The organism is Runella sp. R5_40 (genome assembly GCF_057652295.1).
The window spans coordinates 518,586-576,256 of record NZ_JBYFCH010000001.1 but is presented as its reverse complement, the minus strand read 5'-3'; the positions used below and the strand labels follow the sequence as shown (position 1 = coordinate 576,256).

General features: G+C 46.0%; 53 protein-coding genes (2 of these 53 cut by a window edge). 35 read left to right on the top strand and 18 right to left on the bottom strand.

Translation table 11 applies throughout. From position 1 onward, the window contains the following. Nucleotides 1-1,267, top strand: partial view of a glycoside hydrolase family protein gene (locus AC23N5_RS02520; protein ID WP_487754669.1) — the 3' portion only. 1,202 nt of this gene lie to the left of the window's left edge; only the last 1,267 of its 2,469 coding nucleotides appear in the window; its start codon lies off the left edge, out of view; the stop codon is at nucleotides 1,265-1,267. Here AC23N5_RS02520 and AC23N5_RS02515 read toward each other — a convergent pair whose 3' ends face one another. Together AC23N5_RS02515 and AC23N5_RS02510 are read right to left on the bottom strand one after the other, a co-directional pair. Beyond that, entirely contained in the window at nucleotides 1,268-1,414 is a 147-nt protein-coding gene (locus AC23N5_RS02515; protein WP_487754358.1) for a hypothetical protein, read from the bottom strand. It abuts the gene before it with no gap. Nucleotides 1,415-1,441: 27 nt separating this feature from the next. Further along, entirely contained in the window at nucleotides 1,442-1,885 is a 444-nt protein-coding gene (locus tag AC23N5_RS02510; RefSeq protein WP_487754357.1) for a DUF6934 family protein, read from the bottom strand. A gap of 38 nt (nucleotides 1,886-1,923) precedes the next feature. Here AC23N5_RS02510 and AC23N5_RS02505 point away from each other — a divergent pair, with 38 nt between their 5' ends. The 3 genes from AC23N5_RS02505 to AC23N5_RS02495 all read left to right on the top strand — a co-directional run bounded on the left by AC23N5_RS02505 (nucleotide 1,924) and on the right by AC23N5_RS02495 (nucleotide 8,230). Next, nucleotides 1,924-3,639 (top strand): sodium:solute symporter family protein, encoded by a 1,716-nt coding sequence (locus tag AC23N5_RS02505; protein WP_487754356.1) that lies wholly within the window; start codon nucleotides 1,924-1,926, stop codon nucleotides 3,637-3,639. 110 nt (nucleotides 3,640-3,749) lie between these two features. Beyond that, nucleotides 3,750-5,759, top strand: coding sequence for a glycoside hydrolase family 2 protein (locus AC23N5_RS02500; RefSeq protein ID WP_487754355.1), 2,010 nt, complete (start codon nucleotides 3,750-3,752; stop codon nucleotides 5,757-5,759). 140 nt (nucleotides 5,760-5,899) lie between these two features. Continuing rightward, nucleotides 5,900-8,230 (top strand): FAD-dependent oxidoreductase, encoded by a 2,331-nt coding sequence (locus AC23N5_RS02495; RefSeq protein ID WP_487754354.1) that lies wholly within the window; start codon nucleotides 5,900-5,902, stop codon nucleotides 8,228-8,230. 70 nt (nucleotides 8,231-8,300) lie between these two features. Here the strand turns inward: AC23N5_RS02495 and AC23N5_RS02490 are convergent, their stop codons facing one another. After that, complete coding sequence (locus tag AC23N5_RS02490) at nucleotides 8,301-8,723, bottom strand: carboxypeptidase-like regulatory domain-containing protein (protein ID WP_487754353.1); 423 nt, start codon at nucleotides 8,721-8,723, stop codon at nucleotides 8,301-8,303. 286 nt (nucleotides 8,724-9,009) lie between these two features. After that, on the bottom strand, nucleotides 9,010-9,384 hold the full coding sequence (locus tag AC23N5_RS02485; protein WP_487754352.1) for a hypothetical protein: 375 nt from the start codon (nucleotides 9,382-9,384) through the stop codon (nucleotides 9,010-9,012). 454 nt (nucleotides 9,385-9,838) lie between these two features. Between AC23N5_RS02485 and AC23N5_RS02480 the strand changes: the two genes are divergently transcribed. From AC23N5_RS02480 to AC23N5_RS02450, 7 genes are all read left to right on the top strand, one after another. Further along, nucleotides 9,839-10,408, top strand: coding sequence for an adenylate kinase (locus AC23N5_RS02480; RefSeq protein WP_028523839.1), 570 nt, complete (start codon nucleotides 9,839-9,841; stop codon nucleotides 10,406-10,408). A gap of 102 nt (nucleotides 10,409-10,510) precedes the next feature. After that, complete coding sequence (gene obgE, locus AC23N5_RS02475; RefSeq protein WP_028523840.1) at nucleotides 10,511-11,503, top strand: GTPase ObgE; 993 nt, start codon at nucleotides 10,511-10,513, stop codon at nucleotides 11,501-11,503. Between the two features lie 124 nt (nucleotides 11,504-11,627). Beyond that, nucleotides 11,628-15,458 carry a T9SS type A sorting domain-containing protein gene (locus tag AC23N5_RS02470; RefSeq protein WP_487754351.1) on the top strand — a complete coding sequence of 1,277 codons (3,831 nt, stop codon included), beginning with the start codon at nucleotides 11,628-11,630 and terminating at the stop codon, nucleotides 15,456-15,458. After that, nucleotides 15,455-16,213: a shikimate dehydrogenase family protein gene (locus AC23N5_RS02465; RefSeq protein WP_183978184.1), complete on the top strand. Its 759-nt coding sequence runs from the start codon at nucleotides 15,455-15,457 to the stop codon at nucleotides 16,211-16,213. Before AC23N5_RS02470 ends, AC23N5_RS02465 begins: the two co-directional genes overlap by 4 nt. Beyond that, nucleotides 16,200-16,754, top strand: a complete 555-nt coding sequence (locus tag AC23N5_RS02460) for a GNAT family N-acetyltransferase (protein ID WP_221225721.1) — start codon at nucleotides 16,200-16,202, stop codon at nucleotides 16,752-16,754. Before AC23N5_RS02465 ends, AC23N5_RS02460 begins: the two co-directional genes overlap by 14 nt. A gap of 39 nt (nucleotides 16,755-16,793) precedes the next feature. Then, nucleotides 16,794-17,582 carry a metallophosphoesterase family protein gene (locus AC23N5_RS02455; protein WP_183978186.1) on the top strand — a complete coding sequence of 263 codons (789 nt, stop codon included), beginning with the start codon at nucleotides 16,794-16,796 and terminating at the stop codon, nucleotides 17,580-17,582. A 114-nt stretch (nucleotides 17,583-17,696) separates the two neighbouring features. Then, nucleotides 17,697-18,923, top strand: coding sequence for a 4-hydroxy-3-methylbut-2-enyl diphosphate reductase (locus AC23N5_RS02450; RefSeq protein ID WP_183978188.1), 1,227 nt, complete (start codon nucleotides 17,697-17,699; stop codon nucleotides 18,921-18,923). Nucleotides 18,924-18,938: 15 nt separating this feature from the next. Here AC23N5_RS02450 and AC23N5_RS02445 read toward each other — a convergent pair whose 3' ends face one another. Then, nucleotides 18,939-20,504 carry a calcineurin-like phosphoesterase C-terminal domain-containing protein gene (locus tag AC23N5_RS02445; RefSeq protein WP_487754350.1) on the bottom strand — a complete coding sequence of 522 codons (1,566 nt, stop codon included), beginning with the start codon at nucleotides 20,502-20,504 and terminating at the stop codon, nucleotides 18,939-18,941. A gap of 147 nt (nucleotides 20,505-20,651) precedes the next feature. After that, nucleotides 20,652-21,632, bottom strand: coding sequence for a hypothetical protein (locus AC23N5_RS02440; protein WP_487754349.1), 981 nt, complete (start codon nucleotides 21,630-21,632; stop codon nucleotides 20,652-20,654). A gap of 623 nt (nucleotides 21,633-22,255) precedes the next feature. Here AC23N5_RS02440 and AC23N5_RS02435 point away from each other — a divergent pair. Beyond that, nucleotides 22,256-23,065: an SDR family oxidoreductase gene (locus AC23N5_RS02435; RefSeq protein WP_487754348.1), complete on the top strand. Its 810-nt coding sequence runs from the start codon at nucleotides 22,256-22,258 to the stop codon at nucleotides 23,063-23,065. A 4-nt stretch (nucleotides 23,066-23,069) separates the two neighbouring features. On the opposite strand, the gene AC23N5_RS02430 is transcribed toward AC23N5_RS02435, so the two are convergent. Next, a complete protein-coding gene (locus tag AC23N5_RS02430) occupies nucleotides 23,070-24,227 on the bottom strand; it encodes an alpha/beta hydrolase family protein (RefSeq protein WP_487754347.1) in 1,158 nt (385 codons plus the stop codon). 20 nt (nucleotides 24,228-24,247) lie between these two features. Beyond that, complete coding sequence (gene cobA, locus AC23N5_RS02425) at nucleotides 24,248-25,006, bottom strand: uroporphyrinogen-III C-methyltransferase (RefSeq protein ID WP_487754346.1); 759 nt, start codon at nucleotides 25,004-25,006, stop codon at nucleotides 24,248-24,250. 362 nt (nucleotides 25,007-25,368) lie between these two features. On the opposite strand from cobA, the gene nirB reads away from it, so the two are divergent. The 9 genes from nirB to rpsG all read left to right on the top strand — a co-directional run bounded on the left by nirB (nucleotide 25,369) and on the right by rpsG (nucleotide 34,038). Next, nucleotides 25,369-27,876, top strand: a complete 2,508-nt coding sequence (gene nirB / locus AC23N5_RS02420; protein WP_487754345.1) for a nitrite reductase large subunit NirB — start codon at nucleotides 25,369-25,371, stop codon at nucleotides 27,874-27,876. Nucleotides 27,877-27,909: 33 nt separating this feature from the next. Then, nucleotides 27,910-28,248, top strand: a complete 339-nt coding sequence (gene nirD, locus AC23N5_RS02415; protein WP_183978200.1) for a nitrite reductase small subunit NirD — start codon at nucleotides 27,910-27,912, stop codon at nucleotides 28,246-28,248. Between the two features lie 11 nt (nucleotides 28,249-28,259). Continuing rightward, nucleotides 28,260-29,696 (top strand): ATP-binding protein, encoded by a 1,437-nt coding sequence (locus AC23N5_RS02410; protein WP_487754344.1) that lies wholly within the window; start codon nucleotides 28,260-28,262, stop codon nucleotides 29,694-29,696. Nucleotides 29,697-29,700: 4 nt separating this feature from the next. Continuing rightward, nucleotides 29,701-30,354 (top strand): response regulator, encoded by a 654-nt coding sequence (locus AC23N5_RS02405; RefSeq protein WP_028523852.1) that lies wholly within the window; start codon nucleotides 29,701-29,703, stop codon nucleotides 30,352-30,354. A gap of 54 nt (nucleotides 30,355-30,408) precedes the next feature. Next, on the top strand, nucleotides 30,409-31,218 hold the full coding sequence (locus AC23N5_RS02400; protein ID WP_487754343.1) for a sulfite exporter TauE/SafE family protein: 810 nt from the start codon (nucleotides 30,409-30,411) through the stop codon (nucleotides 31,216-31,218). A 13-nt stretch (nucleotides 31,219-31,231) separates the two neighbouring features. Then, the gene (locus AC23N5_RS02395; protein WP_183978206.1) at nucleotides 31,232-31,609 is read left to right on the top strand and encodes a rhodanese-like domain-containing protein; all 378 of its coding nucleotides are present in this window, start codon (nucleotides 31,232-31,234) and stop codon (nucleotides 31,607-31,609) included. Nucleotides 31,610-31,670: 61 nt separating this feature from the next. After that, the gene (locus tag AC23N5_RS02390) at nucleotides 31,671-32,867 is read left to right on the top strand and encodes an ATP-binding protein (protein ID WP_183978208.1); all 1,197 of its coding nucleotides are present in this window, start codon (nucleotides 31,671-31,673) and stop codon (nucleotides 32,865-32,867) included. Nucleotides 32,868-33,012: 145 nt separating this feature from the next. Then, nucleotides 33,013-33,441 carry a 30S ribosomal protein S12 gene (rpsL, locus tag AC23N5_RS02385; RefSeq protein WP_028523856.1) on the top strand — a complete coding sequence of 143 codons (429 nt, stop codon included), beginning with the start codon at nucleotides 33,013-33,015 and terminating at the stop codon, nucleotides 33,439-33,441. 129 nt (nucleotides 33,442-33,570) lie between these two features. After that, nucleotides 33,571-34,038 (top strand): 30S ribosomal protein S7, encoded by a 468-nt coding sequence (rpsG, locus tag AC23N5_RS02380; RefSeq protein WP_122932575.1) that lies wholly within the window; start codon nucleotides 33,571-33,573, stop codon nucleotides 34,036-34,038. A gap of 83 nt (nucleotides 34,039-34,121) precedes the next feature. Here rpsG and ftsY read toward each other — a convergent pair whose 3' ends face one another. The 3 genes from ftsY to rpmG form a co-directional block, all read right to left on the bottom strand. Next, complete coding sequence (gene ftsY, locus AC23N5_RS02375; protein ID WP_487754342.1) at nucleotides 34,122-35,078, bottom strand: signal recognition particle-docking protein FtsY; 957 nt, start codon at nucleotides 35,076-35,078, stop codon at nucleotides 34,122-34,124. A 96-nt stretch (nucleotides 35,079-35,174) separates the two neighbouring features. Next, nucleotides 35,175-35,327, bottom strand: a complete 153-nt coding sequence (locus AC23N5_RS02370) for a DUF4295 domain-containing protein (RefSeq protein WP_084332196.1) — start codon at nucleotides 35,325-35,327, stop codon at nucleotides 35,175-35,177. A gap of 86 nt (nucleotides 35,328-35,413) precedes the next feature. Beyond that, nucleotides 35,414-35,596: a 50S ribosomal protein L33 gene (gene rpmG / locus AC23N5_RS02365; protein ID WP_028523859.1), complete on the bottom strand. Its 183-nt coding sequence runs from the start codon at nucleotides 35,594-35,596 to the stop codon at nucleotides 35,414-35,416. 123 nt (nucleotides 35,597-35,719) lie between these two features. On the opposite strand from rpmG, the gene AC23N5_RS02360 reads away from it, so the two are divergent. The 10 genes from AC23N5_RS02360 to AC23N5_RS02315 all read left to right on the top strand — a co-directional run bounded on the left by AC23N5_RS02360 (nucleotide 35,720) and on the right by AC23N5_RS02315 (nucleotide 46,331). After that, nucleotides 35,720-36,754 carry a sensor histidine kinase gene (locus tag AC23N5_RS02360; RefSeq protein ID WP_183978211.1) on the top strand — a complete coding sequence of 345 codons (1,035 nt, stop codon included), beginning with the start codon at nucleotides 35,720-35,722 and terminating at the stop codon, nucleotides 36,752-36,754. Nucleotides 36,755-36,867: 113 nt separating this feature from the next. Continuing rightward, complete coding sequence (locus AC23N5_RS02355) at nucleotides 36,868-37,941, top strand: NAD-dependent epimerase/dehydratase family protein (RefSeq protein WP_028523861.1); 1,074 nt, start codon at nucleotides 36,868-36,870, stop codon at nucleotides 37,939-37,941. 32 nt (nucleotides 37,942-37,973) lie between these two features. Then, a complete protein-coding gene (locus tag AC23N5_RS02350) occupies nucleotides 37,974-38,918 on the top strand; it encodes a glycosyltransferase (RefSeq protein ID WP_183978215.1) in 945 nt (314 codons plus the stop codon). A gap of 36 nt (nucleotides 38,919-38,954) precedes the next feature. Further along, a complete protein-coding gene (locus AC23N5_RS02345) occupies nucleotides 38,955-40,538 on the top strand; it encodes a hypothetical protein (protein ID WP_487754341.1) in 1,584 nt (527 codons plus the stop codon). A gap of 95 nt (nucleotides 40,539-40,633) precedes the next feature. Beyond that, entirely contained in the window at nucleotides 40,634-41,509 is an 876-nt protein-coding gene (locus tag AC23N5_RS02340) for a class I SAM-dependent methyltransferase (protein ID WP_183978219.1), read from the top strand. Nucleotides 41,510-41,812: 303 nt separating this feature from the next. After that, complete coding sequence (locus tag AC23N5_RS02335) at nucleotides 41,813-42,751, top strand: glycoside hydrolase family protein (RefSeq protein WP_183978221.1); 939 nt, start codon at nucleotides 41,813-41,815, stop codon at nucleotides 42,749-42,751. A 109-nt stretch (nucleotides 42,752-42,860) separates the two neighbouring features. Continuing rightward, the gene (locus tag AC23N5_RS02330; RefSeq protein WP_487754340.1) at nucleotides 42,861-43,697 is read left to right on the top strand and encodes a phytanoyl-CoA dioxygenase family protein; all 837 of its coding nucleotides are present in this window, start codon (nucleotides 42,861-42,863) and stop codon (nucleotides 43,695-43,697) included. Continuing rightward, complete coding sequence (locus AC23N5_RS02325) at nucleotides 43,694-44,668, top strand: glycosyltransferase family 2 protein (RefSeq protein ID WP_183978225.1); 975 nt, start codon at nucleotides 43,694-43,696, stop codon at nucleotides 44,666-44,668. Before AC23N5_RS02330 ends, AC23N5_RS02325 begins: the two co-directional genes overlap by 4 nt. Next, nucleotides 44,665-45,480, top strand: a complete 816-nt coding sequence (locus AC23N5_RS02320) for a glycosyltransferase family 2 protein (protein ID WP_487754339.1) — start codon at nucleotides 44,665-44,667, stop codon at nucleotides 45,478-45,480. Before AC23N5_RS02325 ends, AC23N5_RS02320 begins: the two co-directional genes overlap by 4 nt. A gap of 113 nt (nucleotides 45,481-45,593) precedes the next feature. Then, entirely contained in the window at nucleotides 45,594-46,331 is a 738-nt protein-coding gene (locus AC23N5_RS02315; RefSeq protein WP_122932564.1) for a glycosyltransferase family 2 protein, read from the top strand. Between the two features lie 141 nt (nucleotides 46,332-46,472). Here AC23N5_RS02315 and AC23N5_RS02310 read toward each other — a convergent pair whose 3' ends face one another. Then, nucleotides 46,473-48,275 carry a hypothetical protein gene (locus AC23N5_RS02310; RefSeq protein ID WP_487754338.1) on the bottom strand — a complete coding sequence of 601 codons (1,803 nt, stop codon included), beginning with the start codon at nucleotides 48,273-48,275 and terminating at the stop codon, nucleotides 46,473-46,475. Between the two features lie 187 nt (nucleotides 48,276-48,462). On the opposite strand from AC23N5_RS02310, the gene AC23N5_RS02305 reads away from it, so the two are divergent. Then, on the top strand, nucleotides 48,463-48,951 hold the full coding sequence (locus tag AC23N5_RS02305) for a hypothetical protein (RefSeq protein ID WP_487754337.1): 489 nt from the start codon (nucleotides 48,463-48,465) through the stop codon (nucleotides 48,949-48,951). A gap of 44 nt (nucleotides 48,952-48,995) precedes the next feature. Further along, a complete protein-coding gene (locus AC23N5_RS02300) occupies nucleotides 48,996-49,403 on the top strand; it encodes a hypothetical protein (protein WP_487754336.1) in 408 nt (135 codons plus the stop codon). A gap of 170 nt (nucleotides 49,404-49,573) precedes the next feature. Here AC23N5_RS02300 and AC23N5_RS02295 read toward each other — a convergent pair whose 3' ends face one another. The 4 genes from AC23N5_RS02295 to AC23N5_RS02280 form a co-directional block, all read right to left on the bottom strand. Beyond that, nucleotides 49,574-51,040 carry a TonB-dependent receptor gene (locus tag AC23N5_RS02295; RefSeq protein ID WP_487754335.1) on the bottom strand — a complete coding sequence of 489 codons (1,467 nt, stop codon included), beginning with the start codon at nucleotides 51,038-51,040 and terminating at the stop codon, nucleotides 49,574-49,576. Between the two features lie 138 nt (nucleotides 51,041-51,178). Beyond that, nucleotides 51,179-51,397, bottom strand: coding sequence for a hypothetical protein (locus AC23N5_RS02290; protein ID WP_183978233.1), 219 nt, complete (start codon nucleotides 51,395-51,397; stop codon nucleotides 51,179-51,181). A 49-nt stretch (nucleotides 51,398-51,446) separates the two neighbouring features. Further along, entirely contained in the window at nucleotides 51,447-51,848 is a 402-nt protein-coding gene (locus AC23N5_RS02285; RefSeq protein WP_487754334.1) for a hypothetical protein, read from the bottom strand. A gap of 86 nt (nucleotides 51,849-51,934) precedes the next feature. Continuing rightward, nucleotides 51,935-52,498 (bottom strand): RNA polymerase sigma factor, encoded by a 564-nt coding sequence (locus AC23N5_RS02280; protein ID WP_183978237.1) that lies wholly within the window; start codon nucleotides 52,496-52,498, stop codon nucleotides 51,935-51,937. 122 nt (nucleotides 52,499-52,620) lie between these two features. On the opposite strand from AC23N5_RS02280, the gene gatC reads away from it, so the two are divergent. After that, nucleotides 52,621-52,908, top strand: coding sequence for an Asp-tRNA(Asn)/Glu-tRNA(Gln) amidotransferase subunit GatC (gene gatC / locus AC23N5_RS02275; protein ID WP_183978239.1), 288 nt, complete (start codon nucleotides 52,621-52,623; stop codon nucleotides 52,906-52,908). Nucleotides 52,909-52,970: 62 nt separating this feature from the next. Here the strand turns inward: gatC and AC23N5_RS02270 are convergent, their stop codons facing one another. Then, the gene (locus AC23N5_RS02270) at nucleotides 52,971-54,767 is read right to left on the bottom strand and encodes a hypothetical protein (protein WP_487754333.1); all 1,797 of its coding nucleotides are present in this window, start codon (nucleotides 54,765-54,767) and stop codon (nucleotides 52,971-52,973) included. 218 nt (nucleotides 54,768-54,985) lie between these two features. Between AC23N5_RS02270 and AC23N5_RS02265 the strand changes: the two genes are divergently transcribed. Further along, a complete protein-coding gene (locus AC23N5_RS02265) occupies nucleotides 54,986-55,813 on the top strand; it encodes a DUF2911 domain-containing protein (protein WP_487754332.1) in 828 nt (275 codons plus the stop codon). A 58-nt stretch (nucleotides 55,814-55,871) separates the two neighbouring features. Here the strand turns inward: AC23N5_RS02265 and AC23N5_RS02260 are convergent, their stop codons facing one another. Then, nucleotides 55,872-57,671, bottom strand: the 3' portion of a protein-coding gene (locus AC23N5_RS02260; RefSeq protein WP_487754331.1) for a 3-keto-alpha-glucoside-1,2-lyase-like domain-containing protein. It continues 1,638 nt past the right edge of the window; only the last 1,800 of its 3,438 coding nucleotides appear in the window; the start codon falls outside the window, past its right edge; its stop codon occupies nucleotides 55,872-55,874.

The following is a 57,671-nucleotide window of genomic DNA, read 5'->3' as shown; positions in this document are numbered from 1 at the left end:
CGCCCTCAATTTTAAGTTTACCCAACAAATCACCGAACCAGGTTTTTTCAACGGAGCCTTAGCGGGACAGTACTATTTGGCTAAACGAAAAAAATTCACGGAGGAGTGGGGTGAGGTAGTTGAACCCATCGCGGTGACGTATTACACTATGCTCGATTTGGGCAATATTTTATTGTTCGAGCCCGATAATCAACCACTTAGAGAGCGTCTTCAAGCGGGGGCTGAATGGTTGTTAAAGACCCAAAAAGCCAACGGAAGTTGGAGTGTTGCCTACGACCGCAAAACCGAACAAGAGGCTTTTCTCGACATCCAAGACGTACGTCCTACGTTTTATGGGTTGTTGGTGGCGTATCGTATATTGAAAGACCCCAAGTACCTCGCGGCGGCGCAAAAAGGAGCAGATTGGTTGGTAAAAAATGCGGTCGAAAAGGGAAGTTTTCTGGGCGTATGCGGCGATGCCCGCTACGCTCCCGACTTTGCCACGGCGCAGTCGGCACAAGCATTGCTGGATTTGTACGACATTACACAAAATCCTACCTACAAAACCGCTGCTATCCAAGCCGCCAAAGTCTATACCACGTCGATTTATACCCACCCCATTCCGAATCGTACCTTAAAAACTGTCAACGGTACTCAGCGTGAGGATTGGGAGATTTCGCAAGTAGGTTTGAGCTTCGAACACGGCGGGATTTTTGGTTCTTCCAACGCCCACGGGCCTATCCAACTGGCAAGTCATGCGGGCTTGTTTATTAGGATGTACCAACTGACCAACGAACGTATTTTCGCAGATTTAGCCCGCTCGGCCGCTTGGGGGCGCGATGCGTTTGTCGAACCCAAAACCAGCGTAGCTTCCTATTATTGGCGGGTGATGAACCAAGGTTCGGGGCCATATCCGCACCACGCTTGGTGGCAAATCGGCTGGCTTACCGACTACCTCATGTCAGAGGCAGAATTACGTTCGGGTGGGCAAGTTACATTCCCGCGCGGTTTTGTGACGCCCAAAGTGGGGCCGCATCAGAGTTACGGTTTTGCACCTGGCGTAATCAATGGCCAAAAAGCATGGTTAAAAATTGACGAAAACCTGGTCAAAATTGATAATCCTACGGTCGATTACCTCTTGGCAGAGTCAGAGAAGAAAGATACGCTTTTTGTGATTTTGTTAAACAATTGCCTACAATCCGCTGATTTTCAAATTACTATCAACGGAAAGCCTTACAAAAAGCAATTGGCAGGTGCAGGCTTTGAAGTGATGACGGTCGCGAAATGATTAGTGTTTTTTTGGGATTGTAGGCAGGCCATGCTTGTTGACAATATCTTTAATAGATGCAATTTTTTCCGCAAATAAAGGTGTGCCATCAGCGCGTAGATATTGCTTTTTTTGCTTAGAAGCTGCTTTTATCGTTTCTGTTTTCATTGTTGTTTTTTTAGTGAAAATACCAGTCTATTTTAATTTAATCAAGAAAACCTCATAACTTTTGTTTGGTACAAAAAATTCCCACTCGTCTTTGTAGAACCCATACACATGAAAAATTTGAGAAATATCTTCGAAAGCATGGTTAATAGCCATTCGGTATAGTCGATTTCGTGCAGGGCTAGTACCTTGGAAAGCTACCAAGTGATTTGGTTTTCTTCGTGTATAGTCAACAGAAATTTGAAAAATAGTAGCTAAAACCTTGTTCAAATCATCATTATCACTGATAGATGTATCGCTCATCTCACTTGTTTCAGGATTGTAATCTACTAAGCCCAAATTAAAGATATTAAACTCAGGTACGGCAATGGAAAAAATTACGATTTTATGGATAATACCCTTAGAGCCAATACTTTCAAAGTGATACTCTTCGGTGTCTGCTTCGTAAGCAAAATTGTAATGAGGATAGTGCATAATGAAGTTAAATAAGTTACAAAACTAACCAAAACATCTTGAACTCACTGATTGATACCGCCGTCATCTTTATTTTCTCGGCTTTTGTGCTCGGAATTGGGATGCTGTTTGCCCGCACCGGGCGCAACCTCAAGTCCTTTTTTGCAGGAGGCGAAGCCGTGCCTTGGTTCATTGGTGGACTATCGCTATTCATGTCCTTTTTCTCCGCAGGTACGTTCGTGGCGTGGGGGTCAATTGCCTACAAACACGGCTGGGTAGCCGTTACGATTCAATGGACAATGTGCATTGGAGCCATTGTAACGGGCTTGTTTTTATCTCCACGTTGGCGCGCTACGGGCAATCTCACAGCGGCAGAGTTTATCCGCGAACGCCTCGGCGAACGCGTCCAGAAAACCTATATTGGTATTTTTACCTTGGTGTCAGTTTTTATCAAAGGGTCGGTGCTGTACCCCGTGGCCAAGCTGGTGAGTGTTTCGTTAGGCTTTCCCCTGATTGAGTCCACCATCGTGTTGGGAGTTTTTATGATTGCTTACACGGCCGTTGGCGGGCTGTGGGCAGTGATGGTCACGGACATCTTGCAGTTTGTTATTTTGACGGCAGCGGTGTTTATTTTGCTTCCATTGTCGCTCAGTAAAGTCGGTGGTTTTGAGAGTTTTACCCAACAAGTGCCCGATGATTTTTTCAACCTTCTCCACGGCGAATACACCTTCGGGTTTGTGATGGCTTTTGTGTTTTACCACATTGCGTACATTGGTGGCAACTGGACGTTTGTTCAACGTTATACCAGTGTCGATAGCCCTAAATCGGCCCGTAAAGTCGCATTTTTGTTTGCGGCGCTGTATTTCATTAGCCCCATGATTTGGATGTTGCCTCCGATGATTTATCGGGCTTTGAACCCTAGTTTGGAAGGATTAGACACCGAAAATGCCTACCTGATGATTTGCAAGGCTGTTTTGCCGCCAGGCTTGCTCGGGTTGATGCTTACGGGGATGTACTTTTCGACTTCTGCCAGCGCCAATACGACCCTTAACGTCGTTTCCGCCGTTTTTACCAATGATATTTATAAAGGTTTTATCAATCCTCAAGCCTCTGACGAACAACTCATTAAGGTAGCAAGACGCTCATCGTGGGGATTTGGGCTGGGGATGATTGTGATTGCCTTGTTGGTGCCTGCCGCGGGCGGGATTGTCGAGGTAGTACTGAGCATTTCGGCCATTTCGGGTGGGCCGCTGCTGGCTCCACCGCTTTGGGCGTTGTTTTCCAAACGTATCAACGGCAAAACTACTTTCTGGATTACGGTTATTGGCTTGACGGTCAACCTATTCTTTAAAGTGTTGTCTCCTTGGTTATTAGATTTTAAACTAAGCCGAGCCGTCGAAACCATCGTGGGCATTGGTCTGCCGTTGGTGTTGCTTTTAGCTTATGAATTGTACGCCCGAGCCAACCAAAAAATTGCCGAAGAATACGAACCCTATTTGGCTACCAAAGCCGCCCGAAAAGCCAAAGCCATGCTCGAAACCGAAGAGGAATCTGCGGAAATCAAACGCCAAAATCGCTTCGGAATGCAGGTCATTGCGGGAGCGTTGGTGTTTGTCGCAGTCGTATTGCTGGGATTAAGTGCTTTTGCAACATCGGGCGGAATGTTCACGGCGGGGATTGCAGTGGCAGTTTTGTTAGGAGCCATTATTCCGTGGCGTGCTGCTAGACGAATTACCGTCATGGGAGAAAAAATAGAGGAAGTCAGTCAGGGCTGAAGCCCGCCCATTGGGTCACTTAGCCCCTTCTCTAACCCCACGGCTTTAGCCTGGGGTAATGCAAATAAATAAAAATAGGCTTTAGCCCTGATAATCAATACATATCACACATGAAATTAACAAGTTTATTTTTCTTACTTTCATTTTCAGCTTTTGCCCAATTTAGCATTCGTCACTCCGACGCCATTCCGTTGCATGGACAATGGTCGTTTGCCATGGATACGCGAGAAGTCGGAGCGACTAAAGGCTGGTATAAAGACAACTACGCCGTAGGAGCGTGGGATAAAGTGAGCGTGCCTCACTGTTTTTCGGTGGACCCGCGCTATCAGTTTTACACAGGAACCGTCTGGTACCGCAAGTCGTTTCCGTGGCAAGTGCAGTCGGGTAAACGTATTTTGTTGCACTTTGATGCAGCTTATTATGCTACAACCGTTTGGCTCAATAACCAAAAAATTGGAACGCACGAAGGTGGCTATACGCCGTTTCATTTTGACATTACTGACTACCTAAAATCGGGCGATAACGTACTGGCTGTTTCTGTCAATAACGATACGTGGCAAACGGGCTCTATTCCTGGCGCGAAAGACAATGGAAATGCCAACGACCCTTTTCCAGGGTGGATTAACTACGGAGGATTAGTTCGCCCCGTTTATCTAACCATTGAGCCCGAACTATACCTCGAAAACCTTAAAATTGACGCTCAGCCCGATTTAGCGACGGGAACGGCGACCCTCCGCTTGCAAGCCCGCGTCCGCAACGCTTCTGCTCAAACCCAAAATCCCAAACTAACTACTTCCGTTATGTTGGGAAATCAAGCCTTAAAATTGGTTTGGAAAAATGCTTCAACCTCCGTTGGTGCTGGCAAAACGGGGCTGCTGGAAGCCGAAACTTCACTCAAAGCCGCCGATGTAAAATTGTGGAGTATCGACTCGCCTCAGCTTTATCAGCTTCAAGCCGTGGTAGGTAGCGATACCCTTTCAAGCTCGTTTGGAATTCGTAAAGTAGAAGTTAAAAATGCCCAATTGCTCCTCAACGGCCAACCTATTCGCTTGGCGGGCGGTAATCGGGTGGTTGATTATCCAAGTTTGGGCTCGTTAGAACCTGATTGGTTGGTCGAAAAAGATTTTCGCTTGATGAAAGAAGCGGGAATGGAGTTTCATCGCCTGACCCACTATACCCCCAGCGAAACGTTTTACGACCTAGCCGACCGCTACGGAATGCTCATTATCACCGAAGCGGGTAACTGGCAACTTACCCCTACTCAGATGGACAATGACACCATTCGTCAGAAGTTCAAACAGCAGTTTCGAGAAATGGCCGAGCGCGACTGGAACCACCCGAGCGTGATTGCGTACAGTGTTGGAAATGAGTATTTGTCCGAAACACCTTCGGGACAACGCTGGACCAAAGACATGATGGTCTATGGCAAAAGCCTTGACCCCAGTCGTTTGTTTACTTTCGCGTCCATGCGCCTCAATATTTTACCCGCCAAACCTGAAGACGAAGCTACTCAATACTGCGATTTTGTATCGACCAATACTTACGGCAACCACGCCAAGATATTTGACCACATCCACGCACTGTACCCCGACAAGCCTATTCTCATCAGCGAGTGGGGAATCCGCGCCGATACGCCCACGGGCGAAGCAGGGCAAGTCAGTCATTTGGAAAACGTGATGGCCGAAGTTCGTAAACGTCCGTACATTGTGGGCGCTTCGTGGTGGTCTTTTAATGATTACCAAAGCCGACACGTAGGCACCAATCCCAACGGCTACCGTCCGTGGGGGTTGGTGGGGCCAGATCGCAACAAGCGTCCCCTTTACCACGCCCATCGCCGTGAAATGTCGCCCGTTACGCTCGAAAAAGTACGTTTTCAAGCGGGCGGTCAAGGTGTTCATCAGTTGGTCGTACGGGTCAACAACCGCAGTGATTTCCCTGCCTATGCATTGAAAAACTACGCGTTAAAAGCGGGCGAAGCCACTTTTAACGTCCCCGACTTAGCCCCAGGGCAAAGTGCCGAAATAACGCTTCCTATACGTGGTTTTGAACCAAAACTCACGCTGGAAATCGTCAAACCGACGGGCTATTCGGTCATCAGTAAAACCTTTGAATTAAAATAGATACTAGACATTCCAAGTTTCCAAAACTTGGAATGTCTGACAAGGATTCGGTCATCAGTGAAACCTTTGAATTAAAATAGATTTCAGACCTGTTTTCAAAACCTTACAGGTCTCATAACAAATAACTTTTGCAAACAAGCATGATAAAAGCAGAAGCCATAGAAAAAAGAACTCCAAAAAGCGTTCATTATCATACCAATTTGGTCGTTGTAGGCGGTGGATTGTCGGGGCTGTGTGGTGCCATTACCGCCGCGCGCGCTGGAATCAAGGTCGTGTTGGTCACCGATCGCCCCGTGTTGGGCGGCAACGCGTCCAGTGAAGTTCGGCTGTGGGTGTTAGGAGCCACCTCCCACATGGGCAACAACAACCGCTGGGCACGCGAAGGAGGCGTTCTCGACGAATTGTTGGTAGAAAACATGTACCGCAATCCCGACAGCAATCCGCTTATTTTTGACACCATTTTGCTCGAAAAAGCCATCAGTGAACCCAATATCACGCTTTTGCTCAACACGAGCGTTTACGAAGTAGAAAAATCGGAGCCAGATACGATTTCGAAAATTCACGGTTTTTGTTCCCAAAACTCCACCCATTACGAACTCTCCTCACCGCTCTTCTGCGATGCTTCAGGCGACGGAATCGTAGGTTTTCTGGCAGGCGCGGCCTTTCGGATGGGGGCCGAATCGCGGGAAGAGTTTGGGGAGAAATTTGCGCCTTCCCAAGAATACGGCGAGCTGCTGGGACATAGCCTTTATTTTTATTCCAAAAACGCAGGCAAGCCCGTCAAATTTGTCGCGCCGAGTTTTGCCCACGATGTTACCCAGAAAGTCCCCAAATTCCGTTCTTTCAACGCCAACGAGTTTGGTTGTAAGCTTTGGTGGGTTGAATACGGCGGTCGGCTCGATACGGTCCACGATACCGAAACCATCAAATGGGAGCTCTGGAAAGTGATTTATGGCGTTTGGGACTACATTAAAAACTCAGGGAAGTTTCCCGAAGCCGAAAATCTTACCCTTGAGTGGGTGGGGCAAATCCCTGGGAAACGCGAAAGTCGTCGCTTTGAGGGCGATTATATGCTGATTCAGCAAGACATAGTAGAGCAACGGACGCATTACGATGATGTGGCTTTGGGCGGCTGGTCGATCGACTTACACCCTGCCGATGGTGTTTTTTCCGAAATTGGGCAATCAAGCTGCAATCAGTGGCACAGCAAGGGCATTTACGGCATTCCGTACCGCTGTTTTTATTCACGCAACATCAACAACCTGTTCCTCGCAGGCCGCATCATTTCGGCCAGTCACGTGGCTTTTGCGTCGTCGCGCGTGATGGCTACGAGTGCGCACATTGGGCAAGCCGTGGGAATGGCTGCAAAATTGTGCATCGAAAAAGGACTTTTGCCTCGCCAACTTTCGGAGAAGCAACATATTGCGTCTCTACAGCAAGCATTGCTAAAAACGGGACAACACATCCCCCAACTTCGCCTAAAAGACGACCAAGATTTAGTACAAACGGCCATCCTTTCGGCCAGCAGCGAGTTGGTGTTAGATGAATTATTGCCGTCGGGTGAACCCCAACCGATGGTCTTTTCGGTGGCCCAAATGATTCCTTTCTCCAATGCGCCTTTAGGAAAAGTGATTCTCCATCCTTACGCCGACGAACCGACCGAGCTTCAAATCGAACTGCGGGTTTCGAGTAAGGCCGATAATCATACGCCTGATGTAACGCTTTGTCAACAAACCATTTCATTGCAAAAAGGCCGCAACTGTGTGCATTTGGCGTTTGATGAGGCTGACTATCGTCCCCAACTCAATCAACTTCGGGCCGCCCAATCCGAAAGTACACTGGGCTATGCATTTATGACCATATTGAAAAATGAGAAAGTACGCTTACAATACTCAGACCAACGAATAACGGGCTTACTGACTGTCTTCAATCAAATCAACGAAGCGGTTTCTAACTACGGAAAACAGGAGCCTACGCAAGACATCGGCGTGGATACGTTCGAGTTTTGGTGTCCACAGCGCCGTCCTGCGGGTAAAAATTTAGCCTTAAAGTTCGAACCACCTCTGAGCCTATTTCAAGCCAATCACCTAAGCAATGGTTTGCAACGGCCTACTTGTCAGCCCAATGCTTGGGTCGCTAGTCCAACAGACGCGCACCCAACAGTGCAGCTCTCGTGGGACAGTCCCCAGCAGATTCGTGAGCTTGTCCTGCACTTTGATACCGATTTTGACCACCCGATGGAAACGGTCTTGATGTCGCACCCCGAAAATGAAATGCCGTTTTGTGTAAAAAATGTGCGGGTTCTGAACCAGCAGCAAGAAGTCATTGCCGAAATCAAAGATAACCACCAAAGCCAACGCATCATTACGTTTCGCGAGCCGATTGAAACAACAACGCTCTCGATTGAAGTAGAACATCCGTCAAACGTAGTTCCTGCGGCTTTGTTTGAAATTCGGTGTTATGGAGGCTGATGTGGAGTGGAGTAGCGAAAAAAGCATTTAGGGTTTATAAAAAAGGTGATTCTTTTAGGGAGTCGCCTTTTTATCTAGGTATCATCCTAAAATCATACTGTGCCTTTGATCCCATCTCTACCTTACAACAATTTTGAGTTTGTTGTCCATTCAAATAAGTATGATAGCCTCTGTATTTCAATGCTACGTTTGGGTCGCTGTTATAGTTGTTTATCAATTCAAATGAATGAAATTCTTTAGGAAGAACAATAACTATATTGTATTTCCCAGTGGAGTCCGTATATACAGTTTTTAAATCGCCACTAACAGAACTCCATACCCCCTTTTGGCCATAAACCATAATTTCCACATTAGGTACGGGTAATTGAGTGACATTGTCAATGACCGTACCAGATATAGTTGCTTGTCGATTTATAGTAGGGTCAAATGAACAGCTTTGTGTCAGTAGAATAATACCAGCGGCGTATAGCCATGGCTTGGTTAATGGTTTCATCTTCATACGTTGTTTTTTAGTGCGATTTTATTAAATCAGGGGTGGTTTTATATACGTATATAAAAAGTTAACTATTTGGTTGTTAGTTATTTGTGTGTGTGCTTTGCTTGTTAAATTTTGCCTGCAAGACGATTTCGCAATTTTTGATGGTCTTTTTGGTAAGGCTTTTAAATGCCCTGTTATCCTCTCACATAGGTATTTGAGTTGGCACTGCGAAATACCGCTTATTTGAGCGATTTATAGATACAGGGTAAAATATTACTGTATTTTTCATGATGCAGGTTGGTTAATCAATTTTTACAATTTTGTCAATGACAATGAAAGGAGCAGGGCCAGTGGTAAAAGTAGGACAGGCATCACAGTTGAATATTCGTCCCCAAATTCGGTATTTAAAAGGTTGAGGCTTTCCCCTCACATAGGTATTTTCATAAGGTAAGATTTTCTCTTCTTGAAAGGGACAAATAAGCGGTGCATCTCCTCCTTCAATGATAAAACCAGCACTTTGGTATAAATCAGCTCGTGCATCTTTGATAGTTTTGACGTAGCGGTAATGCCCATTATCTGGTCCACAAGCACTTGGGTCTTTTTTCTTACAACTCACGCTCATCAGCATTGCTACCGTAGCGTATAGAAATAGCTTGCTTAATGGTTTTATGTTCATACGTTGTTTTTTAGTGTAAAATTTTTTGTTGCAAAGTCAGGAGTTTTTCATAGGTTGCAGTGTGTAAAAGGGTAGATGGATATTCAAAGATACGTACTTTTTTTAAGGTTAATGTTATTTTTTAGTTATTTAGTAAATGGTAGATTAGTATTTGTATTGTTTAATTAGGTGTTAGATAAAGAAACATAACTACGTTTTACTATGTATTGCCACTGTTGAAGTTTGGGGTGCATAGCCGTGGGAGAGCAGGGTACGCGATGAGGGCGAAACAGGGTGGGCGAGGCGAGTGTAAAAGCACCCCCGCACCAGCCTACTTGGACAAACCTACTCCATTTTAGCAAATTCCTTTGTTAATTTGTGAGGAAAAACCGTTGAGGAGTGTTACGAAATTGTAAATTTGCATTTTATACACTTTAAACCGTAAGACTCCCTCTTCTAAACATCCTTGTATCAGATGCTTAACATTGTACTTTTTGGCCCTCCCGGTGCGGGCAAAGGCACCCAAGCGGCAAAGCTCATCGAGAAATACCAGCTATTTCACATTTCTACGGGAGATTTGTTCCGGATGCACATCAAAGAGCAAACCGAGCTCGGTAAGCGGGTGAAAGATTTGCTCGATAACGGGATTTTGGTTCCAGATTCCATCACCATCGATATGTTGGAAGAGGAAGTGCAGAAAAATCCTGACGCAAAAGGAATTATTTTTGACGGATTCCCCCGTACTGTTCCTCAAGCCGAAGCCCTCGATGCGTTTTTGGAGTCAAAAAACACCAATATCAAAGCGGTATTGCAGCTGGATGTTAATGAAGAAGAATTGAAACGCCGTATTGCCGAACGCAAAAAAATAAGCGGACGGGCCGACGACGACGAGGATAAACTGGTAAAGCGTATAGATGAATATTTCAACAAAACGGTTCACGTACTGCCTTATTATGAAGCCCAAGGCAAGCTGACGGTGGTGAACGGGATTGGCGAAATCGATCATATTTTTGGTCAACTTTGTGAGGCAATCGAGACCGTATAATAAATTTTAACGGGAGTTTCATACAGACTCTCCCTTTTCTTTCTCAACTTTGTAACTCGTGTGATGCCATTTAGGTCCATCACGCGAGTTTTTTATTTTACTATGGCAACTTCCAATTTTATAGATTACGTTAAAATAAACTGTCGCTCGGGAGCGGGTGGAGCAGGTTCTGCACACTTCCGACGTGAAAAATTTGTGGACAAAGGTGGCCCTGACGGTGGCGACGGCGGACGAGGTGGGCACATCATTATGAAAGCAAACTCGCAGCACTGGACACTCCTCCACTTGAAGTACCGCAAGCACATCAAAGCGGATGCTGGCGTAGGTGGCAGCGGGGCGCGTTGCAACGGAAAGCAAGGAAATGACGTCATCATAGAAGTACCGCTCGGAACCATCGCGCGCCATCCTGAAACTGGGGAGGTGATGGGCGAAGTAACCGAGCATGATCAGGAGGTGATTTTGTTAAAAGGAGGACGCGGTGGGTTAGGAAACTGGCACTTTAGATCAGCAACCAACCAAACACCCCTCTACGCCCAACCTGGCGAACCTGGACAAGAAGAATGGATTGTTTTGGAGCTAAAACTCCTTGCCGATGTGGGATTGGTTGGGTTTCCAAACGCTGGAAAATCAACGTTGCTCTCGACGGTATCAGCGGCAAGACCCGAAATTGCCGATTATCCGTTCACAACGCTTGTCCCGAACCTCGGAGTGGTGGCTTACCGCGATTTTAAATCGTTTGTAATGGCCGATATTCCTGGGATTATTGAAGGGGCTTCGCAAGGAAAAGGACTAGGATTGCGCTTTTTGCGACACATCGAACGCAACTCTATTTTGTTGTTTTTGGTGCCCGCCACTAGCGAAAACGCAGGGGATGAATACCGTACCTTGCTTCGTGAATTAGAATTGTATGACCCAACTCTATTAGATAAGGAACGACTTTTGGCCATCTCGAAAATGGATTTAATTGACGACGAAGCCAAAGCCGATCTCATCAAAACACTTCCTACCGACATACCGTACGTATTTATTTCGGCGGTGATGCAAGAAGGAATAAACGAGCTGAAAGATTTGATTTGGAAGGTTTTAAATCCTTAAAATAAACATCCAATAAAATCAAAATAAGGTGGGTTAGTACCAAGCGTAAATAGCTATTTATTTGCGCTGTTACTAACCTTTTTTTTGCGGTAGTAAACATATATTCCACCATAAAGCTGAACAAATGAAATTTAGTAAAGCATACTTATTCTATTTTGTCAACTTTTTACTATGGCTCTTTCTACCACTTACTATAGTTGCCCAAATTAGCATTACGTTCCCTAGCAGTCGAATCGTTTTTCAGCGCGATAATGCAGGCAACGGAACGATTCCTATTACGGGGCAGTATGCTCAAAGCATCGACCGAGTGGAGGCACGTGTGGTGCCAATGGTCGGTGGGCAAGGAGAGCAAACCGACTGGCGAACTATCCAAGAAAATCCGCAAGGTGGGTTTTACTCAGGAAGTATTTCGGTCAGGGGAGGCTGGTATGAATTGCAAATCAGAGGAATGGCCAATGGAAATGTGGTTACTACTACCGAGCTCCAACGGGTGGGTGTCGGAGAAGTATTTGTCGTGGCAGGGCAATCAAACGCCCAAGGTTTTTTCAACTACGGCGCACCCAGCCCTGGCGATGATCGCGTCAACTGCGTGAATTACTATAACGGTACGCACCAAAATAACTCCTTGCCTGCGCCGTCGTTTGTCAAGATGAGCGACAACAGCAATATAAGTCCGCGCGGGTTGTCTTCTTGGTGCTGGGGAAGGTTGGGAGATATTTTGACCAATCGGCTGAATGTTCCAGTGCTATTTTATAATGCAGGTTGGGAAGGAACTGCTTCCAAAAACTGGTCTGAAACCGTTGATGGAGGCACTACAAGTAGCATTTATATCAATGACACCTATCCACCTGGGCAACCCTATGCCAATTTGCGTTTAGCCCTCAATTATTATGCGAGCCTTACGGGGGTGCGGGCAGTGCTTTGGCACCAAGGCGAAGCCGATAATATTCTCAATACCAACGCCAACCTGTATGCGTCTAATTTGCAGACGGTCATCAACAAATCGCGGCAGCATTTTGGCAAAAATGTAGGTTGGGTAGTGGCAAGGGTTTCTCATTATAAAGGGAAAAATAGCCAAGAGGTGATTAACGGTCAAAATCAAACCGTTTTTAATACATCGGCTGCTTATTTTGGCCCTAATACCGATGAGGTTCAGATTCCGCGTCCTGATGGAGCTCACTTGCAAAATGGAGGATTATCAGATGCCGCCAACGTATGGGCTAATTCGCTCGATAATAATTTTTTTAATAATTGTTCGCCCCAAACAGGTACTTATCCTTCTTTTTCGGTTCGTTGTGCGGGAGGAAATCAACTCAATATCAACGTTCAAGGGCCGTTTGTTTCGGTGCAATGGAACAACGGTGCCACGGGGTCTTCTGTCAACTTTGGTCCAGGTACGTATCAGGCTACCGTCCGAGATGCCCAAGGAAATACCTATTTTACGCCTTCCATTACCGTTCCTAACAACCTACAAAGTGCGCCCGTTAGTATTGCGGTTGACGGGAAAGTCCCTCTTTGTCAAGGAAGTAGCATTGGCCTAACGTCGAGCAGTAGCATTGATAACAATTGGAGTACAGGAGCCACCAGCCAGCGTATTGATGTATCTTCGGGAGGAACATATACGGTGACTACTAGAAACCTGTATGGTTGTAGCAGTGCAGCCTCGTTTACCGTAAGTACCGTCAATTCGCCTCCGCCAGCCAAGCCTACCATCAATGCGTCAGGAGCGCTTACATTCTGCCAGGGTGGTTCGGTGAGCTTAACGGCCAGTGGTGCCAACGAATACCGCTGGTCAAACGGCGAGCGTGGCCAAACGATTGCCGCCCGTACGTCGGGAATTTATGAAGTACGGGTACTCGATAGCCAAGGCTGTACGTCGGAGCCTGCGAGTGTGGTGGTGGTGGTAAATACACCACCTGCCGCCCCAAGTATTAGTGCTTCGGGTAACACCTCGTTTTGTGAAGGGGGAGAAGTGACATTATCTTCCAATTATTCGGCAGGAAATGTGTGGAGCAACGGCGAACAAGGCACTAGCATTAAAGTAACAACGTCGGGCACATACAATGTTCGTTTTAGGGATAACAATGGCTGCGATGCCATTTCTAATTCCATCAAAGTAACGGCCAATCCGCTTCCCGCCAAACCCGTGATTACGGCGGAACGCCCACTTACGTTTTGTGAAGGCGATAGTACGGTTCTTACCTCTACCAATTCGGCCCAGTACAATTGGAGTAATGGAGCTCGTAATCGTCGCATCAGTATTTTACAAGCAGGGACTTTTACTGTGGCTATCACAGATGCCAATGGCTGTTCTTCACCTGTTTCTGACCCTGTTACTATAAAAACCAATCCGCTGCCAGCTGCCCCAACCATCAGCGCTGATCGGACGCCTACTATTTGTGAAAATGAAGTGATTACGCTGACTTCTTCTGCTCAAGCGGGCTACATCTGGAGCAATGGCCAGAATACAAGGACTGTGACGGTCAACCTCACGGGGCGTTATTCGGCCCGCACGGTGGACGCGAATCAGTGCCAATCACCGTCTTCTAATGTCATTGCCGTAACCGTCAACCGCCTTCCTGACAAACCCACCATTACGGCACTTGGTGCCACAACTTTTTGTGTAGGTGGGCAAGTACAGTTGACAACCAATTATAGCTCGGGTCTTTCGTGGAGTAATTTTCAAACAACCCAAACGGTCACGGCTACTACTGGGGGCGACTACCGAGTGCGGTATCGGGATGGCAACAACTGTGAGGCCATTTCTGATCCATTTAAAGTAACGGTTCATCCTTTACCCACGGCTCCTTCGGTGATTAGTGAAAGACCCACGACTTTTTGTTTATTTGATAATACGGTGCTCACCATTACCTCGGCGGGGAGTTCGTTTAAATGGAGTACGGGCGATGAAGGCCGAAGCATAAAAACGTACTCGGCGGGTAGTGTTACCGCCACCGTTTATGACCCAACCACGGGTTGTACTTCTCCCTCTTCAAATCCCATTAAGATTACGGTTAATCCGCTCCCTGAAAAACCGACCATCAATGTAACGGGCTCAACGACGATTTGTGCGGATAAATCTGTAACCCTCACCGCCTCACAAGCGGCGGGCTATCAGTGGTCTAACTCCGCAACGACGCAAAGTATCAATGCCAACGTGGCGGGAAATTACACGGTGGCCGTCAAAAATGAATTTGGCTGTTTTTCTTCGGCCTCTGATCCTATCACGGTTCGGGTGATTCAACTGCCTAATCCGCCATCCGTTATTGCTGAAGGGCGCACTACGTTCTGCGAAGGCGAACAAGTAGGTTTGAGGGTAGAAAGCCCCTATCAGGTGATTTGGAATACGGGAGAAACAACAAGTAGAATTATCGCCAAACAATCAGGTAATTACGCGGCTAGTATTCGTGATGAATCGGGCTGTCAGTCGCCATATACGGGTGCGGTTCGGGTGGAGGCTAAAACCCTTCCCGCTACGCCCGTCATTCAAAAATCGGGAATTTATGCCTTACAAGTGAGTAACCCGACCGAAGGCGCGACTTATGCTTGGACAAACAACGGCCAAGCCCTCAGCGAAACCGCCGCGACCATCCGAACGACACAAGCAGGAAGTTATACGGTGATTTCGTCGATTAAGCACAGTACTACGTTGACATGTACGTCCAAAGCATCGGCGGCGTATGAGTTTGTGCTGGAAAGTGGCAACGCCCGCATAGGTGTTTTTCCCAACCCAAGTACCGATGGAAATGTCACCATCGAAGCATTAGAAAATTTGAGCGATGTCACCATCATAGTCTATGACCAAACGGGGCGTACGTTGATGACCAAAACGTTTGCTAGTTTGGTAGGTCAACAAAAACTAGATTTGAGCGACCTGCCCTACGGAACGTATCATATCAAAGTCCGAACCCCAACATTTAACGAAAGTCAAAAAATTGTTTTAAGCCAACCATGAGATTATTTGCCCTAATTGGATTCCCGTTGACTCACTCTTTCTCAAAAAAATATTTTACCGAAAAATTTGAAAAAGAAGGCATCAGCGGATGCCGCTATGAGTTGTTAGAATTGCCGAATTACCAAGACTTTCCCCAACTCATTGCCGCACATCCCGATTTGGTTGGCCTCAACGTGACCATTCCGCACAAGCAAAACGTTATTCCTTTTTTGGATGAATTGGACGCGGCTTCGGCGGCGCGGATTGGGGCGGTCAATACCATTAAAATTCTTCCCAATGGGAAATTAAAAGGGTATAACACCGACTATTACGGTTTTCGGTCGTCGTTGGAGCAATGGCTCGACTCGTTGCAAAGAACGCCTGTCAATCTCAAAGCATTGGTATTAGGCAACGGAGGTGCTGCTAGGGCGGTTTTTGCAGCTTTGAACGACTTGCAAATTGCGTATCAGGTGGTTTCTCGTCAAAAAACTGAAACGACCATCAGCTACGATGACCTCACTGAGGAAGTTATCCACAGTCATTCGTTGATTATCAACACTTCGCCCGTTGGAACTTACCCCAAGGTAGAGGATTGCCCCGCGATTCCGTATCATTTATTGGGGGAGCAGCACCTTTTGTACGACTTGGTGTATAATCCTGCGGAAACGTTATTTTTACAAAAAGGAAAAGAACAAAACGCCCAAACGCACAATGGCCTTCCGATGCTCCATCTACAGGCTGAAAAAGCGTGGGAAATCTGGAATGCAGCACAATAACTACATTTTCACCAGCGAGCGTCTCGGTTTTCGACAATGGCAGGACAGCGATGTGCCTCGGTTCGTGGCTATGAACCAGGACGCACGTGTGATGAAGTTTTTCCCAAACCTTCTTCCCGAAAACGAAACCCGCGAGATGGTCGAACGAATGAAAGCGCTCATCGACCAGCGTGGTTATAGTTGGTTTGCGGTGGACGAGCTTTCGAGCGGTCAGTTTATTGGATTCATCGGCCTAAATCACCCTCGTTTTGAGAGTTTTTTTACGCCTTGTTTGGAAATAGGCTGGCGGCTTCACCCCGATTTTTGGCACAAAGGCTACGCCACGGAAGGTGGTAATGCCTGCCTTGATTTTGCGTTTAATACCCTCAAAGTAGAAAAAGTATATGCCTTTACGGCTGATACCAACCAGCCTTCTGAGCAGGTAATGGTTCGACTCGGAATGACGAAGGTAGGTGAGTTTTTACATCCTCTTTTGCCTAATCATCCGTTGAGTAATCATGTATTGTATGTAACTTCGAAGCGGGTTGTGAGCAACTCTTGATACTTAATCGGGTTATGAGCAACCCTTAACACTTTTTTTATGATACGTCGCGAATTTCTCCAGCTTTCCGTAGGTCTTGTAGCGCTTGGTTGTCAACCACCTTCGACCAAGTCTTCCCGTCGATTGCGTTTTGCTGTGGCCTCCGATGGCCATTATGGGCAAGCAAAAACCGATTATAAAGCCTACCACGAAAACATCATCAAGTACTTTAAGCAAGAACGGGCTGAAAAAGGGCTTGATTTTGTGGTTTTTAACGGAGACTTATTTCACGATAACATTCAGTTTTTGCCCGAAGTTAAGCAGTACTTTGACCAATTGGGCTTTCCGTATTACGTTACTCGTGGCAACCACGACCACGTTACACCTGCTCAATGGCGCGAAACTTGGGGATATGACCTTAATCACAGCGTAGAAATTGGTAAAAATGCGATTATTTTGGCCGATACGTCCAACGAAAAAGGAGAATACCTTTGCCCCGATATTCCGTGGATTGACGCTCAATTGGCCAAATTTACCAAAAAAGAACACGTATTTTTGTTCATGCACATTCCTGCCAAGCTTTGGTCTGAGCACGGCACAACGTGCCCCGAATTGGAAAAAACGCTGGCTAAATATCCTAATCTTCGAGCCATGTTTCATGGGCACGACCATGCCATCGACATGGGTAAAACGCTTTCAAAACCTGCCTTTTTCGACGGGCATTTTGGTGGAAACTGGGGCGTTGACTACAAAGGTTACCGCATTGTAGAGGCCCGTAGCAGCAGCAGTTGCTACACGTTTCAGTGGAATCCCGAGAAACAATTAAAAATCAACGAGCAAGTATTTTAGATTTTGTCGAAACAAAGTGGGAAGGTAGCGTGTTATAAAAACGTTCGTCGTACCTTTGCAGCGACGGTCTAAGCAACCCATTTTTTTATCCACGTCTAATTCTGCTCCAACAGCATGAAGACTTTCCAAATACCCGAATTTTATCGTAGTCGGATTATCACTCCTATCAAAGAGCTACGTCGCAAAAACGACAAGTTGAAGCGCGATTTGTCGCCGACCGTGCTGGATTTCGGGTCGGTGAAGTTTCTTATTGCGCGGCATTTTGGGTTTTGCTACGGCGTCGAAAACGCTATCGAAATCGCCTACCGGGCCATCGAAGAAAATCCTGATAAGCGTATCTTTTTGTTGAGCGAAATGATTCATAATCCTGACGTTAATCGGGATTTATTGGAACGTGGCGTGCGTTTTTTGATGGAAACCACTGGCCGTCAAATCATTCCTTGGGAAGAATTAAAGTCGGACGACATTGTTGTTGTTCCTGCTTTTGGAACGACCATCGAAATCCAAAATCGCTTGCAACTTCTTGGCATCGACGCCTACAAATACGATACTACTTGCCCGTTTGTGGAAAAAGTGTGGAATCGCGCAGCCCAAATCGGACAGAAAAATTATACGATTGTCGTACACGGAAAACCGTTACACGAAGAAACGCGGGCTACGTTTTCGCATAGTAAAGAGGATGCTCCCACGGTTATTGTTAAAAACCAAAAACAAGCCGAACGCCTGGCCCGTTACATTACGGGAGAGGCCAATAAAGAAGAATTTTTTGAGGAGTTTAGTGGGCAATATTCCGTAGGTTTTGACCCAGAACAAGATTTACAACGCATTGGAGTTGTCAACCAAACAACGATGCTCGCTTCGGACACGCAGGGAATTGCGGATTATCTCAAGCAGGTAATGATAAAACATTTCGACCTTGCCCCGCACGAAGTAGAAAGTCGTTTTGCCAACACGCGAGATACCCTTTGCTACGCCACCAACGACAATCAAGATGCGACTTACGCTTTGTTGAAAGAACAAGCTGATTTTGTGTTGATTGCAGGCGGCTATAATAGCTCCAATACTTCCCACATTGTAGAACTTTGCGAGACCAAATTTCCAACGTATTTTATTGAGTCGGCCAACAAAATTTTGGATCGCAACCTCATCAAACACTACGACTTACACCGAAAGAAAGAAAAAGTCACCGAAAACTTCATTCCAGATAAAGATTCGGTGACTGTCATGCTCACTTGCGGGGCGTCTTGCCCTGATGCCATCATTGAAGGCGTCTTGACGCGGGTGTTGTCCTTTTTTCCCGATGCCCGTTCGTTGGACGAAGTAATGGGAGAGGTGTTGTAAGGTCGAACAAAAACATTACGGTTTTTCTACCCGAAACGTTTTTGTTTGGGTAAACGTCCGCCCAAACATGTCTTTGGCACGAACTTCAATCGTGTGCGTACCTTCTACTTTGGTATTTGGAAATGCCACCGACCACAAGTGCGTTGACTTGACGGGATTGCTTGGCCGACGTCCTGGCATCAACTTCTCCGAGGCATCCCAGCGGTAAAGAGCCGCCACATAGCGAGGGTCGGCTTCCCGTGTGTAGGTCATGGGTTTCCAATCGCCGTTATCGAGGCGGTATTCAACCACATCTTTTTCACTTCCCATAAAAAAGTTGGCATATACTTTGGCCGCCGTTCCACGGTCAGACGGGATGACGTTTGGTGCATAAATATCAATTTGATAATCGCTAGGTTTGCCCACCACTTTGTAGTCGATGGTATATTGATTGCCGTTGAAATTTAGGAAAACGTAGCCCTTTGGTGTGCCATCGCGCATGGTAGAAGCAGGGACGCCCTGGTCATTTTTTTCGCCCGAATACCAGTCGCCCGAGGTTGTTCCAACGTTAAATTCATAGAAAGGTTTAGCGCCTTGCCATCCCTCTTTTGCACCGAAAAGGTTTTGTTGTTGGAAGTGCGTGTGGGCCGAAAGAGCAAGTGTGTTGGGATAGTCTTTGAGGATAGAAAAAAGACGTTGGCGGTCTTCCAAACGAAACGATTCTCCCTCTAATTCCAAAGGAATATGGAATGCTAAAACCACCAAATTTTCTTTAGGAACAAACTTGAGGTCATTTTCTACAAAATCGAGCTGGTCTTTGCGGAAGCCACCCCAATAGCCCTTGCCGTCGCGCGGGTCAGGATAGAGGATGTCGTCAAGCACGATAAAATGGACTTTGCCGTAATTGAACGAATAATTGACGGGGCCTAAATGCGATTGAAACGCCTCGTTGGCATGTTCGTCTTGGGTCACGTCGTAGTTCATGTCGTGGTTGCCTGTAAGATTATACCACGGAAGTCCCACTTTTCGAATCGTTTCTTTATACGCTTGGTGTAAATCAAGGTTATCGCCCACCAAATCGCCCAAACTCAACCCAAAAGCGACCTCTTTGATGCCTGCTACCTCTTGGACAACCCCTTTTTCAAAGTGTTTTATTTCGTCTAAAGTATAGGGTTGTGGGTCACCAAAAATGAGGGCTTTGAAGTTATCGGCTTCGGGAGAGGCCGTCAAGGCAAAATCCAATGAAGCAGGAAGTGCACCCGTTGGTGCTGCTCCTTTGTACTTCAATTCGGGTGCACCTTTGGGTTTGTGTAAATAGTAAGACTTTGGGAGGTTGTTTTCGTCCAAGGCTACTTTATAACCTGTGGGTTTGATGACAAAGAAGATATTATCGTCGCCAACGGGCAACTGATACTCACCCTTTGCGTTGGTAAGCACCACGTCTGTACCGTTGGAAACGGCAACGTTGGCAATGCCTTTTTCTTTTTTGTCTTTCTTAAAATTGCCATTTAGGTCTTCGTAAACAATTCCCTTGGCAACATTTTGGGCAGCAGCCGTGCCGAGCAGGAACGTGGATAAGAGCAGGAGTGTAAATTTGTTCATAAGGGAGAGGTTTGATTGAAACGGGGATAATTAACTGCAAAAGAACAATTGGTATGTTAACTCATGATGAAGACAGGATTATTATACACATCAACCCATAAAAAAAGGCAGCTTTTGAGGGCTGCCTTGGGGTTTCGCGCGGAAGGTTTACCAGTTGATACCTGACTCTCCAAATCCTAACTTCCTAGTAAACTGCGACGAAAGCTTTGACTTACTTGAGATATAACGCACACTGGCTCCAATGAAGGGGGCAATGTTGGGGTTCTGAGTTCCGAGGTTTTCGCGAGCGGCATTGAAGGTGCGGATTTGGCGGAAGGTTCCCAAGCCTGCTTCTAACGACACGTTGAAAACGGTAAACAAGTGCGCATTGGCAGCAACCGAAAATTTCACCTGCTGGTAATTGCTCCGTCGGAGCATTTTTTCTACACTGGTTACTTGTTGAAAACCACCACTATAACCGTCGAATGCTCCAATCATGTCGAAGTTTAGCCATTCATTGAAACGGTAGTTGACATCAGTACGAAACGGTAACAACGCTGACACGCGCCATTGTTTGTTGATGCGTTTATTAATACCAAAAACGGGTACGAAGCGAATTTTTTGGTTATAAATCAGCACTGTTCCGTAAGCGATTTGGGTATGGATTCCTAAAATTCGCATCCGCGCCCCTCCGCCCCAAAAGAAAGGCTGAGGTGTAAAAAACGTCTCGTTTGACTCCGTTAGTCCCAGACCACCGCCATAAATCCACAGGCGGTCGCGGAGGCTGGCTTGAAGCATCAAGACACCCGCAGAAAACGTTTTGTAGCCATTGTCGGGCGTGATGGTACTGTTGATACTTGGGTTGATTTGTGACGCATTGGCCAACATCAAAAAGTGACGGGCGCGTAAGTCCAGTTTTTTACGAAGACTAAATGCCACATCCACTTCGCTGCGGAGTGGAATGATGGCATTGAACGACGTTCTAGTAAGCCCAAAACGTTGACTGTTTCCCATGTTGGCATCGGCCATCATATCGGCGCGAAGTGTAGCATTAGGGTAAAAAAGACGACTCAAAGCAAAGTGCTGGGCGCGAGCGTGAGGGAAAATGAAAATCAAGAAAAAAGGAACGCACAAACGCAGTCTGGTCATAAAAATGTCATTTGGTGGAATTAACGTGTAAAAATGCACGATATTGCAAAAAAACTCAATTTAGGCAAATGTCAGGAGGGTTGCTAACGTGTGGAGGGTTGCTCACAACCCGACCGATTTGGAATGTCGAGTGCAGAGGGTAGAATGTCGAATGTGAGGAGGGGCGTTAATGTGAGGAGGGTTGCTAACGTGTGGAGGGTTGCTCACAACCCGACCGATTTGGAATGTCGAGTGCAGAGGACAGAATGTCGAATGTGAGGAGGGGTGTTAATGTGAGGAGGGTTGCTAACGTGAGGAGGGTTGCTCACAACCCGACCGATTTGGAATGTCGAGTGCAGAGGGTAGAATGTCGAATGTGAGGAGGGGTGTTAATGTGAGGAGGGTTGCTAACGTGTGGAGGGTTGCTCACAACCCGACCGATTTGGAATGTCGAGTGCAGAGGGTAGAATGTCGAATGTGAGAAGGGGGCGTTAATGTGAGGAGGGTTGCTAACGTGTGGAGGGTTGCTCACAACCCGACCGAATATGGGGCTCGCAACCCGACGACTAAAAACAGGAAATAGATGCTTCCTATCGTCAGCATGACAGGGAATTCTAAAGAAAAAAACAGGAAACCGAATATAAATGAACCTAACCAATAAAGTTGTTTGGATAACGGGGGCTTCGTCGGGAATTGGCGAGGCTTTGGCACATGAATTTGCCAAAGAAGGCGCCAAGCTAGTGCTTTCAGCGCGGCGTCTCGAAGAACTGGAACGCGTCAAACGAGAATTGTCTTTGCCAGAAAACGCCGTGATGACACTGCCGATTGACATGCTTCGCCCCGAAGAATTTGCGGCTAAAACTCAGAGCGTATTGGCGCATTTTGGTCGTATCGACGTGCTAGTACCCAACGCAGGAGTAAGTCAGCGCGAAAAGTTTTTGGACATTGCCCCTGCTGATTTTAAGCGATTGATGGATACTAATTTTACGAACCTTGTCCTGCTCACGCGCGAAGTCCTGCCGCATTTGTTGGCACAAAAATCGGGAGGAATACTGGTAACAAGCAGCGTAAGTGGCAAAATTGGTACGTCATTTCGCACGTTTTACAGTGCTTCCAAACACGCCATTCAAGGTTTTTTTGATTCGTTGCGCGGGGAAGTATGGCAAGAAGGAGTGCAGGTGACGATTGTGTGTCCTGGCTATATCAAAACCAATATTTCGTACAATGCCATTGGAAAAGACGGAAAACCCTTTGGCAAGATGGACGAAAACCAAGCCAAAGGGATTCCAGCCGATGTGTGTGCGCGTAAAATGGTCGCAGCCTTCAAAGCAGGAAAGCGAGAGGTCGTTATTGCAGGTTTTATGGAAACCCTTGGTACGTACCTCAAGCGTTTTGCGCCAGCGTTGTTGTGGCAGTTTACCAAAAATTACAGTATCAAATCCGTTGACCAATAGTTGATTACCAATTGAGCAAGGCTGTCACGGCGTCATCGCCGATGGCCGCATTGCTAGGGCGTGGGTGGTCGGCGTTGAATACTTCCAACAGCTTACGGTCGAGCAGTTGCGCATTACTTTCGTCGATACTGCCATCGGCCTTGGTCACTTTCGAAATATCTAAACGTAGGTGTTTAGCCAAAAAACGATAGGCTGCGGCTCTTTTTGAAGGGCCGTAGTCGTGTTTTTCGGTGGGTAGATGGACGTTTTCTACCAAATTAGCTTTTCCGTATAAGCGATAAATCTTCTGCAAATGCGGGTATTCCACCTCAGGATTGTGCTTGGTCCAGTCGGCACCATCCGAAACAATTAGCAAGGGTCGAGGTGCAGCAAGGGCGGCAATTTCTACGTTATTGGTCTGAAAATCTCCTTTTTTATGCACAGGCATGCCACTTTCGCAGGTACATCCGCCAAAAAAATGCGCCGAAACCATCACGACAGGAACGGCCACTTTTACGCGCGGGTCGAGGGCGGTAAGCATGAAGGTTTGAGTACCTCCGCCTGATTCACCTGTCACACCTGCCCGATTTTTATCGATACCAGGTTGGTCTAGCAAAAAATCCAATGCCCGAATGCTATTCAAGGCTTGCAGTTTAAACGCTTTGGGAAGTTTGTGTTGGCATTGTTGGGCGTCGCTGTACCCCAGCATGTCAAACGCAAAAACAACGGCACCCATGCGGGCCAGGTTGGCACAGCGAAACTGCATTGCCTCCAAAAAACGAGCATCGGCGTTTTGGGTATGTCCGTGTGGACAAAGTACTGCTGCAAATGGCCCTTTTTGCTGGAGGGGGCGGTACAAATTTCCCGTTACATAATAGCCCTCTACGCTCTCAAAAGCCACATTTTCAACGCTGTATCCGTTTAGCTCTCGTCGGCTGTGGACAATGGGTTTAGATGTTGGGCGGGGTGGAAGGTTTTTGAGTTCACCTCCTTCCAAAATGCGATTACGGATTTGGGCAGCGCGGTTTTCCCATTCTTTTTTGGAAGAAGGAACGTGTTTTTCTAAAAATTCTTTGCCCTGTGCTTCGGTAAAATAGCCACCCTGACACAATTCTGGGGTTGTTTGACCAAAGGCTAACTGACAACTCATGCCAACAATGAGAAAAGATAAAAGACGGTTCATGGTGATGGGAAGGATTGGTTTTATCCAAAAGCCATCGTTGCTTCCAACCTACCGTTGGGATAGGCAGGATGTAACCGTACAACTTCTCCGATAACGATGATGGCAGGGTTGGCCAATTGCTCTTTTTCAACCACTTCTACAATCGTATCAACGGTGCCTAGGCCAAGCTTTTGTTGGGGTGTGCTGCCGTTCTGGATAATAGCGACGGGCGTATGACCACGTCCTGCCTCCGAAAGCAGGGAGGTAATTTGGCTGAGGTGCTGCATTCCCATCAAAATCACGAGGGTAGCCGTGCTATGAGCGGCTTTGGCGACGTCGTTGGAGAGGCTGTGGTTTTTGGTGGTGCCCGTGAGTACCCAAAAACTTTCGCTCACTCCTCGGCAGGTAAGCGGAATACCCGCCAGGGCAGGTACCGAAATGCTGCTCGAAATGCCAGGAATTACGGCGGTTTGAATGCCAAATTCTTGGGCAAAGGCAATTTCTTCGTACCCCCTGCCAAAGACAAAAGAGTCACCACCTTTGAGGCGAACGACATGCCCATACGTGAGGGCATAGTCAACAATGAGTTGGTTGAGGTCGCTTTGGGCAAATTCGCAGCGCCCACGCCGTTTGCCTACATAAACCAGCTGCGCGTGAGCAGGGGCGTAGGTGAGGAGTTCGGTGGATACCAAAGCGTCGTAAAGAACAACGTCTGCTTGTTGTAATGCTTTGATGCCTTTGAGTGTGATGAGTTCGGGGTCGCCAGGGCCAGCCCCTACCAGTGTCAATGTTGGTTTCATAATCAGTCCCTAATTTAACTTATTTACTCACCAAAGAGCCGCCACCCTTTTGGTGTATTTTGTACTTTATAAATACTTTTTTGAAATATTATTTTACCAATGTGCATATTGATAGAATAATAGATTAAAATTAAGTATTTTTTCAAAATTAAGTATTATTTTTAAGTATTCGTAGGAAATAATATTCTATTTTTGCAAAAGCTAGTTTTAAAAACAGCCATCATTGGTGTAAAAATTGTAAAAATCAGAATATTTGGTTTTTGTTCTAAGTAGCACAGGATTCAACTTTTATAAGAATTACTCATTAAAAATTGAAGTACATATAGAGGATTAAATTAGGGATTGTAAAAACAATTTTCTCCATGACACAACCGCTAAAGGTAGTGGTAGTAGGCAACGGAATGGTAGGCTATAAGTTCTGCGAAAAGTTGCTGACAAAAGTAGGTGGCGGCCTATTTTCTATCACGGTAATTGGTGAAGAACCTCGTCCAGCGTACGATCGGGTTCATCTCTCCGCGTATTTTTCGGGCACGTCAGTCGAAGAACTGACAATGGCGCCCGCAAGCTGGTATGCCGAGCACGGCATCCAACTACTTACTGGGGAGTGTGTGGTCAAAATCGACCCCGCAGCTCACTATGTTCAGACCCACACAGGGTTACAAATTCCTTACGACAAGCTGGTGTTGGCGACGGGCTCAGGGGCCTTTGTACCTCCTGTGCCAGGCGTAGAAAAAGAAGGGGTGTTTGTGTATCGAACCATCGAAGACCTCGACGCCATCATTGGTTATTCCAAAGGGGCAACGCGTGCTGCGGTGATTGGAGGAGGGCTTTTGGGGCTAGAAGCCGCCAAAGCAACCCTCGATTTGGGCTTAGAGACCCACGTAGTGGAGTTTGCACCGCGACTTATGCCACGGCAATTGGACGCGGCAGGGGCTGGGATGCTCAAACGAAAAATGGAAGCGTTGGGGATTCAAATTCACCTCAATAAAAACACGTCACAGTTTGACGGAGGAGCGGCAGTTGTTGGGCTTTCGTTTGCGGACGGAACCTCGCTGGAGGTGGATATGGTCGTGATTTCGGCAGGAATACGCCCCCGCGACGAGCTGGCAAAACAAGCCGCTATCGCCGTTGGGCCAAGGGGTGGTATTGTGGTGAATGACCAACTTCAGACGTCGCATCCTGATATTTATGCCATCGGTGAATGTGCGCTTCATCAAGGAATGATTTATGGACTCGTTGCCCCTGGCTACGAAATGGCCGAAGTGGTGGCAAACAACCTAGTACAAGGCCCAACTGTCAAGGAATTTAAGGCGTTTGATATGTCCACAAAACTGAAACTCATCGGTGTCGATGTGGCAAGTTTTGGCGAGCCTTTCTGTGAACAAACTCCCCACGATACGATTGTGGTGGAAGACAAACTCAAAGGTATTTATAAGCGCCTGAATGTGACGACCGATGGGAAATACCTGTTAGGGGGGATTTTGGTGGGAGAAGCCGAAAACTACAACATGCTTCTTCAAACGGTCAAAAATCGTTTGGTATTGCCACCTAACCCCGAAGATTTGGTGCTGCCTGCGCGTAAAGGTGATGGTGCCTCGGCGGGAGCAGGCGTTGCTGCCCTGCCAGACGAGGCCAGTATTTGTTCGTGCGAAAACATTACCAAAGGAGCTATTTGTCAGGCCATTGAAGAACACAACTTGCCCGATGTAGCGGCCATCAAGAAGTGCACAAAAGCAGGAACGGGCTGCGGAGGTTGTGTGCCGATGCTGTCTGATTTGTTGACAGAAACCCTCAAAAAGCAAGGTAAAGTTGTAAAAAAAGTGCTTTGCGAGCACTTCGATTATTCGCGCCAAGAAATGTATCACCTGATTCAAACGTCGGGGACACGCACCTACGACGAAGTGGTAGCGAAGTTTGGAAAAGGCTGTGGCTGTGAGGTGTGTAAACCAGCCGTCGCTTCGATGCTGGCCAGTATTTATAACGATGTCATTGCCAAACAGGCGGTAATTCAAGACACGAACGACCGTTTTATGGCCAATATTCAACGAGGAGGGACGTACTCGGTCGTGCCCCGCGTCCCAGGCGGAGAAATTACCCCCGAACAACTCATTGCGCTCGGAACAGTCGCTAAAAAGTATGATTTGTATTGTAAAATTACTGGTGGACAGCGGGTTGACTTGTTCGGAGCGCGGGTTGAACAGCTGCCTTTTATTTGGGAAGAGCTGCTCGAAGTAGGCTTTGAAAGTGGTCATGCCTACGGAAAATCGTTGCGTACGGTCAAAAGTTGTGTGGGAAGTACGTGGTGCCGATTTGGGGTACAAGATGCGGTCGGATTTGCGATTCGGGTAGAAAACCGATACAAAGGCATTCGTTCGCCACATAAACTTAAAAGCGCCGTTTCGGGCTGTACGCGTGAGTGTGCCGAAGCCCAAAGCAAAGATTTTGGCATCATCGCAACCGATAAAGGGTGGAATTTGTACGTATGCGGAAACGGCGGAATCAAGCCTCAGCACGCGCTGCTGCTAGCCAGCGACCTCGACGATGAAACTTGTTTGAAGTACATCGACCGCTTTTTGATGTTTTACATCAAAACCGCTGAACCACTCCAACGCACCGCTACTTGGTTCAATAAATTGGAAGGGGGAATGGAGTACCTCCGCGACGTGATTATCAATGATAGTTTAGGGATTGCGGCTGAATTGGAACGCGAGCTGCAATACTTGGTCGATACGTACCACGATGAGTGGCGAGTGGCCGTTGAAACGCCTGAAATCAGGGCTCGTTTTTCTCATTTTGTCAATGTGGAAGAGCCTGATCCAACGTTGGAGTTTGTGGAGATGCGTGGACAAAAACGCCCCGCTGATTGGTAATCTATCCAAGTTTCACCCTAAAACTGAATTAAAATGAATAATCAACCTACTACTTGGTTCAAAGCAGCACCCATTTCTGCTTTTCCCGAAAATGGGGGTGCTTGTGTTAAATACAACGACAAACAAATTGCGGTGTTTCATTTCAAACAACTCGATAAATGGTACGCGACCGACAACGAATGCCCCCACAAGCATCAAATGGCCTTGAGCCGTGGGATGATTGGCGACCAGCAGGGGCATCCGAAAGTAGCGTGTCCTTTTCATAAAAAAACGTTTTCCCTTGAGACAGGACTGAACTTACAAGGCGAAGATTATTGCATCAATGTGTATCCCGTTAAGATAGAAGACGGATTTGTGTTTATCGGAATTTAACATTCCAACTTATGCCATTACGCGTACCTAAACGTTTTACTCGGCTGTATATCATGGCCTTATCGTTGGTTGCATTTCTGACGATACTCGGACAATTATTGGTTCAAAATTCCTTGGAGGGGTCGCTGCACGACTCCTGGCTGGTGAATTATGCGGGCCGTCAACGCTTTCAAAGTCAGTTGATTGCCAAAAGTGCCCTTTTACTTACCCAGCGACCAGATTTGGCCGATAAAGCAACGCACGTGACAGAGTTAAAAAAGGTGTTACGCGATTGGGAAGATCACCACGACCAATTAAAAACGGGAAACCTTCGGGATATTAAAGCGACTTCGGTAAACAGCGATACCGTACGGGCGATGTTTGAGGACATTGATGCGCATTTTCAGGCAATTGCGCGCAGTACCCATGCGGTCATCGGCTGGCTCGAACAGCCCGTCCGCGAAGGAACTGTGGATGTTCACCTAAAAAATATCTTTGCGCATGAACTTGTGTTTTTGCGCAAAATGGATCGAATCGTATTTCAATACGACCAAGAAGCCAAAGCCAAAGTGACAACGCTCCGACGCATTGAACTTTGGCTGATGGCTTTTACGCTTTGTGTTTTGTTAGTGGAGGGATTATTTATTTTTCGCCCCGCCGTCGTAAAACTTTCCGAAACGCTTCATCAGCTCATAGAAGCACGCGAAAAAACGCATCAGGCCAACCAAGAACTTCAAAAAGCCTATCAAGAGCTGCGTGCTACGCAGGCCAAGTTGCTAGAAGTCACGCAACATCGGCACCGCCAAGAACTGAAAGAACAAAAAATTCACACTTCAGCGCTGCTGCAAGGGCAAGAAGAAGAGCGTCGCCGCCTTTCCAAAGAGCTTCACGACGGGGTAGGGCAGATGCTAACTGGGCTGAAATTGATGGCCGAAAGCTTTTCAAATGGAACGGGATGGTCAGAAAAGGACCGCCAACAAGCCATCAATCTTCGACAATTGGTAGGGCAAACAATCCAAGAAGTACGAGGGATTTCTAACAACCTGATGCCTACCGTTCTGAATGATTTTGGGGTGAAGTTGGCCCTGAAACAGCTTGTGGATTCTACCGTCAGAAATACAGGCGCGCCGTTGGTTTTTGAGTCAAATCTTAACGACGAACGTTTTGAACCACGGATTGAAATAGGGCTTTACCGAATTGCCCAAGAGGCCATTCACAATGCCGTCAAACACGCGCAAGCCACCACTATTGCCGTTCGTATTTTTCGTCAAGAAAAAGACATTGTACTCAAAATTACCGACAACGGCAAAGGGTTCCGAATCAATAAAAAAACGCAATCAACGCTCGTGCCTACGCATGGCTTGACCAACCTCCAAGAACGTACGCGTTTGCTGGATGGGAAAATCAAAATTCATTCAACAGTAGGCCAAGGCACCGAAATCATTGTAAATATTCCTCAACATAACTAACAACATGAAGAAAATCCAAGTAGTACTCGTCGATGACCACACAATAGTCCGAAATGGGCTGCGGTCGATTTTAGAAAGTACCGACGAAATCGAAGTCATTGGCGAGGCCGCCAATGGGGAAGAAGCCCTCGAAAAAATTGCCTACTTAAAGCCTCAGGTGATGCTCATTGACATTTCGATGCCAGGCATGTCGGGTATTGAGTTGGTAGGTAAAGTGGTGAAGCAAAGCACTGCCATCCGACCTGTCATTTTATCAATGCACAACGATGACGCGTACATCCTCAAGTCTGTGGAGGCAGGGGCGTACGGTTATTTGTTGAAAGATGCCACGCGTGATGAAATTTTAGCGGCCCTACATTCGGTTAAAAATGGCGAAAAATATTTCAACCCTTCAGTAGCGGCAGTGATTGTGAATGGGTATTTGTCGCAGGTTCAAAAAGTAGAAAAAGCGTCAGAATCACGAAAAACATTACTTTCCAAAAAAGAAAAAGAAGTGCTAAAATTGCTGGTGGAAGGCATGAGTAGTCGTCAAATTGCTGATACTCTTGATCTTAGTGTTCGTACTGTTGACAACCACCGTGCCAACATGATGCGCCGCCTTCAAGTACATAATGCGGCCGAATTGGTAAAATTAGCCTTAGAAGAAAAGTTACTGTAAATTTGTAAAGCACAGTTAGTCGCCAAACCATCCTCCTAGCTGTGCTTTACTTTTATGGAAATCATTGGGTACGCAGGAGCGCTTGTGATGGGGCTTTGCTTGGGACTTATTGGTAGCGGTGGAGCTATTCTTACCGTACCCATTTTAGTATATTTGTTTGGCGTTGAGCCACTTCTAGCCACCACTTATTCTCTTTTTATTGTGGGGCTCACGAGCCTAGTTGGAGCCACGGTCCGAGCGGGTGCGGGGCATATTCATTGGCCACTGACGTTAACTTTTGGAATTCCTTCGGTGGTGAGTGTGTTTTTGACGCGTACCTATTTGCTGCCCCTTATTCCCAATCCAATACTTCAAGCTGGTACTTTTATTCTTTCTCGTTCGAGCTTTTTACTGGCATTGTTTGCGGTATTGATGGTTTTTTCATCATTTTCGATGATAAAAAATCCGCCAAACCAATTCCCAAGGAATAGCAATCCATCAGTAGGTGGGTATTGGCACGTCATAAATATGTTGCTCAAGGGTTTTTTAGTGGGCGGAATCACGGGATTGCTGGGAGCGGGAGGCGGTTTTTTGATTATTCCAGCGCTGGTGCTGATTGCTCGCCTTCCGATGCAACAGGCCGTAGGGACATCGTTAGTCATCATTGCGACAAACTCCCTGACGGGTTTTTGGCGCGATTACGAATTCCATTCGCGCATCAACTGGCCATTTCTTGTGCATTTTTCTACCCTTGCAGTCATCGGTATTTTACTGGGGAGTTCGCTGGCTCGCAAAATCAGTGGTGATAAATTAAAGCCAATTTTTGGTTATTTTGTGCTCGTGATGGGCTTTTACATTTTATTCAAAGAACTGTTTTTATCTTAACTTTTTTCACAACATGAAAACGCTGCTTGCAACTTTTACTTTTGTTATTGTGCTATTGGCTGGCACCTCTTTGCGTGCCCAAGAAAACTTAGCCCCTAAAGACTTTATTCAAAAACTCAAGACCACACCCAATGCCCAATTGTTGGACGTCCGTACCCCCAACGAATGGAATGCGGGAAAAATAGCGTCATCGAAATGTATTAATTACAACGACCCAGCATTCAAAGAGCAAGTCCAAAAGCTTGATAAAAACAAACCCGTCTTTGTCTATTGTGCCGTAGGAGGGCGTAGTACGAAGGCATCACAAATTTTAAAAGAGTCAGGCTTTAAATTAATCTACAATTTGCAGGGTGGTGGCTACGCCGACCTAGCCAAGGAAGGAATAAAATAGGGATTTGTAACGTAGAAGTGGCGTCAATAACCTATATTTGTTTTGAAACAAAAACGTTTTTATGGAAAAATTGTTCTCATTTCAAAACAATATACTGCAAAATACGCCTCTATCGTTTAAACGGTATTTATATCAGCAGATCCCTTTTCATAGCCGTTTAGTAGGTGTGAAGGGAATTCGGGGAGTAGGAAAAACAACGTTATTGTTGCAATATTTTAAAACACAGTCGTTGTCAACGTCCTTGTACGTCACAGCTGACCATCCGTGGTTTTACCAACATTCATTGCTCGAAACCGCTGAAGAATGGCACAAACAGGGCGGGCGTTTACTAGTTATTGATGAAGTGCATAAATACGCTCATTGGTCGGCGGAGTTAAAGAATATTTATGATGGCTTTCCTGAAATGCGGGTACTTTTTACGGCTTCATCTGCCCTTGATATTTACCGAGGAGAGGCCGATTTAAGTCGTAGGGCTTTGAGTGTTACCTTACATGGAATGTCGTTTCGAGAGTATTTATCATTATACCAACTGGCTGATTTACCTTCTTTTCCATTAAGTGACCTGCTCGAAAACCATCAAATAATAGCAATGGAGTTGATGCAAACACTAAAGACTCCATTGCTACACTTCAAAAAATATCTTCAAACTGGCTATTTACCACTTGGAGTTCAAACTTCTTCTGAGCAAGAATATGGGATGAGAACTTTCCAGCTCATTGATGCTGTATTGGGCTTTGATTTAGCTTTTTTGCATGATTATTCAGCGAGTCATCAATCTAAAATTAGACGATTGTTGGGAGTTCTAGCTGATACAGTTCCTTACATTCCCAATATTCAAGAATTAGCTACGGTACTACAAGTTAGCCGAAATACCGTACTAATGTGGCTTCAACACCTAGAACAAGCGGCGATCATTCGTAATATTCACAAAGAAGGCCATGGAACTTCGGTACTTCAAAAGCCTGATAAAATTGTTTTGGAGAATACGAATTTCAATTACGCGTTAGGTAAAACGCCCAATGAAGGTACCCTACGTGAAACATTTGTGGCAAATCAACTCTGTAATAAAGGACACCATTTGGTATTAGCTGAACAAGGTGATTTTATGGTAGATGATAAATATACGTTAGAGGTAGGAGGAAAAAACAAAAAAAAGAAGCAAATAGCGGCATTATCCAACGCCTGGATTGTAAAAGATAACATTGAAATAGGTTATACAAATGTCATCCCCTTGTGGTTATTTGGTTTTTTATATTGAACCACAGTTTTGAGAATAATTTTCTCCAAATAGCATACTTACTAAAAAAACTTAGCGTATATTCTTGGTGATCAGAAGATAAACTTCTATTTTTGCACTCCCATTTTTGGGGTGGTATAACCATTTTTGAAAAAAACAGTATAAAATGCCAACTATTTCACAGTTAGTACGCAAAGGACGCGAACAAATGACGTGGAAATCTAAGTCACCAGCCTTAGATTCTTGCCCACAACGTCGCGGTGTATGTACGCGTGTATACACCACGACCCCGAAGAAGCCAAACTCGGCTTTGCGCAAAGTTGCGCGTGTACGTTTGTCAAACATGAAGGAAGTCAACGCTTATATCCCAGGCGAAGGTCACAACCTCCAAGAGCACTCAATCGTATTGGTGCGTGGTGGTCGTGTAAAAGACCTTCCAGGGGTACGTTACCACATCGTTCGTGGTGCGCTTGATACCGCAGGTGTAAACGGTCGTAAACAAAGCCGCTCACTTTATGGTGCTAAACGTCCGAAACCAGGACAAGTAGCTCCAGTAGGAAAGGGTGGAAAACCAGCACCAGGTAAGAAGAAGTAATTAAAACGCGTTAGCGTTCGTCCTTTTGTTTGCATAGTACATTATAGCATAAAAGGGTAGTAATCCCGAAGCTAGTTCGGGATGAATCAGTTGAAAAACGAAACCTACATTGATTAACAACTCAGTACAATGAGAAAAGCAAAACCTAAAAAAAGATACCTATTGCCTGACCCTAAGTACAGGGACGTAATGGTAACCAAGTTTGTGAACAACTTGATGTTGGAAGGTAAAAAAAGTACAGCGTACGAAATTTTCTACGGTGCATTGGAAATTGCTGAAAAACGTCTTAACGAAAGTGGCCTTGAAGTATGGCGCCGTGCGTTGAACAACGTAATGCCTGCTGTAGAGGTGAAAAGCCGCCGCGTAGGTGGTGCTAACTTCCAAGTTCCAACTGAAGTTCGTCCAGACCGTAAAGTTGCTTTGGGTATGAAGTGGATGATTAAGTACGCTCGTTTGCGCGGTGAAAAAACCATGCGTGACCGTTTGGCGGCTGAAATCGTTGCGGCATCAAAAGGTGAAGGTGCTTCTGTGAAGAAGAAAGACGATACGCACCGTATGGCTGAAGCCAACAAAGCGTTCTCGCACTTCCGTTTCTAGTAAACTGAAGCGCCTGACTAGGCAAAATATAAAAGCCGACTCTCTTGAGGGTCGGCTTTCTTTTTGTTCGTGCTTTTGGGCGGTTATTTCTTAAATAAAGAATCGACAAATTGGGTACGGTCAAACACTTGTAGGTCGTCCATGCGTTCGCCTACGCCAATGTATTTGACAGGAATTTTGAACTCGTCTGAAATACCAATCACAACGCCCCCTTTGGCAGTGCCGTCGAGCTTCGTAATCGCCAGTGAAGTAACTTCGGTGGCTTTGGTAAATTCACGTGCCTGAATCACGGCATTTTGGCCTGTGCTTCCATCTAACACCAACAATACTTCATGAGGGGCTTCGGGCAATACTTTCTGCATCACACGCTTAATTTTCGTTAGCTCGTTCATCAAGTTTACTTTGGTGTGTAAGCGCCCAGCAGTATCTACAATTACCACGTCAGCACCCATTTCTACCCCTTTCTTGACGGCATCGTGCGCCACGGCAGCAGGATCGGTATTCATACCATGCTCGATGACGGGCACGCCAGCGCGCTGTCCCCAGGTTTTGAGCTGATCTACAGCAGCAGCGCGGAAAGTGTCACCTGCGCCCAAGACTACCTTCTTGCCACGTTTGTTGAACTGGTGGGCCAGTTTTCCAATGGTCGTTGTTTTGCCAGCGCCGTTTACCCCCACAACCATGATGACATAAGGTTTCGGTAGGTTGTCGGTTTCAAAGCTGTCTTTAACATCAAGTGATTGATTCTCGGTAAGCAAGGCAGCAATCTCGTCACGAAGGATACGGTCGAGCTCGCCAGTGCTTGTATATTTGTCTTTTGAGACGCGTGCTTCGATGCGTTCAATGACTTTGACGGTCGTGCCAACGCCCACGTCTGAGCTAATCAGAATCTCCTCTAACTCATCTAAGACTTCCTCATCGACGGTTGATTTACCGACGAGTGCGCGGCTCAATTTCCCAAAGAAGCTTTCTTTTGATTTTTCGAGCCCTTTATCGAGCGTCTCTTTTTTTTCTTTCGAGAAAAAATCAAATAAACCCATGTTATCGTTTGTATAAATTCTGCCACAAATGTACAACAAAAAAAGTCCCTCATGGGGACTTTCTTAGAATATCGTTACGGTAACAGAGATTGCGAATTAGTTTTTCAACGCAGCCTGTACCTCATCGGTAGGAACGATAACCTCTTTAAAAGTGTAAGCACCAGTCTTTGGAGATTTCACAGCTTGAATCACCTTAGCATAAGTCTTACCACCTTCTTTTTTCAGGGTTGCAACTACTTTCTTTGCCATTGTAAGTATCAGTTAAGATTGTTAAAAGTTAGTGTCTAATCGTTTAACAGTACCAATTAACTAGTTAACGATCAACAAATAACAAATTATTTAATTTCTTTGTGAACCGTTACTTTCTTCAAGTATGGATTGTATTTCTTCATTTCCATACGGGCAGGTGTGTTTTTACGGTTCTTTGTCGTGATGTAACGCGACATGCCAGGAACGCCTGATTCCTTTTGAACCGTACATTCCAAAATTACTTGTATTCTGTTACCTTTCTTTGCCATTGCTTTTCAAAAATTTCAAAACGGAGCGCAAAGTTACAGATAGTCAAGCATAAGACAAAACATTTTCTTAAAATTTCAGGAAAAATATTTGCGTAACTTTGCGGCAGAGACATCTTTACCCTCATGCGATTTACGCCACGTATCATTGCTTTCTTACTTGCTTTGGCCATTTCGGCCATTACTGTCGCCTTTCTTTCGTTTGTAAGTGGTACCAACGGAAGTATGTTTTTTGTGGCAGGTCTCGCCAGTTTTTCGGCCGCTTTTTTTCTCATAATGTACGCCATTGAGATTTTGGTGTACCGTGAAGTGACCAAAATGCACCAGACCATTCAACGCCTGAAACTCAAGGACTTTAGCTTTCCAAGGAAGTCGATTGTGAGCGATGCCAATCCGTTGAAAAAACTCAACCAAGAGATTTTTGTCTATGTGGCTCGAAAGCAGCAAGAAATCGACGAACTAAAAAAACTAGAAATATTCCGTCGGGAGTTTTTGGCGGATGTTTCGCACGAATTAAAAACGCCCATTTTTGCGGCGCAAGGGTTTATTCATACCCTGCTGGATGGTGCCATGGACGATGTAAAAGTGCGGGATAAGTTTCTGCAAAAAGCCGCCAAAAGCTTGGATGGGCTCGATGCACTCGTCAAAGATTTAGTGGCACTGTCGCAGATGGAAACGGGAGAAATCCGAATGCACAAGGAAATGGTGGACTTGCGTTTGCTGACCTTGGAAGTCTGTGAACAGCTTGAACACAAAGCAAACTTGCGCAAAACCCTCCTAAAAATTAAACCCGACCAACTGGCGCACGTTTGGGTAAAAGCCGATGCCTATCGAATTACGCAAGTGATGACAAACCTCATCGAAAACGCCATTAAATACGGAAATGACAACGGAAAAGTCGTTGTCCATTTTGAGGAAGAGAAAAAACATTTTGTAATATCCGTACGTGACAATGGCCCTGGGATTCCGTCGGAACACTTGCCGCGCTTGTTTGAGCGGTTTTATCGGGTGGACAAAAGCCGCTCGCGTGAAAAAGGAGGAACGGGGCTGGGACTGGCCATTGTGAAGCATATTTTGAGTGCGCACGGGTCAAAGATTTCGGTAGCGAGCAAAGTGGAAAAAGGGACAACCTTTAGTTTTAAACTGGAGAAAGCTGACTAACTGACTTATTTTACGGATTAGGCGAATTGAACTTTTTTGACTTATTTTACGCCTTTAAAAGAGAAAAATAGAAATTTTCCAATATACATAACACTTCAAAAGACGATTCTTGTATGAACATTGCACTTGTCACTGGTTCGGCTGGATTGATTGGAAGCGAGTCGGTCGCTTTTTTTGCTGATAAATTTGACCTCGTGATTGGGGTAGATAATAATTTACGTCAATATTTCTTTGGGCAAGACGGAAACACGGAATGGAACCGCAACCGTTTGCAAGATGCGTACACGAATTATAAGCACTACAGCGCTGATATCCGTGAAGTGAGCCAGTTGGAGCCCATTTTTAAAGAATATGGTGCCGACATTAAGCTAATCGTTCATGCCGCGGCTCAACCAAGCCACGACTGGGCGGCACGTGAGCCTTTTACTGACTTCGGGGTAAACGCGGTCGGAACGCTCAACATGCTTGAAATGACCCGCCAAAACTGCCCAGAGGCGGTGTTTATCTTTACTTCGACCAACAAAGTATATGGCGATAACCCTAATTACTTGCCATTGGTAGAACTAGAAAGCCGTTGGGAGATTTCGGAAGACCACGCGTATTTCAAAAATGGTATCGACGAGCACCACAGCCTTGACCATACCAAACACTCTATCTTCGGAGCGTCGAAAGTAGCGGCAGATATTATGTGCCAAGAGTACGGTCGTTATTTTGGCATGAAAGTAGGCGTATTCCGCGGTGGATGTTTGACTGGCCCTAACCACTCAGGTGCGCAGTTGCACGGCTTTTTGGCGTATTTGATGAAGTGTACGATTACCAATAACCCGTACACCATCTTCGGTTACAAAGGAAAGCAAGTACGTGACAACATCCACAGCTATGACTTGGTGAATATGTTCTGGCATTTCTACCAAAACCCACGTCCAGGAGAAGCCTACAACGCAGGTGGTGGCCGCTATGCCAACTGCTCGATGTTGGAAGCAATCGCCATTTGTGAGAAAATTGCGGGCAAAAAATTAACGTATCATTACTCAGAAACCAACCGTATCGGTGACCACATTTGGTACGTAAGTGACTTGACGAAATTCAAGAGCCACTACCCAGATTGGAACTGGACTTATAACCTCGAACAAACACTTGTTCAAATCCACGACGGTATCGCCGCTCGTTTGGCGATGACTGTGTAGAACTGTTATCTGTTAAACTGATAACAAACTCAATGACTTCAAAATACGTCATACTCATACCGCAATACAACGATTGGGAGGCGTTAAACCTGCTTATCGAACGCATTAATCAAGACGTAGTGGCCGAACTGTTGGCCACTACGTCTTTGGTTATTGTAGATGATTGTTCTAGCCAAGATTTAGAGCATTTGGTGGCGTTTCGGGGGCAACAGGTGCAAATTGTGCGTCTATATCGCAATTTGGGCCATCAACGAGCCATTGCGATTGGGTTGTCTTACATTGCCAAGGAGGTATCGTGCGAAAAAGTGATTGTGATGGATGCCGACGGCGAAGATGCGCCCAAAGACATCAATGCCTTGGTGGCGGCCTCGGAGCAATCGCCTGACCGTATCGTTTTTGCGCAACGTACCAAACGCCAAGAAAGCTTTACTTTTCGTTTTTTCTACGGTATTTATAAATTTATCTTTCGTCAGTTGACGGGGAAAGTGATTACGTTTGGAAACTTCTCTTTGATTCCGCAACGACGTTTGCAAAACCTTGTGCGCGTTTCCGAAATATGGAACAATTTTCCTGGGGGCATTATTAGGTCAAGGATTCCGTACGTAGCCATTCCTACCGAACGTGGAAAACGTTTGGCGGGCGAAAGCAAGATGAATTTTGTGTCGCTGGTATTGCACGGACTAAGTACGATTTCGGTACTGATTGACGTAACGGCGGTTCGCATTTTAATCTTTTCGATTGGGATGTCATTGGCGGCGTTGTTGGTCATTTGTGTCGTATTGTTTTTGAAATGGATGAACGACGCCTCGCCAGGCTGGGCATCTACGCTCAGTTCGGCCTTGTTAATTGTGGTACTTCAGTCGTTTTTGATTTCGCTTTTTCTTGTTTTTATGGTGCTTCAATACCGTACCCAACAGCAGTTTATTCCCGTGCTTCAGTACCGCGATTTTATCGAGAAAGTAGAAGACATAAGTTAAAATCAGTGTTCATCAGCGAATAACCAATAAGCAATTGTGTTGAGTTTCGACGATTTTCCAATAGTGTATTTTGCCCTTGGCTATCTCCTTGCAGGAGCGATAGTGGTGCTGACATTATTGAAAAATAAGCGCTTTCAAGAAATTCTTTTTCTGGGTTTGTCGGCGGCATTGTTGTTGTTTATGCGCTTGCCCGTGGTGATTTTCAACCAAGAAATTAACCCCGACGAAAGCCAAATGTTGGCGCACGCCATTACCCTCAAACAGTATCCTATTTATTGGCAGTCGGTGGATGGAACTACCATTGGCCCACTCGATAATTATGCTCTTTTGCTGCCCTCGTTTTTTGGACGTGCGATAGACTATACCTCGGGGCGTTTGGTGGGCTTGCTTTGTGTGCTGGGAAGTTTGTGGTTTTTCTACCGCAGTGTGAAAAATTGGTGGGGAGAAAACGCTGCTCGCGTTGCGCTACTGCCGCCGTTGTTTTTGCTCGCATTTACCCAAGAAGCGGATTATGTGCATTATTCGAGCGAACAACTCCCCATTTTGGTACTAAATATAGGGCTCTGGCTACTGTCCAAAAATTGGAATCCTTCGCCCAAAATAGCCCCTTGGTTCTTGCTTGGGCTGGTCTTAGGCATGAGCCCATTTGCTAAAATTCAAGTAGTGCCTCAAGCTGCGGTGATTGGGCTATTTGCAATCATACAGGGGTGGAATACGGAGAAACGGATAACCAAACTCAGTGCCTTGGTACTTGGGGCAGTGACATTTCCGATATTGACCTTAGTGTGGGCGTGGACGTACGATGTGCTCGACGATTTTTGGAATTTTTACGTTCTTGGAAACCTCATTTATGCAGGTGGTAGTTCGTTGATAGATTCGATTCTTCGTTTACCGCATTTTTTTGCCAAAAGCCCCAGTTTTATGGCGTTTTTGCTGACTACCTTGCCGTTGGTATTGTTGGCTTTTAGAGGAGCAAAAAATAAAACAACATTGTTCTATTTTGCCGTGCTTTGGCTGTTGACAGCGTTGTATGCCGCCACCAAGTCGGGAAATGATTTTGTACATTACCTCAACCTGTGTATTTATCCATTTGGACTGATGGCGGCGTTAGGGATCAATACCTTGGTAGCCCAATCCAAAACAATGGCGGCGCTGGTAATACTTACCGTGGGGGTGTGGGTAGGCTGGTTTGGCTACAAAGTGCTGAAACGCGAACCGCTCAATGCTTATCTTTCGACGGCCGACCACCGCGTGCCTGTAAGTCAGGTGTCAAAATTGATTCAACAGTACGCTTCCTCTAACGACCGCTTGGTGATTTGGGGTTGGATGTGTCGATACCACGTAGAAACCCAAATGCCTCAAGGAACGGCCGAGAACCATTCGGAGCGATGTATTTATCCGCATCCGATGCGGGAGATTTATTACAAACGCTATCTGGCTGATTTAAAACAGAATACCCCTAAAGTATTTGTAGATGCCGTAGGGCCGAATAGCTTGTGGCTCTACGATCGCGCAACGCAAGCGCATGAAGCTTTTCCAGAACTAAAAGCCTTGATTGCAGCGCACTATCGACTGGTGGGAGAAGTAGAAAATACCCGCGTTTTTGTACGAACCGAATAATAAATCCCTCCTTTGGTCTAGAAACCATCTTTGCCAAAGTATAAAAGTTGCGTTAATTTTGACCCTCTTGATGATTAGTTTAGAATCCTAATAGAATGACACATACTCAATTCCTTGCTTCATTGGTTTGCCCTAAAACGGGACAGCCGCTACAAGTTGCCGAAGATGGCCAATCGCTTACTGCTCCTGATGGTACAGTTTATCCTGTGTTGGATTCAAACATCATCGACATGGTGCATCCGCGCGAGTTGTTTGAAGATGATGCCCGCGAGCAGCATCTCTACGACCAAGCGTATCAACGCTACGACCGTGGCGTTTCGTGGGTGTTTGAAACATTGAACCACTCTGACGAAGCAGCCACTCGCCAATTTATGATTGGATTGATGAACTTGCAACCTGGCCAAACCGTGCTTGAAGTAGGAGCAGGAACGGGAAAAGATTCGGCTTTGATTATTGAGCAAATTAGCCCAGGTGGAACGGCGGTATTGTCAGATCTTTCACCTAATATGTTGCGCCTTGCTACGCAGAAATTGAAGGCGGAGGATGTAAATATTCATTTCTTTTTGGGAAATGGCTCATACTTACCTTTTGCGGACGGGACGTTTGATTCTGTATTCCATTTTGGAGGTATTAATACATTCTCAGAGCGTAAAAAAGCCTTTGCGGAACTTACTCGCGTGGTGAAAGTAGGAGGGAAAGTCGTGATTGGAGACGAAAGTATGGCGCCATGGCTTCGCAATGAGCCCACGTACCAAACGCTTTGGAAAGCCAACCCGTTGTTCCGTGCGGAGGTGCCCATCGCCGATTTACCTGCCAACGTAGAAAACTTTAAGTTACACTATATCTTTGGAAATTGCTTTTATGTGATGGAATACACCGTCGCTGCCAAAGCCCCTGAAATTGACATTGATTTGCCAATCCCAGGCAAAGATTTTGTGGATAACTGGCGCTTGAGAGCAGAAAAAGCCTAGTGTTAGTGTTGAGGGTTGTTCACAACCCGACTTTAGTGCGTCTGACTGTCGTCTGACGCATGACAACAGTACGGCGCCAGACGATAGTCAGACGCAAAACAGATTGTACGTGCAAAGGGTTGCTCACAACCCGACTTTAGCGCGTCTGACTGTCGTCTGACGCATGACAACAGTAAGTACGGCGTCAGACGATAGTCAGACGCAAAACAGATTGTACGTGCAAAGGGTTGCTCACAACCGACTAGATGATACAGTATCAAAATACAAAGCAGAAAACCTGAAAACAGTAAACTGCAAACAAAAATGGCTTGGCAAAAAAAGGGAGTAATTTATAAACCAGATGGGTCGTTGGCGCACAGTCGTTCGCACGCACAAGTGCCGTATGCGTACAAGCACCCTGATTTTTTACGTATTTATTTTTCGTCACGGGATGACAAAGGGCAGTCGCGTCCTACGTTTATCGACGTGGACTACGACGACCCTAAAAAGATTTTATACATCCACGACAAGCCTGTATTGGAGCTTGGTGGCCCAGGTGAATACGACGAAACGGGCGCCATGCCAGCGTGGTTTGTCGATATGCCCAACGGCGATATTTGGTTGTACTACACGGGTTGGAATCGTACCCACAATTCGTACCGCCTTTCGATGGGACTTTCAGTAAGTCACGACGGGGGACTGACTTTCAATAAGATGTTTACGGGGCCTATCATGGACCGTAGCATTCAGAATCCCATTTGGGCAGCGCAGCCATCAGTAATGCGCGAAGAAGATGGAACGTGGCGGATGTGGTACATTTCAGGGCATAAATGTGAGTACATTCACGGCTACCCTGAGCCCTACTATCGTTGTCAGTCGGCCACTTCTACCGATGGCATTCACTGGAATATCAGCGATGTACCAACGCTCGATTTTGACGATTTCTTGCACGCCGTTGGTCGTCCAAGTGTATTTAAGGAAGATGGTGTTTATAAAATGTACTATTCATTCCGCCACACGCGCGACTACCGTACCGACCGCAACCAAAGCTACCGCCTTGGCTATGCCGAGTCGGTGGATGGAGTGCATTGGGAGAGAAAAGACCATTTGGTAGGTATTCATAAATCAGAGACGCCAGGTGACTTTGATTACAACATGATTGACTACGCTTATTGCTACGAACACAAGGGTAAAAAATACCTATTGTACAATGGCAACGGTTTCGGAGCGGCTGGTTTTGGCTATGCCGTGTGGGAAGACTAAAAGTTGGAAGGTTTGTTGTAACTTTACTTTTGATTTTTGACCAAGGTCATTCTTTCAAAAGGCCGTGATTCGTAACATTGGGGGTTGTTAAACCAAACAAATCAGTACCATGTCAACATTAGCAGAGCAATTTCGTCAAGATGGGTTTTTACTCATTCGTAACTTCTTAGATAAAAGCGTGGTGGAAAACATCTACCGCGAAGCGCGTGAAATATTTGCCGTTCAGATAAAGCACGTTACAGGCCGTACGGTTGATATCGACGACCGCGACGCCTTTGAAAACGCTATGTTTGAGTTTTTTCAAAAAGACTTTACTGCATTTCGAAATACAGGCGTTACGGTACAGCACAGCTTGTCGCTTCACCAGTTTGCTGTGAGCGAGAAAATTGTCAGTCTCTTAAAAGAAGTAGGCATCGAGCAACCCGTTGTAGGCGCGCGTCCTGCCATGCAGTTCAACAGCCGTTTTTTGTCAAAAGATGGTAGCAAACACTGGAAATTGGATGCCCACCAAGACTGGCGTACGGGTCAAGGCTCGCTCGATAGCACGGTGATTTGGTTTCCGATGGTGGATGCAGGGGCTGACTTGGGAGCATTACAGGTGATTCCGCGTAGTCATACGTGGGGACTGCTGGAGTCGAGTACGTCGGGATATCAAGGAGGAATTACCGCTCAACTGAACGACGAGGATTTTGTCCAAACCGAATTCCAAGTAGGAGATTTGCTGATTTTCTCAGCCTTTTTAGTACACCAATCGGGTAATAATATCACTAATAACATTCGTTGGTCGGTACAGCTTCGTTACAACAACTTGGCCGAAGCCACTTTTATTGAAAGAGGTTACCCAATGGCCTATATATACAAACCAGAGGCTGAATTGGTGACACCAAATTTTCCAACTGTAGAACAACTTGAAGCTGTTTTTGCTTCACCAACACCTGCCGTATGATTAAAGTAAGCGTCACGATTCTTACGTACAACCAGAAACAATTTATTGGCAAAGCCATTGAAAGTGCGTTGTCTCAGAAAACAAATTTCGATGTTGAAATATTGGTAGGAGACGATTGCTCGACGGACGGTGCGCAAGAAACTATTTTAGCTTACCAAGAAAAATATCCTGATAAAGTAAAGGCCGTTTTGCATTCCAAAAACTTGGGGCAAAATGGCCTTTTCAATACCATCGAAACCCTCAAACTGGCCAAAGGAACGTACATTGCCCCGATGGACGGGGACGATTACTGGACCGACGACCAGAAACTGCAACGCCAAGTCGATTTCATGGAGGCTCATCCTGATTTTTCGGCTTGTTTTCATAATGCCCTCATTACCTACGAAGACGGTACGCCCTCGCACGAACTCAATTCGCCCGACCAGAAAGAAGTCATTACGGCGGCAGATTTGGTAGGAGAAGACGAAATTTGGTTCATGGCAACGTCAGCAGTCATGTTTAAAAATGGCATTATGCACTATCCCGATTGGTTTTTGAAATCGTCGAGTGGAGATATTCCTCGTTACGTGATTTTGGCCAAGCATGGCCCAATTGGGTACGTGCCAGGCGTAATGTCGGTGTATCGAAAAAATAGGGGAGGGGCAAGTTTTAAAGATCACTACCGCGATGCGCGCTTTTTGTACAACCGAATTGCGATGTACGAAGGCATTGATAAAGAGCTTGATTATCGCCACCATGATTTGCTACGGCTCAACATCGCACGTTATTATCGTATGCTTCTGGATGCCAAGCAGTATCAAAAAAGCTACTTCCGCCGCGCAAGGTTGGCGTTGAAATACCTTCAATTGGGACAACCACCCCGCGAAATTTCCAAAGAAGTTATCCGAGATTACGTGCTTCCAAAGTGGATGATGAATGTTTATAGCTTTTTTGCGCTGTTGCCTCACCGTTTGAAAGAATCTTCCCGATGAAAGTTAGCGTTTGTGTTCCCACTTTCAACCACGAAAAATACATTGCACAAATGCTCGAAGGAGCGTTGATGCAACAAACGACGTTTCCATTTGAGATTGTGGTGGGCGACGATGCTTCTACTGACGCAGCCCCGCGTATCATTCGGGAATACGCCGAGCGGTTTCCTGATAAAATCAGGGCGTATCTGCATCCCGAAAACTTAGGACCGAAAGAACCTCGGGAGTTTGGCGGGCGAAACAACGTGCTTTTTTTGCTCAAAGCTTGCCAAGGCGATTACGTGGCGCTTTGCGAAGGGGATGATTACTGGACTGACCCGCTGAAGTTGCAAAAGCAAGTCGATTTTATGGAAGCTCACCCAGATTTTGCCATTTGCCACCATAATTTAGAGGTAATTTACGAAGATAATTCCCCGAGCCACCCCTTCAATGAACTCGACCAAAAGGCGATTTCTACGGTAAAAGATGTGTTGGAAGACCGTTGGTTTATTGGAACGGCCAGTTTGTTGTACCGAAATTTTTTCCTTACCGAAGATTTTGCCGAATGGCATCATCGCGCGGCGGCGGGCGATTGGGCGTTGGTGATTCAATTGGCAGCGCGCGGGAAAATTGGGTATTTGCCCGAAATAATGGGGAAATATCGAAAACACCGTGGAGGACTCAGCCATGTTCACGCAACGACCAACCCGTACTTTCTCCAAAACCGACGCCAAATGTTTGCCGATGTAAACGAATGGCTTGATTTTATTTACGACGATACGGTTCAGAAAACCTTGCAGTATTACGACCGTTTACTGGAAAAAATTGGAAATTAGGTCAAAATGACCCAATTTTGCTGTATAATCCTCTTAGGGTCATTCTCTCAAAATCATTCATAAAACGCCCGCGCCCAGACAATTGTCGTAGCGAAAGCGGGCCTGCCACATAGATGAAATTAAGCGTTGTCATACCCGCCTATAACGAACAAGATTCTTTGCCACAAACATTAGGCACGTTATACCAAACGTTGTCGAAGTACGACATCCCGCACGAGATTTGGGTGACCAACGACAACTCAAAAGATAAAACATTACAGGTTTTACAAGAGCTGTCGAAAGAAATTCCGACCTTAGTTTACGAAACCAACCCTGGGCCGAATGGTTTTGGGTACGCCGTTCGCTATGGCCTTGAGCGTTTTTCGGGCGACTGTGTGGCGGTTTTTATGGCCGACTTATCGGACGACCCTGAAGACTTGGTGAAGTTTTACAAAAAGATGGTCGAAGGAAACTACGATGCAGTGTTTGGGTCGCGTTGGGGAAAAGGCGGCAATGTGTATGATTATCCGACGATCAAAAAAGTAATCAACCGTTTGGCCAATTTTATCATTCGGATGGTGATGGGTATTAAGTACAACGATACCACTAATGCCTTCAAACTCTACAAACGCGAAACCATGGAAGGGCTCAAGCCTTTTCTTTCTCCTCACTTTAACTTAACGGTAGAATTGCCGCTCAAAGCAATTGTGCGAGGATATAGCTACGCTGTGGTTCCCAACAGCTGGACTAATCGTAAATACGGCGAATCGAAACTCAAAATCAAAGAAATGGGAAGTCGTTATTTCTTTATTTTGATGTACTGCTTTATCGAAAAAACGTTCTCTCGCGGCGATTATCGCAAGAAAAATTAACGTGCAGCGGGTTGCTCACAACCCGACCTTTATCACCTTCCTTCCCGAAAGTTCAAAACTTTCGGGAAGGTCTAAAAACCCGAACGTCTGGTTGTGAGCAACCAGACGCACATTCCGTGAGCAATCAGACGTACATCCCTCTTAATTCGTATCGACAGTCACGGTGGCAGAAGGACCGTTAATTACGCCTGTTCCGCAGGTGTTGTTGAGCGATACTACTTTGTATTCGGTGGTAGTACGAGGGTTGACCGTAATTTGGTAGGGATTGATGAAGGTACCGTTTACGGTAGTTCCGTCAGACAACACAAACGACCAAGGCGGCAAACCATTTTTGAACGCTACTCGGATCCGAGCCGCTCCCCCAGGCCGAATTACTCCCCCGCCCGTAACGGCCGCCGAAGCCGCGTTTTGCATCATCACGTTGATATTGGTAGGAACCCCCTCGGTAAATGGAAACGTACCAATGACGCGTAATTGATGCGTAGTGAGGGTGTCTTTGAGAAACGGTGGGGAAATCTTGGCACGAAGTGCACTTAATCCTCCTACGGTAGGAAGGTTTACCCACTTACCGCTTGTATCGGCAATTTGTACAATGAATTTATTGGCATTCTCAAAACGCCCCGTCGTCGTGAAAGGCACGGTAATTTCTGTGCCCGAGCAAATGATTTTATCCGAAAGGTTACCCGTGGAGATGGTCGCAGGTGGAATTTTCACTTTGACCACGGCTGTCCCCGAAAACGTTCCCACGCCGCAATAGCCTCCCGCCGACGTAATTTTATAAGTCGTTGGGTCGTTAGGACTTACTTTTAATGTGTAGGGCGTCACCCGAATGTCGTTTTGGTACGTGCCGTCCGATAGCAAGACAAACCAAGGACCACCACCTCCAAAATTGACGGTAAGGTTGGTAGAGCCTCCTTCGGGGATTTCGAGCGAGTCGCGGCGAAGGGTTGCTGTGGCTGGAGCCGAAACGTTGACATCGACGGTATCACTGGAAATCGTTGGAAAAGTAGAAACGACCCGAAGTTTATAATTGCCCGCCTTCAACGAAAAAGGCGTTTTGGCCATGATGGGGCTTTCGGTGGCGAGTTCGGAAATGTTGGTAAAATTTTGTCCTGTGGTATCGCTAAGTTGGACGACGAAGCCGTTGCCAATGTTGTATTTCCCCGTCGCGTTAAAATTGATTTGAAAGGGTGTTCCTGTACAAATACGAAATCCTGCTTTGGGCACGGCTTTGAGGGCAATGACGGGCAAGGTATCTTGGCTTACTTGTACCACCAATTCGCCCGAGCTAGTACCACTTCCGCAGGCATTGAGGATGGACGTAACTTTGTACGAAGTGGTTTCTTTGGGGCTTACTTGGGTTACGTAGGGGTTAACCAAGGTATTGGTGACAACGGTGCCGTCCGAAATGGTGAATGACCAAGGAGCGGCTCCCGTGAGCGATACGCGGTAAGTGGCGGCTTGGCCTGGGCCAATTTTAGCGATACTTCCGCCGTCGTTGGTTTCTATTTTAGCTTGGGGCAAAGGCAAGACCATCAGGCGCGTAGGTGTACTGACCACGCTAGGATGCGTTGAAATCACGCGAACAGCGACCAAACCCGCGCGATTTTGGGGAAGGACAATGCGGGCGGGGCCATGTCGAAGGGAGTCAGAAATGGTACTAAACCGTCCTGATACGTCCGAAATCTGAACCAAAAAGCGATTTTTTTCTTCAAATTTGCCATCGAAGTCGAACGGGACAAAGATGGTGCTGCCAGGGCAAACCGAAACGTGCGATAAGTCGTAGATACGGACGGCGGCGGTGATGACTACAGCGGCGGTGTCGGCGCGGTAGGTAGTGTCTCGTTGAAGGCCCACAGGGCTGGGAGCCGTTTGCTGTGCGTACGAACTCAACCCTATCCCTGCGCAAATGACTAAAAGACAACTAACAATGATTCTGTGCATAATGAACAATTTATGCACAAAATTAGGTGTTAAGGCGTTCTTTCAAAAGCAGGAAGCTCAAAATCAGAGAAATCTGCGTTTTTAACGTTGTATGTATATCAGTGCTGAAAATAAAAAACTGTACTAATTAATTCTATTCCAAAACAGTACTTGGCAAAGGGTGGGATATTTTTGAATGTAATAAATCATGCGATACTCTTTAAACTTAGATGCAGCATATTATCAATTTATGTTGCAAGATGTGACTTTAGAGGTCTCAGAAGACGAGATTGGTGCGGATTGGTGGACTGAAAAAGACCAAGAAAGGATGTTATCTGTTAAGTTTGATGAACGACTTGTGGTCATCGGAACTTTTAGAGATGCTAGAGTGCCAGTTCATGTTGAGATTTTTAAAGAGGAGCCTATGATTGATTCTAATGCTTGGGACCAAATTTCAGAATGTTCCTTTGAGGCTCCTTCAGAAATGATATTTATAATGGGTAATTTTGATTATTTTCCAGAGCGAGAAAAGTACTTCTTAGGGTTTTCGTTAGTAGGTGTTAGAGTTTACTATGGAGGTGCAGGTACAATCGACAAAATGGGAATAAATGGTCAAGATTATTATATGGTTCATTTGTGGCCTATTAAAAAGAAAAAAAAGGTGAAATTAATCAAATCAAGAGTAGTTCTAGATTGATGGGTTTCTCTACCGACAGCCAACATTATTGATTGTATTTTTTTATGATACGTTTAGTGATAGAAAACCTTGAACAAACTAAGGCAGGCCAAATTGTTGGGGTAATATACCTGAGAATTGGAATGAGGTATTTTCCTGAAAAATGTTGGAATGATTTTCCTATTACTATTTTGAATTGGTGGTTGGAAAATACGTTAACAGGAATTGAAGGACATTATTTTTTCATGGATGGCCCTTTTTCGTTTAGAATTTTAGACAAATCGGTCGGGTATTTTATAGAAGGGGTTTACAATGAAGAAGTTATTTTTTCAGATACAATAGATGAAAAAGAGTTTGAAACAGAACTCAGAAAGGCAGCTAAGGAGGTTTTAAGTAAATATTTGCCTGATAATCCTTGTTTTCAATCTAATGATGGAATTCTAAAGTTGAAGAAATATACAGCAGAGTGGTAAAATAAAAAAATGGTTGAGCTGTCAAGCTTAGAGTATTACAACGTAAGTCATAAAATCCATAATCATATCTAAGCCAAAATATGATGATGTTTTAGACAATGTAATCACTATTCTACCTCCATTCATTCCTCTGAGGAAGGTAAAACTATGGTATCTAAGTTTCCCTACCTCTACAAGTTCCCCACCGCTTGGTGAATATGCGCGGCCATTTTGGGTTCATACACTACGCACGGAAACCCAAACAGACACTTGTTTTTAATCATGTCGGCTACTTCGGTGGGTACGCTCTCTTCCCAACCAGGTTCGCCTCGCTTGATGAGTTCGAGAACGCGGTCGGTCGAAATCCGTAGGTTTTCTTCGTTGTAGTCGCGGATGTCCTCGATTTTATCATTGCACACCAAATAGTGGAAAAGCGGCTGCAAATTGGTGGACAACTCGAAGTTTTGGCAGTTGTACAGTTTTCCGTTTTTAAACGTAGGATACACAAACAGCTTCACGTTGCGACTAAACAAGGTCGAAAACGACTCCAAAATGCCGCCTGGGAGGTTTTGGTAATAACTTTCTTCAAAAATGTACTCCAAATTAGGAACTCCCAACACTAACCCAATTTTGAGGCGGGTGGTTTTGGCCAAAAAAGCCACCAAACGGTGATACTCGTGGTAGTTGGAAATCATTACCGTTTGACCAATCGAGCTCAGCACGTCCACGCGGTCGAGGAAATCCTTCTCGTTGATGTCTTTTTCGAGGCCACGGAGGTTTTGGAGCGTCAGCTCGGCTACCATCATCACTTTTTTCTCGTCCACGTCGGGTTCAGCCTTAAACTGTTTGAGGCCATTGCGAAGCATATCGATGTGGACGTTGGTGATGGGACGAAGCCGCCCGCGCAGTAGCAAAATATGTTTTTTGTAGAGGGCTTCCGACGGCTGCAATACCTGCCCGTCGGGGCCAAACATGGCTACTTCGGTAAAGCCGTGTTTGACCAAATACAAACTTAAAAGTCGGTTGTCAACGTGTTTAAAATCAGGTCCTTGAATCCGAATCATGTCGATATGGACACGGTCGGGGCCGAGGTCGTCCATCAACGACATCAACAACGTTTCGGGCGATTTGTAGTAATTAAAACAAGCATAAATCAAATTCACCCCAATCACCCCCAGGGCTTGTTGCTGCAAAATGCTGTCGTTGTCGAGCATTTTGATGTGAATCACCACGTCGTTATATGGGGCACGGGGCGTGAGTTGAAAACGCAGCCCGAGCCAGCCGTGACCTTCGTTGCTTTTTTGGTAATTGAGGGCAACGACGGTGTTGGCAAATGCAAAAAACAAACTATCGGCGCCGCGCTTTTCGGCCAAACGCTGTTCGACGAGGTCATACTCGTGCTGAATCATTTTCATCAAGCGCGATTCTACCACGTAGCGACCGCTGGGTTCGGGACCGTAAATTTCGTCGCTAAACTTCATGTCGTAGGCCGACATGGTTTTGGCGATGGTTCCTGAAGCACCTCCTGCCTTAAAAAAGTGAGCGGCAGTGTCTTGCCCCGCCCCGATTTCGGCAAAAGAGCCATAAATGCGGCGGTCTAAGTTGATGCGAAGGGCTTTTTGTTTGGTGCCGATGTGTTTATCGTACTTGATGCTCATGGGAAAGACGTTTGTTGATACCCAGTTTTATAATCTTTTCAAGGTTTTTTAAGACAATAGCTTGAAAAGAAAAGCGACTACTTGGTCTTGACAAAAATACAATAAACTCCCATATCAGCACGCTTGCTCGTGGACAAACTACTCTTTTTCTGACATAAAATATGCTACGATGGTATAGGCAACGCCTACTAAAATCACCCTGAAAAACCAGTTTATGATTGTTTCCATGGTCGAATGTGAATGTTCATTGACCTCAATCAACGCGTGGACAGCGTAAATGGCTACAAGGATAAATAATGCCCAACCAACGGGGGAGGTGGGCTTAAAAAAAATACCTTTTCGAACAAACCAGTGCATAAAAGTGGTGATTGTATAGTATATGGATGAAAAAATGAGCCTGAAAACATCAATGGAAATGCTGGAGAAGCGCGTGGAATCCGATGAAGAGGGCAGCTCCAAATCCCACAAAAATCAAGAAAAGATTCCAGAAACGTACTTTGACTGTGATGATAAGCTCACGGCGTTCGGCATCGTAAAGCACGTTGAGGAGCGAGAGCAGGTTCATCCCCGCCGCTACCATTGGAAAAAGTACAAAGACCAAAGGAGAAAACCAGCCGCCGTGCGAGCGGTCAAAGGCTTCGAGGGTGCTGAATAGCATGTCCAAGACGCGAATGCTACCGCCCGAGACGAGCTGCATGACAACGCAGGCCAGCAACAAACATGGAAGTGCCACCAGCCACCAGCCCATGGCCGCCGATTTGCGGGTGTTGAGGATGGGTAATTTTAAATACGCTTGATGTTCGGTCATCACCTGAGGTTTTTTTAGGTTTTGTAATTTTTTTTCGAATTCGTCCATTGGTTCCATGGCCAACTTGAGTTAAAGTGGTTGGGTAATTAGCCGCATTTTTGCCGTAAATAGTCGATGCCCCGCGACAATAGCGACTTGATGGTGCCTTCGGGTTTGTCTAAAATAAGACTGATTTCGGCAATGCTTTTTTCTTCAAAATACTTGAGCGCAATCACCTCTTGGTACTTGATGTCAAGGGTTTTGAGGTGACGTTGTACATCGGCAAATGCTTCATAGTCGGCCATTTGGCGCTCGGTTTCGTTCTTTTCGCGTTCAAAAACGGTGAGCAGTTCGCGGTCAGAAAGCATATCGTCCGATAACTGTCCAAACAAATCGGGGCGGTATTTTTGGTTACGAAAAAAGAGCTTGATTTCGTTGGTGGCAATTTTGTACAACCACGCCGAAATGTGGTGTCCTTCAAAACGGTATTTTTTTAGGTTTAAAAATGCCTTCAAGAACGTTTCGGCGGCCACATCGCGGGCAATGTCATAATCTCCTACCCGACGAAAAGCGTATCCAAAAATTTTGGAATAATACGCATCATAGAGATGCCCAAATGCTTGCGCATCGAGGGGTTGGGAGACGTTTATGGGGTCAGCGACGGTTTTCAAACTCAATAACAATTTGAATCCATAATGCAAGAGAAGAAAAAAGGTTGCAGTTTTCCACCAAAATAATTTTTGATTCCTTCAAATTGTGGATAAAGTGATAATTTTGTGGAAAAATTGAGAGAATGCAAATAGATAAAGATACGCTTCACAAGATTGCGCATTTGGCGCGTTTGGAAGTGAAACCCGAAGAAGAAGCTCCGTTGTTGAAAAGCCTAGAAAGCGTGTTGTCGTGGATGGAGCAGTTGGATGAATTGGATACGACAGATGTAGCACCTCTGACGCATATATCGGCCGAAATCAACGTGATGCGCGAAGATGTGGTCGGAAATCACTTGCCTAGAGAACAAGCGTTGGTCAATGCGCCTTCGCAAGACGGAACGTACTTCCGCGTGCCTAAGGTGATTGAATAAAAAACGGAACCTCCCGAAAGTTTTAAACTTTCGGGAGGTTTGAACTTTCGGGAAGTTGTATATTACACGGGCAAAACAATTTGCTGCACGGCTTCTTCAAACTGCGCCAACTCCGCCCGCATTTCATTTAAGTAGCTTTCGGCCTCGTTTTTGAGGTGAGGAATCAGCCGCTGATAGTACGAAATCCCCTCCAAAAGATTGGCTTTGAACAACTGTAGCGACCGAAGTTTTTTGGTCGTAAGCTGTTCGGTATTTTTCTTCAAATCTTTCTCAAAATAGTCGATGTACATCCGCAGTTCGTTCACAAACAAATTGGAACGCTTCACCGAATTGAGCAAATTAGTGCGTCCGTAAATGTGGTCTACCATTTGTTTGAACGAAAATATGCCCGAAAAATACGCCAAGTTAGGGCCTGGGCATACCGATACTGCTTTTAAGTTGTGGGCGGGGGCCAAACCGTCTTTCAACAAAGCCGAAGCACCTAGCCCTTCACATAAACAATCTTTTTCGACTACTGTCGCAAGTTGTGTTTCGTAGTCGGTGGTAGGTAGTCCTTGTTCTTGCAATTGCTTGATTTTGAGGTGCTGATACTGGCGAGAGGCGGCACAAATGGGGATTTCGGTAAACTCGGTATTGGACACCAGAAACTTCTTGTAGCAGGGACTTCCAGGGCGGTTTTTGGCAATGCGTTTTTCAATTTGCAGGTGCGCGGAGCTTTTACGAAAATTGTTGAACGGAATCCCAAGCGGCGACGCGTGACTCAAGTAATAATCGTCGGGCTTGGCCGTGGCGAGTTGATGAAGCGTGACCTCATCGACACTGGTTGCTTCAGGAACCAATAAAAACGGACTCCCCCAGCCAGTGGCGTCGGCTTGGTAGTAGTCGAGCAAAAATTGGTTTTCGTTGGCCGTGCCAATGCCTCCTTGTACCGTAATCCGAAGGTGTGGGACGGTCGCAAAGGTGGGTACTCCCTTGGCAGTTAGGGCTTGGTTGCAAAGCGTCCAAAGTTCTTCGGCAAGGGCTTCGCGGTTGTTTTTGAACTCCTCCATGATGGGGCCTAACAACAAGCCGTCGGTAGCGAACGCGTGCCCGCCGCAGTTGAGGCCCGATTCAATCCGAAATTCGGAAACCCATAAACCTTTTTTTGCTAATATTTTTCCTTGTGTAAGCGCTGAACGGTAGTCGCTTACTTTTAGGATAATTTTTTTCTTCAACCGCCCCGTTTCGTCGGGCAAAAAGTCGGGGAAGGTGTCGATGTAAGCGTACAAACGCGGGTTGTAACCTGCCGAAAACACCACTGACGATTCCAATTCGCTGGTAGCAAATCCGCGTAAACTCGACAACGCATCCGAAAACTCTTTTGGAAGCATTTCGCCGTCTTTGGTGTAGGTATTACGATCGACTTTGGACATAATATTGACGTCGATAGCCCCTGCTTTTACTTCGCTCCGAAGTTGTTCTTGAAGCTCTACTTTGGCAGGGCCGTCTTCGAGCGTTGTCATTTTCTGGTAAATAAACTTGACGGGTGAGTCGTCAGGAAGGAGTTCAAAGTACTTCACGAGGTCGTTTCCAAGGGAAAAAGGAAGGTTTCGCAACGTTTCGATTTGTTGTTTGACGATACGATTGACCAAGTTGAGGTACGACGCAATCCGACGCGCGCGGTAATCTTCTTCGTGGGGAGCGATGGGGGCAAAAGAATCGTTTACCCACGGACTGTATAATTCGCGGAGGCGTTCCATGAGTTCGTCTTCGATGATTGAAATCACCGACGAAATCCCGTAACGAGCGACTTTAATGGGTGTTTCCATTGTAAACCCCAGCCCCATGACAGGAATATGAAAGGTGTGTTGTTTGGCCATGTGAAAGCAGTTGTTAGTAAAATCAAAAACATAGATACGCAAGCATACCTCTTCAAAAGTCGCGATATTCTGCGGGGGAAAAGATGACGTAGGTCAGGAAAAGTAGGATTAAAAACGTAGGCAGGTGAATTTTTTAGCCTCCGAATGAGTTTGTAGAATAGCTAATAGCCTATCGAATGTATTAGTTTATTTCCCAAAACAAAATCCTAAAAATTCAAATGAAAAAAGTCGCTGTACTTCTTTTGTCCCTCATTTCGTTGGGGTCAATGGCGCAAGGAATCAAGACGCCTGCTCCTAGTCCAACCCAAACCCTCAAGCAAGATTTTGCTCTTTCTTCTATCGAAATCAACTACTCACGCCCTGCTGCGAAAGGCCGTAAAGTATTTGGTGACTTAGTGCCTTTTGGAAAAATCTGGAGAACAGGTGCCAATGGCGCTACTAAAATCACGTTTGGCGAAGATGTAAAAGTAGGTGGAATGCCCGTAAAAGCAGGTTCGTATGCTATCTATTCGGTGCCAAATGCTAATGAATGGGAAATCATCATCAACAAAGGCGCAAACAACTCAGGTTTGACAGGTTACAAAACGGAAGACGACGTAGCTCGTTTTAAAGTGAAGCCTATGCAATTGCCAATGAACATTGAATCGTTCACAATTTTGTTGGGCAACTTAACGGCTTCATCAGCAAGTGTACAAATTTTGTGGGAGACGACAGCGGTAGAATTCCCCGTTGTAGCCGACATCGACAGCAAAATCATGGCGCAAATCAACTCGGCCATGACCGTAGATAGCCGTCCCTATTTCCAAGCGGCTAGTTATTATTTCGACAACGGAAAAGACAATACCAAAGCGTTGGAGTGGGCAAATAAAGCGGTAGAAGCGCAGCCTACGGCGTTTTGGGTAATGCACTTGAAAGCTAAAATCCAAGCAAAAGCAGGTGACAAAGCAGGCGCAAAAGCAACTGCGATGAAGTCGATTGAATTGGCCAAAGAAGCTAAAAATGACGACTACGTAGTGCTTAATCAAAAATTGATTGCTACACTTTAGTCTTTAAATGAGTTAGTTGGAGATGATTACACCTCCAACTAACTCTCATATTCTCCTTCTATTTTTTCTTCCGTTTTTTCTTATCAGTCGGAGCAGGTTCTGGGGCGGGTTGTTCAACGGGCGGAACCACCGTCAAATCTTTTACGCGAATGTTGCGGAAACGAACCACATCGCCGTGCCCCAAAAAGCCGATGTATCCCGAAGTACGGTTCAACCCTGGGTGTTCGCGGTGGTCGGCAGTTCCATTTTTAGAAGCTTCAGCTAGGTCGCCGTCCAAAATGACCGTTCCGTTGAGGGTTACTTTTATTTTTGATCCTTTTACTACTACTTCTTGGTAGTTCCATTGTCCAAGCGGTTTGTGGAACCCTCGTTTGGCAGGAATAATTCCGTAAGCCGAGCCGTGGTACTGGTAAGGCTGCAACGACTTATAAATCTCCGCGTCGTTGTCCAAAATCTGTAATTCAGTCATGCCCACATAAGCCGCATCGCCTTGGAGTGGAGCGCGTATTCCTAGGCCGTTGTTGGCGCCAGGTGTCAGTTGGAACTCAAAACGGAACTCAAAATCGCTGTATTCGTCTTTGGTATAAAGATTGCCTTTTCCACCACGGTTAGGATAAATCACCATATCGCCGTTTTCGATGATGTAGTCGGTGGTGTTTCCTTGCCATTCAAACATGTTGGTGCCATCAAATAATACTTTGAAACCGTCGTTTTTCTCTTGCTCACTCAATACAAATGGCTCAGGACTAGGCAATTCTTTGACATAAATGTCGCGGTAGGCTACCAACGTTCCATGGGCTTGAAGTTCAAGCTGCTCGCTGGCAAAAATGGGAAGTTTTCTATCCCAATAATTTTCCAAAATCACGTTGTCCACCACTAACTCACCGTTCAAATACACCGTCACGCGGTCGCCTTTCATGATAATACGGAAGGTGTTCCAGTCACCAATCGCATTGTCGGCTACTTTGAGTGGCTTGCTTGGGTTCTTTTGGTTGTTGTACAATCCTCCCGAACCAACTTGCGCACCCACCTCTACGCGTGATGTATCCCAAACTTGCACTTGAGGAGAGCCGCGTAAATAAATACCTGCGTCGCCTTTGGGTTCGATTTTCCAGTCCACAAACATCTCAAAATCGCGGTATTTTTTCACCGTACAGAGGTTATCGCCGTGGCCCGTGAAAACCAAATCACCCTCTTTGACGACCCAGCCTTTGCGCATGTTTTCGTCGGCTTTGAGTTGCTTGGCGGCGAGTGTATCGGGGTGCATTTTGGCGCGGGCAATTGGGTTGGCGACCAATCCTTTCCAGCCTGTCAGGTCTTTTCCATTAAACAATGAGACAAAGCCATCTCCCGCAGGAAGCTCGGCCAAATGTTTGCGCACTGCTTCTTTCTGCGCATCGCTAGAGGCAAAGTTGAGGGCTTTGTTAAGGTAAGAACGAACGGTCGTACCGTTGAAGTCTTTGTTGGATAGCGCAGCATTGATGACCACTTGGGCGGCTGTTTGTTGGAGAGAAGCATCGTCTAAGTAAGGGCCTGCCAGCAAGAGTGCATTGAACGTACGGTTGCGCACCAATTCTTTTAAAACACTTTCTTTTTGTGCCGATGTTTTGGCGATGGACAAGGCTTCGCGCAGTGAAAGTACACGCTGGGTTGGGTTTTGTTTCGATGCCGTTACCGCGCGGATAATTCCTGCCACGGCTTGCTCGGTGACAGAGGCATCGGTCGCGCTTTTCCCAATGTTGTGCAACTCAGGAATGGCACTTACATCCGACCAATTGGCCAGCGCAGAAAGTGCTGCTTGTTGGGCTGAACCTGAGCCATTGGTAAAAGAAGAACTCACAAATTGCAACGCTTTACG

Bases quoted from the DNA above. Each gene is read 5' to 3' on its own strand.
- AC23N5_RS02330 (WP_487754340.1), top strand. From the start codon at position 42,861: ATGTCAACATTAGCAGAGCAATTTCGTCAAGATGGGTTTTTACTCATT.
- ftsY (WP_487754342.1), bottom strand. From the start codon at position 35,078: ATGGGTTTATTTGATTTTTTCTCGAAAGAAAAAAAAGAGACGCTCGAT.
- AC23N5_RS02485 (WP_487754352.1), bottom strand. From the start codon at position 9,384: ATGAACATAAAACCATTAAGCAAGCTATTTCTATACGCTACGGTAGCA.
- AC23N5_RS02430 (WP_487754347.1), bottom strand. From the start codon at position 24,227: ATGAACCGTCTTTTATCTTTTCTCATTGTTGGCATGAGTTGTCAGTTA.
- AC23N5_RS02460 (WP_221225721.1), top strand. From the start codon at position 16,200: ATGCAGCACAATAACTACATTTTCACCAGCGAGCGTCTCGGTTTTCGA.
- AC23N5_RS02320 (WP_487754339.1), top strand. From the start codon at position 44,665: ATGAAAGTTAGCGTTTGTGTTCCCACTTTCAACCACGAAAAATACATT.
- rpmG (WP_028523859.1), bottom strand. From the start codon at position 35,596: ATGGCAAAGAAAGGTAACAGAATACAAGTAATTTTGGAATGTACGGTT.
- AC23N5_RS02285 (WP_487754334.1), bottom strand. From the start codon at position 51,848: ATGACCGAACATCAAGCGTATTTAAAATTACCCATCCTCAACACCCGC.
- rpsL (WP_028523856.1), top strand. From the start codon at position 33,013: ATGCCAACTATTTCACAGTTAGTACGCAAAGGACGCGAACAAATGACG.
- AC23N5_RS02395 (WP_183978206.1), top strand. From the start codon at position 31,232: ATGAAAACGCTGCTTGCAACTTTTACTTTTGTTATTGTGCTATTGGCT.
- AC23N5_RS02315 (WP_122932564.1), top strand. From the start codon at position 45,594: ATGAAATTAAGCGTTGTCATACCCGCCTATAACGAACAAGATTCTTTG.
- AC23N5_RS02490 (WP_487754353.1), bottom strand. From the start codon at position 8,723: ATGAAACCATTAACCAAGCCATGGCTATACGCCGCTGGTATTATTCTA.
- AC23N5_RS02310 (WP_487754338.1), bottom strand. From the start codon at position 48,275: ATGCACAGAATCATTGTTAGTTGTCTTTTAGTCATTTGCGCAGGGATA.
- AC23N5_RS02450 (WP_183978188.1), top strand. From the start codon at position 17,697: ATGAAGACTTTCCAAATACCCGAATTTTATCGTAGTCGGATTATCACT.
- AC23N5_RS02510 (WP_487754357.1), bottom strand. From the start codon at position 1,885: ATGCACTATCCTCATTACAATTTTGCTTACGAAGCAGACACCGAAGAG.
- AC23N5_RS02515 (WP_487754358.1), bottom strand. From the start codon at position 1,414: ATGAAAACAGAAACGATAAAAGCAGCTTCTAAGCAAAAAAAGCAATAT.
- AC23N5_RS02435 (WP_487754348.1), top strand. From the start codon at position 22,256: ATGAACCTAACCAATAAAGTTGTTTGGATAACGGGGGCTTCGTCGGGA.
- AC23N5_RS02445 (WP_487754350.1), bottom strand. From the start codon at position 20,504: ATGAACAAATTTACACTCCTGCTCTTATCCACGTTCCTGCTCGGCACG.
- AC23N5_RS02265 (WP_487754332.1), top strand. From the start codon at position 54,986: ATGAAAAAAGTCGCTGTACTTCTTTTGTCCCTCATTTCGTTGGGGTCA.
- rpsG (WP_122932575.1), top strand. From the start codon at position 33,571: ATGAGAAAAGCAAAACCTAAAAAAAGATACCTATTGCCTGACCCTAAG.
- AC23N5_RS02410 (WP_487754344.1), top strand. From the start codon at position 28,260: ATGCCATTACGCGTACCTAAACGTTTTACTCGGCTGTATATCATGGCC.
- AC23N5_RS02325 (WP_183978225.1), top strand. From the start codon at position 43,694: ATGATTAAAGTAAGCGTCACGATTCTTACGTACAACCAGAAACAATTT.
- AC23N5_RS02295 (WP_487754335.1), bottom strand. From the start codon at position 51,040: ATGAGCATCAAGTACGATAAACACATCGGCACCAAACAAAAAGCCCTT.
- AC23N5_RS02440 (WP_487754349.1), bottom strand. From the start codon at position 21,632: ATGACCAGACTGCGTTTGTGCGTTCCTTTTTTCTTGATTTTCATTTTC.
- AC23N5_RS02270 (WP_487754333.1), bottom strand. From the start codon at position 54,767: ATGGCCAAACAACACACCTTTCATATTCCTGTCATGGGGCTGGGGTTT.
- AC23N5_RS02405 (WP_028523852.1), top strand. From the start codon at position 29,701: ATGAAGAAAATCCAAGTAGTACTCGTCGATGACCACACAATAGTCCGA.
- nirD (WP_183978200.1), top strand. From the start codon at position 27,910: ATGAATAATCAACCTACTACTTGGTTCAAAGCAGCACCCATTTCTGCT.
- AC23N5_RS02495 (WP_487754354.1), top strand. From the start codon at position 5,900: ATGATAAAAGCAGAAGCCATAGAAAAAAGAACTCCAAAAAGCGTTCAT.
- AC23N5_RS02355 (WP_028523861.1), top strand. From the start codon at position 36,868: ATGAACATTGCACTTGTCACTGGTTCGGCTGGATTGATTGGAAGCGAG.
- cobA (WP_487754346.1), bottom strand. From the start codon at position 25,006: ATGAAACCAACATTGACACTGGTAGGGGCTGGCCCTGGCGACCCCGAA.
- AC23N5_RS02480 (WP_028523839.1), top strand. From the start codon at position 9,839: ATGCTTAACATTGTACTTTTTGGCCCTCCCGGTGCGGGCAAAGGCACC.
- AC23N5_RS02300 (WP_487754336.1), top strand. From the start codon at position 48,996: ATGATACGTTTAGTGATAGAAAACCTTGAACAAACTAAGGCAGGCCAA.
- AC23N5_RS02500 (WP_487754355.1), top strand. From the start codon at position 3,750: ATGAAATTAACAAGTTTATTTTTCTTACTTTCATTTTCAGCTTTTGCC.
- AC23N5_RS02340 (WP_183978219.1), top strand. From the start codon at position 40,634: ATGACACATACTCAATTCCTTGCTTCATTGGTTTGCCCTAAAACGGGA.
- AC23N5_RS02390 (WP_183978208.1), top strand. From the start codon at position 31,671: ATGGAAAAATTGTTCTCATTTCAAAACAATATACTGCAAAATACGCCT.
- AC23N5_RS02360 (WP_183978211.1), top strand. From the start codon at position 35,720: ATGCGATTTACGCCACGTATCATTGCTTTCTTACTTGCTTTGGCCATT.
- obgE (WP_028523840.1), top strand. From the start codon at position 10,511: ATGGCAACTTCCAATTTTATAGATTACGTTAAAATAAACTGTCGCTCG.
- AC23N5_RS02305 (WP_487754337.1), top strand. From the start codon at position 48,463: ATGCGATACTCTTTAAACTTAGATGCAGCATATTATCAATTTATGTTG.
- AC23N5_RS02400 (WP_487754343.1), top strand. From the start codon at position 30,409: ATGGAAATCATTGGGTACGCAGGAGCGCTTGTGATGGGGCTTTGCTTG.
- AC23N5_RS02465 (WP_183978184.1), top strand. From the start codon at position 15,455: ATGAGATTATTTGCCCTAATTGGATTCCCGTTGACTCACTCTTTCTCA.
- AC23N5_RS02335 (WP_183978221.1), top strand. From the start codon at position 41,813: ATGGCTTGGCAAAAAAAGGGAGTAATTTATAAACCAGATGGGTCGTTG.
- nirB (WP_487754345.1), top strand. From the start codon at position 25,369: ATGACACAACCGCTAAAGGTAGTGGTAGTAGGCAACGGAATGGTAGGC.
- AC23N5_RS02370 (WP_084332196.1), bottom strand. From the start codon at position 35,327: ATGGCAAAGAAAGTAGTTGCAACCCTGAAAAAAGAAGGTGGTAAGACT.
- AC23N5_RS02290 (WP_183978233.1), bottom strand. From the start codon at position 51,397: ATGCACTGGTTTGTTCGAAAAGGTATTTTTTTTAAGCCCACCTCCCCC.
- AC23N5_RS02350 (WP_183978215.1), top strand. From the start codon at position 37,974: ATGACTTCAAAATACGTCATACTCATACCGCAATACAACGATTGGGAG.
- AC23N5_RS02455 (WP_183978186.1), top strand. From the start codon at position 16,794: ATGATACGTCGCGAATTTCTCCAGCTTTCCGTAGGTCTTGTAGCGCTT.
- AC23N5_RS02470 (WP_487754351.1), top strand. From the start codon at position 11,628: ATGAAATTTAGTAAAGCATACTTATTCTATTTTGTCAACTTTTTACTA.
- gatC (WP_183978239.1), top strand. From the start codon at position 52,621: ATGCAAATAGATAAAGATACGCTTCACAAGATTGCGCATTTGGCGCGT.